This window comes from Marinimicrobium koreense (assembly GCF_003762925.1).
Classification (GTDB): Bacteria; Pseudomonadota; Gammaproteobacteria; order Pseudomonadales; family Cellvibrionaceae; genus Marinimicrobium; species Marinimicrobium koreense.
Genome location: NZ_RJUK01000001.1, coordinates 918,390 through 976,060 on the forward strand (window position 1 = coordinate 918,390; position 57,671 = coordinate 976,060).

Here is a 57,671-nt window from a genome sequence, read left to right on the forward strand (position 1 = left end):
CACACTGGTGTCATCCAACAGCACCGGCGCACTGGATCGCAAGTCGTGGGTATCCTCCAGTGCCAACGCTTCTTCGGCTTCAATCACATTGTCTGGCCCTGGCGCCGAGGAGATGATGGTGAGCCATTTGACCCCCTGCTCTCGGTAGCGCTCCTGCAAACGGGGCAAGTTGCCACTGTCATAATGGTTTTCAACCGCTTCACACCCCGGATGAAACCACTCCAGCACAATCCAATTGCCGATATAGTCGGTGAGCGTATGGGACTGGCCGGCGGCATCGTTAGCACGGAATGCCGGCGCTGGATCACCGGGAGTCGCGACGGCCAATGCAGCGGCTGGCATCAGTAGCGATGAGATCCACAATAAGTGACCCAGTAACGGCTTCATTCAACGAGGCTCCTGTAATTGGTTTGGTGTGCTGTTCAGAAAGCCGCATCCTAACAGACTCATAGTGGATTCTCAGCCGCCCCGATGGTTTACAGTTCGGCCCTGCCGAGCCTATACTGTTTTTATATACAGTATATTCTTCTCTGTGAGGTATCCTTGAATCCCGATCTGGAGCAACTCAAGCAACGACGCCTGGTCTGGCGCGGACGCGACGCCGCCCGCCCGCTGGAAGCGCGGGCCAGCGGTTGGCCAGAGCTGGATGCCCGACTGGGCGGGCTGCCCGGTGCCGGGGTAGTCATGATTCAAACGCCCCCAGGCATTGGTGAACTGCGACTCCTGTGGCCGTCCATGGAGCAACAATCCCGACTGACGGTACTGATTACCCCGCCTTACCGGATCGGGGTGGAAGCCTGGCTCGGTGGTGGTGTGGCACAGGAGAAGCTGCTGGTTCTGCACCCCGACAGCACACAAGCTGCGCTCTGGGCAACCGAGCAGAGCCTGAAAAGTGGCAGTTGTGACAGCAGTTGTCTGTGGCTGACGCAGCGATTGCAGACCATCCAGGCCCGCCGGCTGCAACTGGCCGCCCGTGCTGGCCAGTCGACCCTGTTTCTGTTTGCGCCCCCGGCGTTGGACTTGCCCCAGTTACCCATCGACTTGCACCTGGTGCTGAGTCCGGCTGCGCAGGGTGTCCGGGTCGAGGTGCGTCGCCGCCGGCAAGGGCGGCCACTGGCTCCCTTCACAGTCATTATGACAGAACACTGGCCAGAGCTGACCCGCCCCCAGGTTCATTCGGGTCGGGCACCCTCAAGCCCCCAAGTCCAACCCGGTGCCGAGGCCATTTGACATGCTCTGGCTCTACCTCTGGCTGCCTCGACTGCAACTGGATACCCAGGCGCCGGACGACCCTGGCCCGGTGGCGGTTGTGGATGAGCGGGACAATCGGGTGGTGCAGATGAATGAACCGGCTTCCCGGGAAGGCATTACCCTGGGAATGGGCTTGGCAACCGCCGCAGCACTCTGCCGGGACGTGCAATTATTGCCGTACCAGAGCGCCCTTGAGATCCGCCGCCTGGAGGAACTGGCTCACGGGCTCTACGATATCTCGGGGGACATATCGCTGGACCCTCCCTGTGGCCTCTGGCTTGGGGCCTCAAGGATGGTTAAATACCATAATGGATTCGACAACTATTGCAAAAAAATAAAGCATTTTTTGAGCTGCCGAAAGCTGTCGATGCAGGTGGCTTCCGGTTTTACCCCGCTGGCCGCCAAGCTGTTGGCTCATTCACCGGAAGTGCCGCTGGACCCATGCCCGGAAAAGCTACGGCAGGTCATCCGGGGCTGCCCGCTCAGCGCTACCGAACTGCCTGAACAGACTCAGACCCACCTGCAACGGCTCGGTATCAAAACCCTGGATGGGTTGCTGGTCATTCCCCCCAAGGATCTGTCCCGTCGCTTTGACCGACCACTGGCCGAGTATGTGGGGCGACTCGTCGGCCACTTGCCGCACCCCCTGCCCTTTTATCAGCCGCCGGACTACTTCCGTCAGCACCGGGAGCTTCCCTGCGAACTGGAATCCAGCGACCAGTTGGCCCCCTGGGTTAAGCGGTTACTCGACGAGCTGGAAGCCTTTCTCCATCACCGGGACCGTGTGGTCGAGCGAGTTGAACTGGCCCTGCAACTGCGCAACCGGGACCCACTGTCTCTGACCATCGGCGCCGCCCGGGGTGAATCCCGGGCAGAGCGCTGGCAGCCCCTGGTCCAGCTGACCCTGGAGCGCCACCCTCTGGAAGCCCCCGTGTGCGGTTTGACCCTGACCGCTCGCACGCTGCTGCCCCGCCCCGGCCAATCCGAAGACCTGCTCAATGAGCGTCACGGCGCCGCGATGGCGCCCGCCCAACTGGTGGCCCTGCTTCAGGCAAGGCTGGGGGCAGACCGGGTCCGGAGCCTGAGGGTGGCGGAGGATTTCAGACCGCTGCGCGCCAATATCGAATCCTGTCCCCTTGAGTCGTCGAAGCCGCCCTCCAACCGACGCAGCGACGACGCAGCTCAACCCGCGCCTCCGGCCTTGCGCCCGGCTTTTCTGTTAGCGGATCCACAGGTGTACTCGCAGCCCCTTGAAATCATCGAGGGGCCCGAGCGGATTACCACCGGATGGTGGGACGGTGAGCCCCAGGTCCGGGACTACTACATCGCGCGCAATGCCCAAGGGCAATGGTGCTGGGCGTTTCGGGAACCGAACCGTCCGGGATGGTTTTTACAGGGGTATTTTGCCTAGCAAAGACAAAATCGCTTTAGAGAGCTTTGGGGCACAGTGGTTAATCTACCACCGAGCCCCAAAGAGCGGGAAGGCTCAAGCGGGATCCGCTTCACCATGGTAATCACGCGCCATCCACAGGTAGACAGCCGGGATGACAAACAGCGTAAACAGCGTCCCGATGGTCATACCGCTGGCGATCACGAGTCCCATCGCGAAGCGGGATCCGGCGCCTGCTCCCGTCGCAATCAACAGCGGCACCATACCCAGGACGGTTGCGGCGGTAGTCATCAGAATAGGCCGCAAACGAATCGATGTCGCTTCCTCGATTGCGTCGCGTTTGTTCCTGCCTTCCTGTTGAAGCTGATTGGCAAACTCAACGATCAGAATGCCGTGTTTGGCAATCAGACCAATCAGCGCCAGCAGCCCAACCTGAGTGTAAATGTTGATACTGGTCAGCCCTATGCTAATAAAGATAAGGGCGCCACAAATACTCATCGGCACGGTGACCATGATAATCAGGCTATCCCGGAACGACTCGAACTGAGCCGCCAATACCAGGAAAATCACCAATAGCGCAAAGAAGAAGGTAACCACCAGTTGCTGCCCTTCTTGCTTGAGCTGCCTCGATTGACCGGCATAATCAACACTGAAGCCTTCAGGCATAACTTCAGACGCAATACGATCAAGCTCGCCCAAGGCATCCCCGAACGCGACGCCCGGCATCGGTACGCCACTGATGGTAACCGCGTTCAACTGCTGAAAGCCGTTTAGTGACCGAGGCTGAACCGAAGACTCAAGTGTTACCAAGGATGAGAGCGGTACCAGCTCCCCTTCGCGGTTACGCGTGTAATAGTCCTCCAGCTGACTCGGATTCAACCGTTCAGATCGTTCAACCTGGGGAATAACCCGGTAAGAGCGGTTATCCAGTGAGAAACGACCCACATAGCCGCCGCCGGTCAAGCTGCCGAGGTCCGCAGCCGCCCGCTGCATATCGACCCCCATCAGCGCGGCTTTCTCGCGATCAATTTCCACTGTTTCACGAGGGCGGTCAATCTTCAGGTCGCTGTCAATAAAGATGAACTTACCGCTTTGTTGGGCCTGCTGGACGATCTCATCGACCACTTCGTCCATCACCTGGTAGGGCTGGGTTGAGCCGACCACAAACTGGATGGGCGGACCACCGCCCCCCGGTGAAGGCAGAGAAGGCGGCACGGTAGCAAACACATTCACACCCGGCAGATTATTCAGGAACGGTTGTATATCGTTCTGCAGAATCTCGTCCGTACTGCGCTCCCGCTGGTCCCAGGGCGCCATAACAAAACCCGCAATGCCGACATTAGTGCCACTGGTGCCATTGATGATAAACAGATTTTCCAGCTCGGGAATATCTTCCATCAACTGTTCAATATGCCGGGTATTGATTTCCAGATAGTCGAGAGTAGCGTAGGCGTCAGCGGTCGCCTGGGAGAAGACAAACCCTTGATCCTCCGCCGGCTCAAGCTCGGCCCGACTGGAAACGAACAGGAAATAACAGGACACAAGAATGATGGCGGCAAATACCAGAACCACTGGCATGCTGTTCAGAGTGCCGTGAAGTGTGCGCTGGTAACGCCCGCGTAACTTCTCAAAACGATCGTCCAGCCAGACTTCCAGCTTTGGACGCTCACCACCCGCGTCCCTTGAGCGCAAAATCTTCGAGCACATCATCGGCGACAGTGTGAGCGCCACGACCCCTGAGAGCACCACCGTTGACGCCAGGGTAAAGGCAAATTCAACGAACAGCACCCCTGTCAGGCCACCCACAAAGCCCAAAGGAATAAACACCGCCACCAGTGTCGTCGACATGGCCACAATGGGCCAGGCCAGTTGCTGGGCGCCCAGCAGGGAGGCATCCAGACGTGACATGCCCTCTTCCACGTGACGCTGAATGTTCTCCAGCATGATGATCGCGTCGTCCACGACGATACCGATCGCCAGCACCATGGCCAACAGTGTCAACAGGTTAATGGAGAAACCCAGAATCCACATGAGGAAGAAAGTGCCCACCAGGGAAAGCGGTACAGCCACAGCCGGCACGATGACACTGCGCACCGACCCGAGAAAGGCGTAAATCACCAACACCACAATGATCAGTGCGAGAACAATGGTGATGACCACCTCGTCAATCGCGCTCTCGATATACTCTGTGGAATCGTAGGGAATATCGGCGCTCAACCCCTCTGGTAGCTCAGGAATAATATCGTTATCCCAGACGTCGCGCACCCGGGCAATCACATCTAGCGCGTTGGAGTCCGGGGAAATTTCAATGCCGATGAAGGTCGCCGCTTCACCATTGAAACTGACCGATGAGTCGTAGCTCTCGGCCCCGAGCTCTACCTTTGCCACATCCCGCAGCCGCACAATGCTGTCGCCATTGGAGCTGACCACCAGGTTTTCAAATGCTTCTACACTGCGCAAATCAGTACCGGCATTCAGGTCAATCGCCACCATCTGCCCTTTGGTGCGACCCAATGCGGCCAGCACGTTGTTGGCCCGCAGTGCTGTCGATACTTCCGACCCGGTCAGCCCAAAAGCCGCCATCTGCTGTGGATCGAGCCAGATACGCATCGCAAACGTCCGGGCACCCAGTATTCGGGCACGCTGTACCCCCTGAATGGTCGCCAGCTGTGGTTCGACCACCCGCACCAGGTAGTCGGTAATCTGGTTGTTATCCAGAAGATCACTATAAAAGGACAGATACATGGCGGCCGTATCTTGCCCCACTGACAGGGTTACGACCGGATCTTCGGCATTCTCTGGCAGCTGTGAACGCAGCGCGTTGACCTGAGCGGCAATCTGGGTCAAGGCCTCATTCGGGTCATAATCCAGGCGCAGAAAGGCCTGGACGCTGCTCACTCCGGCCGAAGAGGTGGATTTGACGTAGTCGATCCCTTCCGCCGCGGCCACTTCCCGCTCCATGGGCTTGGTGATAAAACCCTGGATCAGGTCGGCATCGGCGCCAATATAGGTCGTCGACACGGTAACCACCGCGTTCTTGATTTCCGGGAATTGGCGAACATTGAGATCAAATCCGGCACGCGCGCCCAGTAACAATAAAAACAGGCTGACCACTGTCGCCAGCACTGGCTTGCGGATAAATGCATCTGTAAACCGCATTGTGTAGCTCTCCTTAAGGCTGGCCTATTATTCGTTAACAGTGTCGGGGCTCTGTTCAGACGATGGCTGCAATGCGGGGTCATCATTGATATTCACCAAGGCATTGTTGCTCAACTTGAGCAGCCCTGAGGTAGCGATTTGCTCACCGACCGCCAGCCCATCGACAACCTCTACGAGATCTCCTCGTTGTTCGCCAGTTTTGATGAAACGACGCTTGACGCGAGTTTTATCTTCCTCATCAGAGTAAACGACGTACACGGAATTACCGTAGGGATCGAACTGTACTGCTGTTTGGGGCAGCACTTTCACTTCTCGAGGCTCCCCCATGGTCAGCGATACCCGACCAAACATTCCCGGACGCAGCTTCTGCTCTGGATTTTCCAGCGTCGCCTGGACCGTAAAGCTGCGAGTGGCTTCGTTGATTGAAGGCTCAATGGCCGTTACTTCACCTGTGAATGTGTCATTGCTGTAAGCATCCACACGAACACTCACTGGCTGCTGTACAGAAACCGTGGCAAGCTCTCGGGCAGGCAAAGTGAACTGCAGATAAATGGGATCCAGCGCCTGGACCGCCACCACCGGACTGCCCGCCGACACATACTGACCGACATTCACCTGACGTATACCCGACAACCCTGCAAAAGGCGCACGGATCATTTTCTGACGAATACGGGCCTTCTGTGCCTCCAGCGAGGCCTGAGCCTGCTGCGCTTCACTCTGCCGTCGCTGCAATTCCGACTCGGAACTGTTGCCCTCCTCAAATAACCGCTGATAGCGCTGCAAATCCAGTGACGCCAACCGCTCTGCGGCTTCAAGGCGCTTGAGTTCGGCTCGATCAGTCTCAGTATCCAGGGATACCAGTAGTTGACCCTCTTCCACCGGTTCACCATTCTCAAAGTGTACTTCGGTGACAATCCCACCCACTTCGGTAGTCAGCTGTGCGCCATTCACCGCTCTGAACGACCCCACGGCCGTTGTTGAACGGCTCCAGGTCAAAGCCTCAACCTCAGAGGCGGTGGTGGCAATGGCCTGCTCCGGCATGTTGGCAAAATACTGGCCCATCATGTAATTGCCGAACGCCTTCCAGCCAAAGATGAGACCGAAAGCAATGCTTACAGCCACCAGCATTATGATCATTCGTTTGGTCATGCGTGTGCTCCCTCTACTCCTGAATCGCGCGTCGCGAAGGTATCTGGACTCTGAAACGTAGCCTGTTCCGGAGCCTGGTTTGCCGGCACCGGAGCATTCAGTGAAACCCTGGAAAAGCTCTGTTGAACCCTGTAGCCGAACGGATACGCGGGGGTGGGCTCTTTAGATGTGGGCAAAGCTTACAACAGAGGCCTGCAAAGGTACACGGTTGTTACAGAATCTTACATTCCCGCGCTGGCGGCTACGCGGTGTCACTGGATCACTTGCATCTTTTTACACACCAGATTACTGTATATATAAACAGTATTTAATTGAAGTGTAACCATGAGCTATGCCGAACTCGTCTGCCAGAGCAATTTCTCCTTCCTGGAGGGCGCCTCTCATCCTGAAGAACTGATGAACCGGGCCGACGAACTGGGCTACCGGGCCCTGGCGCTGACCGACGAGTGTTCGGTGGCCGGTGTGGTGCGCGCCTACGCCGAGCACCGCCGGCTGGGCTCAGAGAGCCGCCTGATCGTCGGCAGTCGGTTGCGCCTGCCCCCCGGCCTGGACCTGGTGCTGCTCTGCCCGACCCGCCAGGCCTATGCCGAGCTTTGCCGGATCATCAGTAACGCCCGACGGCGAAGCCCCAAGGGACAGTACCAACTGGAGAAGTGGGACCTGAAATCCATCCAGCACGGGTTGTTGTTATGGCTGCCCTGCGGCGATAGCACACTGGACCAGCGCTGGGGTCAGTGGCTGAAAAAGCACCACGAGGGCCGGCTCTGGCTGGGTGTGCGGCGCCACCTGACGCACCGGGAGCACCGGATGATGGCCCAGTGCGAGCAGCTCGGTCAGGATCTGGCTCTGCCCTTGTGCGCCTGCGGTGAAGTGCTGATGCACCGGGCTGAACGACTGCCCCTACAACAGGTGCTCACCGCCATTCGGCTGGGCACCACCGTTGCCAAAGCCGGCCGCAAGCTCTGCCCCAATGCCGAACGGAGCCTGCGCAGTCACGCCAAACTGGAAAAACTGTTCAAACCCGAGTGGCTGGCCGAAACCTGCCGTATCGCCGAGCGCTGCACCTTTGATCTGGGCGAGCTGCGTTACGAGTACCCGGCGGAACTCGTCCCCCCGGGGCAAACGCCCTTCTCTTATCTGTGTGAGCTGGTCGAACAGGGCGTTCAGAAACGGTTCCCCGAAGGGCCCGACGACACGGTCAGAGCGACCATCGACAAGGAACTGGATCTGATCGACAGCCTCGGCTACGCGCACTTCTTTCTGACCATCCACGATCTGGTCGTCTTTGCTCAAAGTCGCGGTATTCTGTATCAGGGGCGGGGCTCAGCCGCCAACTCGGTGGTCTGTTACTGCCTGGAAATCACCGCCGTCGACCCGAGGCACATCAAAGTCCTGTTTGAGCGTTTTCTGTCCAAAGAGCGCAATGAACCGCCGGACATTGATGTGGACTTCGAACACGAACGGCGCGAAGAAGTGATCCAGTACATCTATGAAAAATACGGGCGCCCCCGGGCAGCCCTGGCCGCTACCGTTATCCGCTACCGGTTCAAAAGTGCGCTGCGGGATGTGGGCAAGGCACTCGGTATCGGCGAATCCCACCTGGATTTCCTGATTCGCAACATCAACCGGCGGGACCGGGACAGCCAGTGGGAGCAGCAGGTAAGCGATATTGGCCTGGACCCGGAGTCCGGAATCGCCCAGCAACTGGTGCAACTAGTCAATGAGCTGCGCGGTTTTCCCCGCCACCTGTCGCAACATGTGGGGGGCTTTGTCATTTCCTCGGGCCCGCTCTACGAACTGGTCCCCATCGAAAATGCCGCCATGACCGAGCGCACGGTCATCCAGTGGGACAAAGATGACATTGAAACCCTCGGATTGCTGAAGGTGGATGTTCTGGCATTGGGTATGCTCACCGCCCTGCGTAAAAGTTTTGATCTGGTCCGCCAGCACTGGGGCCGCTCACTGAGCCTTTCCGAGCTGACCGGCGCCATGGACGACCCGGCGGTTTACCGGTTGATTCAGAAAGCCGATACGGTGGGACTGTTTCAGATTGAATCCCGGGCTCAGATGTCCATGCTGCCACGCCTGAGGCCGGCCTGCTATTACGATCTGGTGATCCAGATTGCCATTGTCCGGCCCGGTCCGATTCAGGGCGGCATGGTCCACCCCTATCTGAAACGCCGCAATAAAGAAGAGGGCGTGGACTACCCCTCCGAGGAAGTCAGAGGCGTTCTGGAGCGCACTCTGGGGGTACCGATTTTTCAGGAGCAGGTCATCCAACTGGCCATGGTGGCCGCCGGATTCACCGGCGGGGAAGCCGATCAGTTGCGGCGCGCCATGGCGGCCTGGAAGAAAACCGGTGAGCTGGAAAAGTTTCACGACAAACTGGTCGATGGCATGGTGGCCCGGGGCTACACCAACGAGTACGCAGAGCGTATCTATCAACAGATTTGCGGCTTTGGCGAATACGGTTTTCCCGAATCCCACTCCGCCAGCTTTGCCCTACTCGCCTATGCCTCGGCGTGGCTGAAACACCACTACCCCGAAGCGTTCTACACCGCACTGCTGAACAGCCACCCCATGGGCTTCTATTCACCGTCGCAGTTGATCCAGGACGCCCGCCGTCACGGGTTGGAGGTGCGACCGGTCTGTGTGAATCGTTCGGAGCGGGATCACGGCCTCGAAAAGACCGATCAGGGTTGGGCCATTCGGCTCGGTTTCCGATTGGTCAAAGGCCTCTCTGAGGCTGGCATGACTCAGCTTGTGGCACAGCCCCGCCAGAGCGAAGAACGCCGTTTTCAACAGGTGTCGCAACTGAAAGCCGACGGTTTCAGTCAGCGGGACCTCGAAGCGCTGGCCAGTGCTAATGCCCTGCATGACCTCAGTGATAACCGCTACCAGACCCGCTGGGCACTGATGGACCAAAGTCATTCACTGCCTTTGTTTGCCCATCTTGATGAACCAGACAAGGCGGCCGAACCCGAGGCGGACTATCTGACAGCTCCAAGTGAGTTGGACAACCTGGTGGAGGATTATGCAAGCACCGGGCTGACCCTGAATCGTCATCCGATCACTCTTCTGGATGAGGCTGGCGCTATCGGTCGCTTTACCCGGGCCAAGGACTTGTGCACCCGGGAGCACAAGTCCATGGTGGCCGTCGCCGGTGTGGTAACCGGACGACAGAGTCCCGGCACCGCCGCCGGAGTCACCTTCATCACCCTGGAAGACGATACCGGCAACAGCAATGTCGTGGTCTGGCTGGCAACGGCCCGCGCCCAAAAACAGGCCTACCTGACCGCCCGGCTATTGAAAGTCCACGGGATTCTGGAGCGGGAAGGTGAAGTCACTCACGTGATCGCCGGTCGCCTGGAAGATCTCAGCCACCGTCTGGATGCCCTGTCCACCCGGTCCAGGGACTTTCATTAAACCATCACCGGCATTAAACCATCACTGGCATTAATCAATCACTGATCTCAATCGTGTTACTGACGCACAAATACCAGGCAGCGATTGTTGGCGGGCAGCTCAAGGGTTTCGGTCAGTTCCAGTCCGCGTTGCCCGGCTTCTTCGGCGACCGTCTGTCGATTGCGGATGCCCCGGTGTGGCGCCTGGGTTTTGAGCCACTGGTCGAACTCGGCGTTGCTGTCGCTGGTGAACTCACCCTGCTCGTTGAAGGGGCCGTAAACCACCAGCAGGCCGCCGGGAGGCAGAATCCGCGCGCACCCGTCCAACAGGGAGAGCACCGCCTCCCAGGGCATGATATGAAAGGTATTGGAGGTAAATACCGCATCGGTGTGCTCGATCGGCCAAGGCGACTGCGCAGCGTCGAGCGCCAATGGTCGTTTCAGATTGCTGCCGAAGTAATCCGCCAGACAGGCCTGAATGCCTTCATGATTCTCCGGCAGGTCACTGGTCTGCCACGTCAAGTGCGGCATGGCCGCCGCAAAATAGACCGCGTGTTGGCCAGTACCCGTACCGATTTCGAGCACATGGCGGCGGGTTGCGAAACGCGGCGCAAGCACCGACAGAATGGGCTGTTTATTGTTCTCGCAGGCTTGAGAGAATGGTTTGTCGACGACCGCCATAAGAACGACTCCAGCACGGTGAAAGAAACCTATTGTATCTCAATAAAACAACACTGACTCACCGACCCGGTCAATCAACAGATTCCGGTAGTACTCCGCCTTGGCAATATGCAGTGTTTCCAGAGGGTTGAAGTCATCCGTAATCACCAGCTCTGTATCGCCCGTAACGCTCACCTCCCGGGCCTGCAACCACTGGCGAGACACTGCGGGGCCACTGAGTTCCAGAGGGTCATCCGACACCACGAACACAAAGTCATTGAAGGTGGCCTCCGGTGAGGAGACAAACGTACGCCGATGCTCAAACACCTGATCCAGGGTGTTGGCCACGGCCTCCACCGGGGTGCGCTCCCCATCATGGGTCAAGCCGACAAAGTTCAGTGCCAACACACCGCCGGGCTTCAGGCGGGCTTTCAGCGTCTGGAACATCTCAAGGCTCAACAGATGAATGGGCTCTGCGCCGCCGGTAAAGCAATCGTGCACAATCAGGTCATAGCGTCGTTCAAGTTGCTGTATCCGATAGCGCGCATCGCCCACCACGACCTCGCCCGTCGGTTCAAAGCTGAAGTACTGTTGCGCGGCATGAGCCACCGCCGGGTCAATTTCAATGGCGTCGGTGCGTACACCGAAGCGGGCGTAGGTATTGACCAGGTGGCCACTGCCCAGGCCCACCAGCAGCGCCGAGTCCCCGGCCGGGTGAAACCGGGGCAGTTGACCGACAACCTGCTGATACCCCAGAAGGCCCAACCCGGTCTCCAGATCTTCCGCACCAATCGTCGAGCCACCCGACATCAGCCAGCGTATACCGCGCTCCGGCTGATCAATGACCCGGACCCAGCCGTAATGGGTTTCCGCTTCGAAGACGACGTCCGAGCCGGGGTAATCCCGCTCACCAATCGAAGTGCCAACTCCCAGCAAGAGCGCCGCCGCCAACACCCCCGTGGACACGCCCCAGACCAGCAGCGAATGCCCGGACCTCAAGCGCTGACGCTCATAGAGTGCCAATACAAACGCCATGATCAGCATCAGCAAACTCAGGCTGACCACGATGGCCTCGGTTCCAAACAGCGGCAACAGAAAAAACCCGAGAAAGAGCGTGCCCAGTACACTGCCCAGCGTACTGATCGCGTAAACCGTCCCGGCAGTTCGCCCCACCCGCTCAAGGCCCTGGGTGACAGTCTTGATGACATACGGGCCCACCATTCCCAATGTCAGCAGACAGGGGGTAAACAGGATCAGCGCACTGAGCAGCGCCCCACCCCGCAGTCCAAAGCCATTACTGGCGAGCTGCACCGGTTTGCTCAACAAGGGAATCACCCCAATCAGCACCCCCGTCACCAGAAGGATGTGGGACAGCCGCAACCAGGGTGCGGTGTCGGCAAGACGTCCACCCACCAGGTAGCCCACAGAGAGCGCCAGTAAGGCGGTGGACAGCAGCGACGACCAGACAATCATGCTCACCCCGTAGTAAGGGCCGATAATGCGCGTACCGAGCAGCTCGATCATCATGACGGTCGCGCCAGTGAGACTGGCGGTGACATAAAAGAGCCACCGATCCATCCGGGTCAACGGCGGATGACCTGGCGTCGCGTTGGGAGATGTTTGTTGGGAGTTGGTCTGCCTGCGTTTGGACACGTTCCATGACCTCTATTATTGTTGTATTGCGAATAGTTGGCCGTAGACTATAAGAAGTTCTGGACGCTGCCAACGTGACCTTCTGTTTTTGTGGTCTGGTTCGCAAGCGGTGAAAAGTATCAGGAGGTATTGTGCGTCGATCTGCATCCATTCTGGCCTGGCTCAATTGCCTGATACCACTACTGGCCGTTACCGGTGCCTACAGCTTAGCGCTGTACCAACAGGCCGCACCGGCGTGCAATCCCTTCCTCGACGGCTGCACCTCCATCAGCCGAGCGGCCCGAAGCGGCGATGCCATTTTCCTGTTTCGCGGCCTGATGATGCCGCTCAGTATGCTGCTGGTGCTTTACTGGCTGCTTCAGTGGCAGTGGTTGAACCAGCGCATAGGCCCACGCCGCCGACACACCGCCGCACTCTGGCTCGGTATCATTTCCGCCCTGGCGCTGGTGCTGTATACAAACTACCTCGGGACCGGGAGTGGTTTCTACGAGTTCATGCGCCGCACCGGCATCATTTTCCATTTCGCCTTTGCTTTACTGGCCCAGTTGATTTGCGTGCAGTCGCTGTTCAGCGCCCGCAACCGACTCCCGGCCGAAATCATTACCCCGGTTCGCTGGCAGTTTGCCCTGGTGTCAATTCAGTGGTTGTGGGGCGCGGTATCCCTGGCGGTGGATATCACTCTGCCCGCGTTCGAGTACGAAGCAAAGAACGTGATCGAATGGAATTTCGCTTGGGCAATGGTGGGGTTTTACGGTGTGAGCGGCTGGATCTGGTGGAGGCATCCACCGCAACCGTAAGTAGCTATGGAGAGGATAGCATTCATACGTCAGAAGCGTTCTAAGAAGCCCGGCGTCGGCAAGGAACACCGGTTGCAGACCCGCCGTGAACCCATCCTTGGGGGCTTCTCGTCGGCATCCATGCCTTCGAGAGTCTGCAACCGGTGTTCCTTGCCGACGCCTCAGTGCCACATTAGATTTTTGTGACTCCGCATAAGTGCTAGATCACAGAACCCCAAAGATCGTATTCGTCCGCCTGCTCAATGATAACCTGAACTTTATCGCCCGGTTGCAGGCCTTCGGCGCCATTCAGGTAGACCAGGCCGTCAATTTCCGGAGCGTCGGCGTAACTGCGACCGATGGCGCCCTCTTCATCAACCTCATCAATCAGCACTTCCAGAGTGCGACCGATCTTGGCCTGAAGTCGTTGGGCGGAAATTTTCTGCTGTACCGCCATAAAGCGGTCGAAACGCTCCTGCTTGATCTCATCCGGCACCGGGTCCGGCAGCTCGTTGGCCGCCGCCCCTTCCACCGGTGAATACTGAAAGCAGCCAACGCGGTCGAGTTGTGCCTCCTCCAGGAATTCAAGCAACTGTTGGAAATCCTCTTCCGTTTCACCGGGAAAGCCGACGATAAACGTGGAGCGAATGGTCAGGTCTGGCACCTGTTCGCGCCAGCTCTTGATCCGTTCCAGGGTTTTCTCGACCTGGCCCGGGCGCTTCATCAGTTTGAGCAGACGCGGACTGGCGTGCTGGAACGGAATATCCAGGTACGGAAGGATTTTGCCTTCCGCCATCAGCGGGATCACCTTATCGACATGGGGGTAGGGGTAAACGTAGTGCAGGCGTACCCAGACACCCAGCTCCCCCAGAGCCTCGCATAATTTGAGCATGTCGGTTTTGAGCGGGCGGCCGTCCCAGAAGTCGGTGCGGTATTTCACGTCCACACCATAGGCGGAGGTATCCTGGGAGATCACCAGCAGTTCCTTGACGCCCGCTTTGACCAGGCGTTCGGCTTCACTCATCACCTGCCCGATCGGGCGACTGACCAATTTGCCGCGCATGTCCGGGATGATGCAGAAACTGCAACTGTGATTGCAGCCCTCGGAAATTTTGAGGTAGGCGTAGTGCCGTGGCGTGAGCTTCACGCCCTGGGGTGGCACCAGGTCCACAAAGGGGTTGTGGTCCTTGGCCGGCGGCAGGTGCTGGTGTACCTGATCGAGGACTTTTTCATAGGCGTGGGCGCCGGAAATACCCAGTACGCCGGGGTGCACTTCGCGGATTTCATCTTCCTTGACCCCCAGGCAACCGGTCACCAGCACTTTGCCGTTTTCCTTGAGCGCCTCACCGATGGTGCCGAGGGATTCCTCCACCGCGCTGTCAATGAAGCCACAGGTGTTCACAATCACCATGTCCGCATCGTTGTAGGTCGGGACAATCTGATACCCCTCGGTGCGCAACTGGGTCAGAATGCGTTCAGAATCGACCAGGTTTTTCGGGCAGCCAAGACTGACAAAACCAACGGTGGGCGTGTGTTTCATAAGACAAACTCGTGCGGGGGCGAAAAAGGCCGCTATTGTAGGCGTTCCGGACCCGGATTGCATGGGGTTCCCGTGCTAGAATGCCGCTTTTCCCTGAATGAGCCGTAGTTTGATTCCATGAGGCCCAGCCCACGCGTCTGCTCCCTGCCCTATTTCGTCGATAGTGCCCACTGGTTTGCCTGCCTGGCGGACTGGGAGGCTCCGGTCTGGCTGGACAGCGGGCATCCGGGAAGCCACTACGGCCGCTTCGATATTCTGGCCGCCGAACCCCACACACAACTCACCTGTCGGGGCACCCATTGTGATATTCAACCACGTGGACAACCGTCAGAGCGCCGGGAATCCTCGCCCCTGGATGTGGTGCGCGAGTTGATGCCAGCCCCGCTGAGCCCGCTCGCGGAGATTCCCTTTGCGACCGGCGCCATCGGTTATTTTGGCTACGACCTGGCCCGCCGCCTGGAACGCCTGCCGGAGCAGGCCGCCGCAGACATCACTCTGCCGGACCTCTGGCTGGGGTTTTATGATTGGGCCGTAGTGCAGGACCACCAGACCGCCCAGGCCTATCTGGTCACGCGGCCCGAACAAGACATTGAGCCACTTCGTGCTCGCCTGCTGGCCCAGACACCGGAAAAAGCACTTGAGAACTTTCTTGAAGAAACCGGAAACCGCTTTATTATCAATACGTTCAAAGCGGAACTTAGCGCAGATTCTTACCACAAAAAACTCGACCGCATCCTCGACTACATCCACGCCGGCGACTGCTACCAGATCAACCTCGCCCAACGATTTCATGCCGACTACCAGGGCAATCCGGCTCGCGCCTTCCTGGCCTTGCGGCAGGCGCTGCCCTCCCCGTTTTCCGGCTTTATCCCTCTGGCCGACGGGGCGGTAGTCAGCCTGTCTCCCGAGCGCTTTATCGCGCTGCACGATGGACAGGCGGAAACCCGCCCGATCAAAGGCACCGCGCCGCGCCGGAGCGACCCGGAGGCCGACCGGGCTGAGGCGCAGGCCTTGGCCCAGAGCGCCAAAAACCGGGCGGAAAACCTGATGATTGTCGACCTGCTGCGCAACGATCTGAGCAAAAGCTGTCACAACGTTCGCACACCCAAGCTGTTCGAACTGCAGAGTTTTGCCAACGTTCATCACCTGGTCAGCACGGTCACCGGGGAGCTGAACCCCGACGCCGACGCCCTGACACTGCTCGGCGGGAGCTTCCCCGGCGGCTCCATTACCGGTGCACCGAAAGTCCGGGCCATGGAAATCATCGAGGAGCTGGAGCCGGTTCGACGCTCGGTGTATTGCGGCAGCCTGGGCTACTTGAGCGCCGACGGCAATATGGATACCAGCATTGCCATCCGCACCCTGGTCTGCAATCAGGGACGTATTTACTGCTGGGGCGGCGGCGGTATCGTAGCGGATTCTGAGCCCGAGTCAGAATACGAGGAAAGCTGGAATAAAGTGCGGGTACTGATGGAAACGCTGGAGCGGGAGTTTTCCGACAAGGCGTGAGCGGCGCCCCGTGGGTGTTTTGTATGTTTGGTTTTGGTTGCGGCGGATGCGGGCTGCGCCCTTATCCGCCCTACGGCCGAGCGCAGCGGTATAAACCTGCGTAGGGCGGATAAGCGCAGCGCATCCGCCGCCAAGTCACCTTCACGCTGACACCACAAAAACGCCCTACAGCGCCAAATCCCGATTACTGGCCGCAATAAAGGCCTTCTTCAGGTCTTCGTAATTGTGCACCGCCGGGAACTGGGGGAACTCGTCAATGACGTTCTGCGGCGCATGGAACAGAATGCCGGCATCCGCCTCACCCAACATGGTGGTGTCATTGTAGGAGTCGCCCGCCGCTATCACCCGGTAGTACAGCGTTTTCAGCGCCAGTACGGATTGGCGCTTCGGATCTTTCTGACGCAGCGTGTAATCCGCCACCTTGCCATCCTCATTCACCTGAAGGCGGTGACACAGCAACGTGGGGAAACCGAGCTGGCGCATCAACGGCTGGGAGAACTCGTAAAAGGTATCGGAAAGAATGATGACCTGAAAACGCTCGCGCAACCAGTCCACAAACTCGGGAGCACCATCCAGCGGCTTCAACTTGGCAATGACCTCCTGGATTTCATTCAATCCCAGGCCATTTTCCTCCAGAATGCGCAGGCGTTGCTTCATCAGCACATCGTAATCCGGAATATCCCGGGTGGTCGCTTTCAGCTCTTCAATACCCGTAACCTTGGCAAACTCAATCCAGATTTCCGGAACCAGAACCCCTTCGAGGTCGAGACAGGCTATTTCCACAATTACCCCCGCAGTGTATTGACAGTCGCCCGGACAGAGCCCGGAAAATGCGGGCAAATTTACCGGTTTGCCTGCCGAAACGCAACTTGCTTCCCCTCCTCCTGCGCGTATTGTGACTCCGGGGTTTTCACGTGGAACATAGATCCAGAAAGCATATCAATCCACGAATAATTAGCACAAAAGTTATTTTTTCATCGTTACTTTATGACCATTTTGTTGATTTTTTATTCGATATGTGGGGTTTTCACCCAACAAAACCACTAGATGCTGTGCATTACGTCGCCAAATTGATGAAACTTTGCCCAATGTTCCACGGAGCACTCCATCGGACACATAGGGGCAGACAGTGATGGAATAACCTCATAAAGACTGGGTATTAGGAAGTTATTTCGGCCTCTGGTATTCTTCTCCGCCGTGATCAGCCAACCCCAGCCATGGAATTATCAATGTCGAGCGAACTACTCAATACCGTCGATCTGGACGCCGAACTGCAACAGGCCTCGCCCCAGAAAATCCTGGAATTCGCCCTGAGCGAGTTCGACAACATCGTCGTCTCTTTCAGTGGTGCCGAGGACGTCGTTCTGGTGCACATGGCCCACCAGATACGTCCGGACATCAAGGTATTCGTGCTGGATACCGGACGCCTGCACGCCGAGACGTACCGCTTTATTGAGCGGGTGCGTGAGCACTACAAGGTCGATATCGATGTCCTTTCACCCGACGGAGAGGCCGTTCGCGAGCTGGTGCGCAAAAAAGGCCTGTTCAGTTTCTACCAGGATGGCCATCAGGAGTGCTGCGGCATCCGCAAAATCGGCCCGCTTCGCAAGAAGCTGCTGGAAGTCGACGCCTGGGTTACCGGGCAGCGCAAAGACCAGAGCCCGGGCACCCGCAACGGCATTCCGGTCATTCAGGACGACAAGCTGTTTGCCCGCCCCGGCGATCGGCTGGTGAAATTCAATCCCCTGGCCAACTGGAGTTCCCAGCAGGTTTGGGACTATATTCGGGCTATGGAGATTCCCTACAACGAGCTGCACGACAAGGGTTATGTCTCCATCGGTTGCGAACCCTGCACACGCCCGATTGGTCCGGGCCAGCACGAGCGGGAAGGCCGCTGGTGGTGGGAAGAATCAACCAAGAAAGAATGCGGGTTGCACGCTGATAACGTCAAGTCGTGACGTGATAGCAGGCCGGGCGAGACAATGCTCCGAGAACGCCACGAGGTAAGCTTATGACCATCACGCTGGTAAAAAAGATACTCAAAGACGGCTCGCCCTGCGCGAAGTGCGCGGACGTCCTGCAGAAGCTGAAAGAAAGCGGCCATATGAGTCGCATCGACGACATTCTGGTGGCGGATGAACGCGACCCGAACAGCCCGGGGATGCAACTGGCCCGCCAGTACCAGGTCGACCGGGCACCCTTTTTCCTGGTCGATCATGAGGACGGTCAGGATCCGGTGATCTTTACGGTGTATCTGAAATTCGTCCGGGAGGTGCTGGAGCAGGAGGCGTCAGAGTCGGACGAGCTGAAGGAAATCATGAAGGATAATCCGGATCTGGATTTTCTGTAATCTTCGCCGCAGACAGGCGTTTTTGGCACTGCATGGGTGCCCTTGTTTGGTTCTGGTTACGGCGGATGCGCGCTTCGCGCTTATCCGCCCTACGGGTAGCACGGCACGTAAAGTAGGGCGGATAAGCGCGAAGCGCGCATCCGCCGAAACATTCCTCCACACTAATACCAATACGTCGCATTGAGCCGATCAAGGCGCTGGACAGCTAACGCCGGTACCACCCAACCCGCAATAACCACCCGGGTTTTTGGCCAGATATTGCTGGTGATAAGGTTCAGCATAGTAAAACGGGCCGGCCGGCTGGATCTCTGTGGTTATCTCTCCCCTGCCCCGCGCCTCAAGCGCGGCCTGATACCGCTCCCGACTCTGCTCCCCCGCCGCTTGCTGCGTGGCATTCTGGGTGTAAATCCCGGAGCGGTATTGGGTGCCTCGATCATTGCCCTGGCGCATGCCCTGGGTAGGATCGTGATTTTCCCAGAAGGTTTTGAGAATGCTGCTGAGCGGCGCAACGGTGGGGTCAAATACCACCAGGACGACTTCGTTGTGTCCGGTGTAGCCGGAGCAGACTTCTTCGTAGGTAGGATTGGGGGTATAACCGGCGGCGTAACCGACGGCGGTACTGTAGACGCCAGGCAGTTGCCAGAAGCATCGCTCGGCGCCCCAAAAACAGCCCATGCCAACAACAATCTGTTCCAGCCCTTCCGGGAAAGGTGGCTGCAGTGGCGTACCTTTGACAAAGTGTTTGGCATTGTCGCCGTCGAGTTTCATCGCCTCATCACGCCCTTTCAAGGCCTGATCCCGCGTGGGCATTTCCAGCTTTCTCGTACCAAAAAACATCTCTACACCTATTTCCGATCAGTACTTGTGAGCGTTTATCACGTCCGCTGGCTGAGGGAGTATGGCCTTTGGAGACCCGCCGTGAATACATCCCTGTAGGCTTCTCGTCGGCTCCCTGCCTCCGAGAGTCTCCAAAGGCCATACTCCCTCACCCAGCTCATTGCCAACCTTAGACAGTTGGGGATCCAGAATAGTTGTTATTGGCACGGAGGCGTCAGCGGGGTACACCGTTTGGAGACTCTCGGAGACATGGATGTCGACGAGAAGCCCCCATGGATGGGTTCACGGCGGGTCTCCAAACGGTGTACCCCGCTGACGCCGGACCACGAAGTATGCCTCAGAACCAGCGCTGGTTATTGGAGCGTTGCCACCAACGTAACAGAAGACGATCAACCGCACCCTCGGTGGCCATACCGAGCTTTTCCGGGAGTGACTTCTTGTGCACAAAACTGACTTCAAACACATCGGACTTCTCGGCCAACTGTACCAGATACTCATCACTGGTTTTCAGCTCATCAATCAGCTTCACCGACTGCGCGCGACGACCAAACCAGATCTCCCCGGTGGCCACCTTATCGATCTCCACCTGAGGGCGGTGCTCCGAAACGAACTCCTTGAACAGAATGTGGGTGTCTTCGAGGTCCTCCACAAACTTGTCCCGGCCCTTCTTCGTGTTTTCACCAAACATGGTGACGGTACGCTTGTACTCGCCCGCGGTAAACATCTCGAAATCGATGTTGTTCTTTTTCAGCAGCTTGTGGAAATTCGGTAACTGGGCCACCACGCCGATCGAGCCCAGTACCGCGAAAGGGGCCGCCAGAATCCGGTCCGCTACGCAGGCCATCATATAGCCGCCACTGGCCGCCACCTTGTCCACGCATACGGTCAGGGGAATATGGCGGTCTCGAATCCGGGCCAGTTGGCTGGACGCCAGGCCGTAGCTGTGCACCAGCCCGCCGCCGCTTTCCAGCTTGACCACCACCTCATCCGAAGGGCGGGCCAGGCTCAGTACAGCGGTGATTTCTTCTCGCAGGCTGTCAGTGGCCGAGGCTTTGATGTCGCCGTTGAAGTCCAACACAAAGACCCGTTTTTTATCGCTGTCCTTCGGTTTGCCATCGCTTTTGGCCTGGGCTTTGAGGGCTTTCTTTTTCTCGGCTTGCTCGGCCTTTTCCTGCTTTTTTTCGGCCTTGGCGTCGGCTTTGCGCTCCGCATCATCCAATGCCGCCTGCTTGAGCGCGTGGGTCATATGCTTGAAGCGGTCGTTCAGTTTGACGACTTCAACCTGCCCTTTATCGCCCCGCTTCCGGTTTTTGCTGCCAGCGGCTGCCACCAGCCCGGCGACAAAACCGATCGCAATCACGACCGTTATTACCTTGGCTAGAAACAGCCCGTACTCATTGATGAATTCCAAAGCTTCACTCCGTTATTTGGTGGTCTTCTTTTACGTTTTCTCTCGGTAGATCGGTCACTCCCAGACTGACAACGCCTGTCGGGCCGGATCATTCAACGGTCGCGCCAGCAAGCCGGACGATGACAGACGCACCTCAAACAGTGCATTGTCCGCCATGGGTACAAAGGTCGCACTGCCATAGCGGGCGTCAACCACCGGGAACCAGGCCGGGTTGCGATTGACCAGGGCCCATAGGTCCGGCCCCCAGGCACTTTGCTCCAGACTGTAGACGGTGCGCTCGGCGCTGCGCTCATCGTTCAGGGTGTAGTATCGGCCACTGAGCCGATCCAGCCGGTAGCCGGGTTTAATACCCAAGCCACCCAAGAATCCTTGCCACTTGATGATGCGTGCATCCAGTTGCCATTGGTCTCCGCGGAGCTCAAAGGTGTCCTCTTCGCCATTGTTGTGCACCAGCGTCGCCCTGAACCGCTGATCCCCGAGCTGTTTGAGGCTCAAGGTGGCGACCGGTTCCTCCTGTGCCATCTGCCGATAGCTGAAGAGGTCCAGCGCTGCCAGGGCCAACACCAGAGCCAGAACCAACAGGCCCAGCCCGACGAAGCCCCGCAAAAAACCCATCAGCCAGTGCCGACGGGCCAGCAGGCGCAAGGCGGCATAGACCAGTATCAACCCGAGAAGAATGATGGCGATTGAAAAAATCGTGTAGAACATGCGAGTTTCCTAGTCTCAGGAGCGCTTATTGTGCTGCTGCGCGACAAAATCCGCAATCAACTGTCCGGCGATGGTCTGCACAGGAGGCGTGACGGGCAGCTTGTCATAGCGCCACCAGTTGGCCTCCACGATTTCATCGCCGTCCACCCGTATCTCCCCCGAGTCATACTCCGCATGAAAGCCCAACATCAGTTGTCCGGGGAACGGCCAGGGCTGACTGGCGAAATAACGCGGCGCCTTGATGGTCAGCCCCACCTCCTCCATGACCTCGCGGTGTACGGTATCTTCAACGCGCTCGCCTATCTCAACAAACCCCGCCAGCGCCGTGTGGATACCTTGGCGCGAGCGCGCGTGGCGGGCCAGCAGACACTGATCGCCACGGGTAATCAGCGTGATCATACAGGGGCTCAGGCGGGGGTAAAAACGCAACTCACATCGCGGGCACCGATGGGCGGGTTCGCCGGCAGGCATGGGTTCAGTCGGGCCACCGCAGCGCCCGCAAAAGCGGTGCTCCAGCCGCCACCGGGACCATTGCAGAGCATTGCCCACCAAGAAAAACAGCCGATCGTCCAGCAGCCCCAGTTGAGTTCGCAGACCCAGCCATTGGCAGCCTTCTATAATTGGTGCGTCCAGGAGGTGCAGCGCATAGAGTGAGAGACCCTCCCAGCGACCGAGGAAATCGCAATCCGCCGTCGCCACCCAGGGTTCCGCTTCAGCCGCATCCAGGAGTCTCAGGCGACCGGGCTGGTCGCAAAGAACGGTGCCGTCCCCTACCAACAGATACCGACGGGAATGATCAGCATGGGAGTCATCCGCCACTTCAGTTCACCGGATAGCCCAGGGCCGCCAGGCTTTCCTCGGCAACCTGAAGGACACTGTCATCGGTATTACGATCCTGACGCAGACTGTCTATGTAATACTCGAGGCTGATGATGGCATCGGCAAAATTCTCCAGCATATGGCGCACCGCCGCCGGCTGCTCACTCTTGAGCAGTGACTCTTCGATGAAGCGGGAGCAGGAGTGCAGCACCGCCGCTGAGCGTGGACGGTTCAGCAGGATCATACCGCCGCGGATGGTGGTCAGGGTGGTGGCAACATTCTTGATGTGCCCGACATCGTAGTTTGATTCGGCATAGGAGGTCAGCGCCCGTTTGATCATGGCCAGGCCGGACTCGGCCTCTTCCAGCACCAACTCTTCCGCCTCGGCGAGCTGACTGTTGGCAATGATCTGGTCCCGGGAGGTCGCATTCAACTTGGCTAACCGCTCATCGGAGAGGTTCATTTTACCCAGTCCCGACACGGAGCTTTCGATGTACAAGAGCGTGTCGGCGACGGCAAGCAGCTCGTCAGGATCGATGGTCTCGTCGGACTTCTGCCAGCGTTGGATTTTCTGGATTTCCTCTTTCAGGCTGTTACTGGGCGATACCAGCCCCACCACCGACAGAATGTCCGCCACTTTTTTGAGGGTTTCCAGCAGCTCCGGGCTTTCGCGTAACAATTCGGTGCCGCCCTGGGCGGCCCGCTCGAGAATGTTTTTGGTGCTGCGCAGCTCGTCTTTCAGGACCGCGCCCATGGAGTCGATGGTGGCCGCACTCGGGCCTTTGAGGAACTCCAGCTCCCGCACCAGCTCCGCATCCGTATAAGGCAGCGGCTCCAGGCCGTAGGCTTTCACCACTGCATCGGTGCGCGCACCGCTGGCCCGCGACAAGGCAATCAGATAGAGCATTTCCTTGAGCAGCGACGGCTCTGGAGGTTGCTCAAGTCCCTCGGGGCCGGCAGACTGAAGTTGTTTTATATGGCGATCCAGGGCGCTGAACAGGCGTTTGCGGCCGACGCCGATATCCATGTTGGCGGCCCGCAGCGCCTCGAACATCGCTGCGGCCACCCACCACAGGCCCGCCCGGGGGCGACCATGGCTGATGGATTCCAGGCGCTCCATCGCCCGCCCCATCATGCCCAGTGAGGCCCGTTGCTGTTTGTTCTGAAGCAGGTTGACCAGACCCACCTGATACATGTGCCGAAGCCGGCGCACCAGCGGCGGCAGATCTTCCCCGAGTACAGTACTGCTCTGCCCCTTGCCCGAATAGATGGGTTCCGGTTCCAGGGTATAGAAGTAGCTCTCCGGTAATGGGGGGGCTTTACGAAGCTGACGCAACTCATTGATATGAGGGATCAGAAGCACCGCCATGCTCCTGGAGGTCTGCAGGCAGTACTCGAGATAGCGCGGCAGGATGAAAAAAGCCGACGTCAGCACGTCCAGCTTGCGATTGGTATTCTGTTCTTCCCCCAAAGGGATATCAGTTATCTGCTCGACCAATTCCTGGGCCAGCAAGTCAACGCCTCGCAGTTGCAGGAGATTCAGGGTGCCGCTGATCTGCTTGATGCCATCGATACAGTTCTGGAGGAGCTCTCCGTTATTGCGATCGGCGGCAAACTCCTCCAATCGGACAGCGGCCTGCTCAATGGTGGCGACCAACTGATCCTGAACCAGTTTCAGGGAATTGAGGTTGACGTTTTCAGTGCTGCTCACTGCCGCTACCTTTTCTTGTCATGATTTCAGCCCTTGCCCCGAACAACCGTTGAGAGTCCAACGGGGCCGCCCGGGAGGCGCTTTCCGGGGAACAGCGCGCTATTACTTGTTGTTATGGGACACAATTGTTGTGGGAAACAATGTAACCCAAGTCCCCCTATTTTTCACACAAATTTGAACAAAGCAACGTAAGCCACTAAGAAATCAGCAAATTTGGGACTTTGATCAATCTTGCCAGAGCACCTGCCCAGCACTTTTCTCGATCGCTTCGAGCTTCGCGCGATGGGCGGCCAACTCTTCATCGCTGGCGCGAATCACCGGTGTCGGCGTCCGCTGGGCCGACAGGGGGCGCCGCTCCTGCCCGGAGCTGTCATTGCCACTGCCCGCCGATGAACTTCCTCCCAGAGACAGTGCCGTCTGGCCACCGGTCATCAGCAGATAAACATCGGCCAGAATCTCGGCATCCAACAGGGCGCCGTGCAGCTCGCGCTGGGCATTATCCACGCCATAGCGCTTGCACAGCGCATCCAGGTTGTTTTTTTGCCCCGGGTGCTTGCTTCGGGCGAGGACCAGGCTGTCGATCACGCCGCAACGACGGGTAATAGAGCCAAACCGGGCATTCCACTGTTTGAGTTCGTGGTCGATAAAACCGATATCAAACGGCGCGTTGTGAATCACCAGCTCCGCACCATCGACAAAGGCCACAAAGTCTTCAACAATCTGCGCAAACACCGGCTTGTCCGCCAGCATCTCATTGGTGATACCGTGCACCTCCATCGCGCCGGCATCCACTTCCCGCTCCGGATTGATGTACTGATGATAATGACGTCCGGTCAGCTTCCGGTTGACCAGCTCCACACAGCCGATTTCGATGATTTTGTGGCCCTGGGAGGGCTCCAGACCCGTCGTTTCGGTATCCAGTACGATCTGTCGCACGCTCAACTCCTCAATTCGTCAATGCCGCGGTTGGCCAGCTGGTCTGCCAACTCGTTCTCCCGGTGTCCACTGTGCCCCTTGACCCAGCGCCAGTCAATTCGATGGGTCTGTACCGCCCGATCCAGCGCCTGCCACAAATCGACGTTTTTGACGGGCTTTTTGGCGGAGGTTTTCCAGCCGTTGCGTTTCCAGCCCTTCATCCACTCGCTGATGCCCTTACGCACATACTGAGAGTCCGTGGTCAGGACCACCTCACAGGGCTCCCGCAGGGCGTCTAGTGCTTCAATGGCCGCTCGCAGTTCCATCCGGTTGTTGGTGGTCTCGGCTTCACCACCGTACAGGCTCTTTTCCTGACCGTTGAAGCGCAGTAGCGCTCCCCAGCCGCCGGGCCCGGGGTTCCCCCGGCAGGCACCGTCCGTAAATATCTCAACTTTTTTCAAACTATCACCAGCAATTCATTGATTTTCAATACTTTTGATCTTTTCTCATGGGCTGGGCGCCCAGCCCCGGCAACGACGACGGGCGCCGCTCCCACGCGGGTTTAACAGGAACCGCACCACCCAGCTCCTTGCAGGCAAGCACTTGATAGAAGGCGCCCCCCGGGAGGTGCAGCCTTTTACCCCACTGGTCACACCATTGTAAACGACGCAAAGCGCCCGGATGCTGCACCGCCGGGCGGTAAAAGCCGCGCTGAACGCGGTCCGGCTCAAGATCCAGCAACTGCAGCCAGTCCAACAAACGTCCAAGCCTCAACGGCTGATGGCGCCAGAGCGCGTGCCGGCTGAACAGGCGTGCGACGTGGCGGGTGAGCCCGAAGCCACTCCAGGGATTGAACCCCACCACAACCAGACATCCCCGGGGGATCAAGACCCGTTGAGCCTCTCGTAGCAGCTGATGGGGCGTCGGACTGAAATCCAGTGCGTGGTGCAGCACCACCAGATCAACCGACCCGGAAGGCAGCGGCAGCTGTCGGGGGTCGGCGATCAATGACGACAGTGAACCGGCCCCGGCATCACGGAAGGCAATCGTCACGCGATGAGTGATCCGGCTGCTGCCGGTCATATCCAGCGCTGGATCGACACCAATCTGCAGCAGATGGTAGCCAAACAGGTCCTGCAGCGCGCCCTCGAGGGTGAGCTTCTCCGCCGCCAACATCGCCTGCCCGAGAGGGGTACCGAACCAGGCCGCCATTTCCCGGGCCGACTGATCCGCCGGCGGCACGCCAAAACGCTGCCTCCGCCAAGCCCGAACCCGGCTCAGGAACTTGTCTGAAGTCATAGTAATCGCCCCACTCGGCGGTTGCGCAGGCATCCGCTATGCTGAGAGTATACTCGCTTAACCCCATGAAAACAGGAGCCTTTAATGCGCGAACCCATTGGTATTCCCGCACTGGACAGCAACTATTTCTGGCTGCTGCCCGTGGACGATACCCCGGAGTGCCAGAGTGGCGACGTGTATCTGATCGATCCTGGCGACGCCCAACCGGTACTTGAAACACTGAAGCGGGAGAAATTCAGGCTCAGAGGCATCCTGATCACCCACCACCACTGGGATCATACCGACGGATTGGACGGAATTCTGAGCCGCCTGAGAGTCCCGGTGCATGGCCCGGACTCAGTACCTCAAGTGAACCAGGTCGTGAAAGACGGTGATCGGTTAGAACTGCCGGGCCTGACCCTGTCAGTCATGGCCGTTCCCGGCCATACACTGGACCACCTCGCCTACTTTCAGGCGGCGACACAAGAAGCTCCCCCGAGGCTGTTCTGCGGCGACGCCCTGTTTGCCGCGGGCTGCGGCCGACTGTTTGAGGGGACACCGGCGCAAGCACAGACGTCTCTGGACAGGCTCAACACACTGCCGGGCGAGACCCGGATCTACTGTGCTCACGAGTACACTCAGACCAACCTGCGTTTTGCCCTGTCGGTGGAGCCCGACAATGCGGCCGTGCGCAAGCGCCTGGACCATGTCAGCGAGTTGAGAGCCAGCCACCGGCCGACCCTCCCCAGTGAACTCTCCCTGGAGCGGGAGACCAACCCTTATTTGCGCACGGACGACCCCTCCCTGGTGAGCGCTCTGGGTCTGCCCCCCAATAGCGAGCGGTCAAGAGTCTTTGGGGAACTGCGCTCCAGAAAAGACCGGTTTCGTTAGTCTGCAGGGAAACCCGGATGAACGGCGCGCCACATCCTCCGGGCGTTCCTTGACGCCCCCAATGAGAGTCCCTAGAATCGCGAAAATCCGCGCCTGGCGAACGACGTCTGGCATCACGTGTCACCAGCACTTCGGTAACCAATGAATCGACTCAAGCGCCCTCTCGCCCTGGCCGTCAGCCTGATCAGTCTCGGTGGCTGCCAGACCCTGACCCCCTCAGAACCGTCCAAAACCGCGGACCAGAACCGTCTGGTCATCGACGAATCGCTCTGCACCCTGGATCGGGAGCAACAGGCCCAATTCCTGGTATCAGATGAGGGCAACCTCTGGCCGCGCCTGAGAGACGGCTACGGACTTCCCGATGTCGATCACCCACGAATCGACACCTACTTGGACTGGTACGCCCGTCACCCACATTACATGGAGCGGGTCATCGAGCGGGGCCAGCGCTTTCTCCACCACATCGCCAACGAGCTGGAAGCCGAGGACATGCCGCTCGAATTGGCGCTGCTGCCCATTGTCGAAAGCGCCTTTGACCCCTTTGCCTATTCCCACGGCCGGGCCTCCGGCATCTGGCAATTTGTCCCCGCCACCGGTCGTCAGTACGGCCTCAAACAGAACTGGTGGTACGACGGACGCCGGGATGTGGTCGCCTCCACCGACGCCGCCATTCGCTACCTGAAGTACCTCAACGAGCTGTTTGACGGCGACTGGTTGCTTGCCCTGGCGTCCTATAACACTGGCCAGGGTAATGTCATGCGCCGAATCCGCAGCAACGAGCGACGCGGCAAGCCAACCGACTTCTGGTCCCTGAACCTGCCCAGGGAAACCCGGGCCTATGTGCCCCAATTATTGGCCCTTGCCAGAGTGATTGGCGAGCCCGAAAAGTACAATCTTGCCCTCAACCCCGTCCCGGACGAGCCCTACTTTCGGATCGTGGATGTGGAGTCACAGATCGATCTGGCACAGGCGGCCGAGCTGGCCGAACTGGAGCTGGACGAGCTCTACCTCCTGAACGCCGGCTACAATCGCTGGGCCACGGATCCGGACGGCCCCCACCGGCTGTTGATCCCCGTCCAGCATGAAGAGACCTTCCGCGCCAACCTGGCCAGCATTCCGACCCGCGAGCGGGTGGGCTGGGATCGCTACCGGGTGGTCAGTGGCGACTCATTGATCACCATCGCCCGCCGCTATCGCACCAGTGTCGACACCATCAAAAGTGTCAATCAACTGAACAGCAACATCATCCGGGCCGGACAGACCCTCATGATTCCCACCGCCAAGCATCCGGCCAACCGCTACGCTTTCAGCGCCGACCAGCGTCGCCAACGGACACAGAATCGCTCTCAGGGCAGTGAAGGCAGCACCAGGGTCGACTACCAGGTGCGCCCGGGAGACAGCTTCTGGACGATTGCCAAGCGCCATGGCATCACCGTAGGGGCGCTGACCAACTGGAATGGCATGGCCCCGGGCGACACCCTGATGCCGGGCCAGACGCTGGTGATCTGGACCGAACAGCAAGACATGACCAGCAGTGCTCAAGGCGATCGCCGCTCCGTCGTGCGCAAGGTGCATTACCGTGTCCGCAAAGGGGACTCGATCGCTCGAATCGCCAATCGCTTCAATCTGTCAGTCCAGGATATTCTGCGTTGGAACACGGTGTCCGCATCCAGCTACATTCATCCGGGACAATCCCTGACCCTGTTCGTGGATGTGACCAACAACGCTTCGTTCTGATCACACCCCCGGTTTCACAGGCACAAAAAAACCGCCTTTAATAGGCGGTTTTTTTGTGCCTGAGGCTTCGCGGACCAGAGGGTCCGCCACCTTTGACTGTCAGCCCATCAACGCTCGACAGTGACGTCTTGGCGCAACTGTTCACGATACGCAAGGTATTCCTGCTGCCCTTGCATCTGCGCCAGGTTGCGTCGCAGCGACTGCTGCTCCTCTTCACTCAGATCGCTCCACTGGCCATCCTGCGCCTGGGTCAACACCACAACGGCATAGCCATCGCGGATCGACACACCACTGACCACGGGCTCACCAGAGGGCTTGGGCAGTGAAAACACATGCTGGACCAGCGCGCGGTCCAGATCGCTTGCGCGACGCTCAACCTTTTCCTCCGCCTGAACTTCAAGCCCGGCCTCTTCCGCCACCGCGGAGAGTGATTCGCCAGACGCCACCGCCTCACGAAGAGCTTCACCGCGCTCCGCCAGCAAAGACTGGATCCGCTCATTGCGCAACTGCCGGGCAATCTGTTCGCGCACTTCCTCCAGGGGCTTGACGTAGGCCTCCTGGTAGTCGGTCTTCTTGATCACCACGACCCGATCGTTTGCCAACTCGATCAGATCACTGCTGTTTTCACGCTCGAGAACTTCCTCCGAAAATGCCGCTTCGACAACAGTGGTCTCCCCGGCCACTCCCGGGCCACCATTGCGTCCAAACAGACCGGTGTTTTCCAGGGGCAGATTCAACTCATCCGCGACAGATTGCAGGCTATCAGCGTTGTAGGATAGCTCACTCAGACGCTCCATCAGAGTGACGAATTCATTTTCCGCTTCGACCCGCTTGAGCTGCTGCGCAATGCGCTCCCGAGCATCTTCAAACGTGGCCACTTCCGAACCCCGCTGCTCGGTCACTTTGATCAGATGAACCCCGGCCTCGGTTTCAACCGGAGCCGACACTTCACCGACCTCTAGTGAGTCAACGGCGGCCATGAAGGCTTCGGGGAGGCCCTCGCCGGAAACGAAGCCCAGATCTCCGCCCTGCCCGCTGGACCCGAGATCTTCAGAGTATTGTTCGGCCAATTCGGCAAAAGAAGCGCCCTCTTCAAGCGCTCCCTCCACCTCGGCAATCCGCTCGTCGCTAGAATCTTCAAACAGAATATGGGCAACGCGACGTTCCGCCTCCTGCCCTTCCTGAGCCGCCTGGTTCTGCTCGAACTGGTCGCGCAGGGTCTGCTCATCAATCTCAATGTCCGCCATCAGGTTGGCAACGCTCAGATCAATATAATCGACGGCCACCTGCTCGGGCTGACGGAATTGATTCTGGTTACTCTGATAGAAAGCTTCGATGTCACTGTCCGTCACCTCGACCTGGTCCGCGACCTGATCGCGGCTCAGGGTGGCGTACTGGAAATCGCGGCTCTGGAAGTTCAATGCAGCAAACCGCTCCAGCTCGGCTGGAGTCACAAAGCCACTGGCGGCGACACCGGAAGACAACTGATTCAGCAGCAGTTCCTGACGCAGCAGGGCCTTGTACTGGGCAGGGGTATAGCCCATGGAGCGCAGCACCTGTTGGTAGCGATTCGGATCAAACTGGCCACTGTCACCCGCGAACTGCGGGAAACTCAGAATCAACTGATCCAGAGTGCTTTCACTGACCCCCATACCCTGCTTGCGGGCATGCTGAATCAGGACTTTGCGCTGGACCAGCGCCTCAATGGCCGGCTCGCGCAGACGCTCATCGCTGACAAATTCGGAAGGAACGGAGTCGCCATACTGATTGAGAATCTGCTGGCGCTGGCGATAGATTTCCCGAGCCACCTCATTCTCGGTAATGGATTCACCATCAACGGAAACCACTTCGCCGGAGCGGCTGGAACCCGAAAACAGCGCTTCGGCACCGGACAAAGCGAAAATAATCACCAGGAAGCCGACCAGAATACCGGCTACCACACCTTTGGAGTTGTCGCGAATCGTCTGCAGCATTGTCTGCTCCTAGTCATAAACCCGTTGGGACGATCGATTCCAACGCGCTTTCTTATCATCTTGCTCAAACCAGGGACTGAGCGAGTCGATCTGGTTGAATAAAGAAAAGGCGCACCTCTAGGGATGCGCCTCCTCATACTGCCGGGTCAGTTCTATCTGGATTCTGGAGCGATTACTCAACTCGCTGAAACCAGACTATGAATGCTCCCGGCAATCACCGAAAACGCGCACAGGGCGCGTCAAAAACGCTTAGTTGACCGCGTCTTTCAGTGCCTTACCCGCTTTAAAACTGGGCACCTTGGCAGCGGCGATCTGGATCTCGGCGCCGGTCTGTGGGTTGCGGCCGGTGCGCGCGGCACGCTCTTTCACAGCGAAGGTACCAAAACCGACCAGAACAACCTGATCGCCCTTCTGCAGAGCACCAGTAATGTTGTCAACCATTGCGTCGAGCGCACGGCCGGCAGCAGCTTTAGGAATATCCGCAGATGCGGCGATGGCTTCAATCAGCTCGGATTTGTTCACACTTAACCCCTTTTGATTATTTGCTTCAGAAATCGATGGCGCAGGTTACTGTTCAAAATCAATCCCCGACCATTCAATGTCGGCTCATGACCCGCTCAGGTTAGTACCCGTTCAGGCTAACACCATTGGCCTGAACGGTGAGTTGGCCAGGACAGCAAATCGCCCCGTGCCGCCTGCTTGGCGAATGAACTGCGATTTATACCAAGTGAGGTCAGGCGGGTCAAGAAGACAATGTTAGCTTTGTGCGATTACTTCAAGGATTGAACGTTATTTAACCAAACCTGACCCGAACCGGGTATCAACGCCCTATTTTGTTACCCGGACACCAGCCCGAAGGCTGGCCCGGTTGTTACCAATGGAAACTTCCCTTTCGCCTCAATGGGTGCTGATACGGTTACCGCAATCATCCTGCTGAGCCTTTTTTTCCAACGCCTGATACTCTTCATCAGACAGCGGCTTGGGCATGGACTGCAGCGCAATCTGTAACACATCATCGATCCACTGTACCGGTTTGATGGTCAGGTCTTCTTTAATGTTATCGGGAATTTCTTTCAGATCACGCTCATTTTCCTGCGGAATAATGACCGTCTTGATACCTCCACGATGAGCCGCTAGAAGCTTTTCTTTCAGGCCACCAATCCTCAGCACTTCACCCCGCAAGGTAATTTCACCGGTCATCGCCACATCCGCGCGTACGGGGATACTGGTCAACACCGACACCAGGGCGGTGCACATCGCAATACCAGCACTGGGACCATCTTTCGGAGTCGCCCCTTCCGGAACGTGAATGTGAACATCCATTTTCTCGTGATAATCGGGCGCAATCCCCAGCACCTGGGCACGCGAACGAACCACGGTGAGGGCTGCCTGAATAGATTCCTGCATGACATCACCCAGAGAACCCGTCTTGATGACCCGGCCCTTGCCTTTGACCGCCGATGACTCGATCGTAAGCAACTCACCACCGACTTGGGTCCAGGCCAGACCGGTCACTTGGCCGATCTGGTTTTTATCTTCAGCCCGACCGAAGTCAAACTTCCGAACCCCCAGGTAATCTTCCAGTACGGCCGAATCAACCACATCTTCGCGCACGGTTTTGTCCTTCACATGGCGGGTGACCACCTTGCGGCACACCTTGGCGATTTCCCGCTCCAGACCACGTACCCCGGCTTCGCGAGTGTAGTACCGGACGATGTCGCGAATGGCTTCATCGGCAATGGTCAACTCGCCTTCTTTGAGGCCATTGGTCTTCATCTGCTTCGGGATCAGGTAACGAAGCGCAATGTTGAGCTTCTCATCCTCGGTGTACCCCGGAATCCGGATAACCTCCATGCGATCCAGGAGCGGACCGGGAATGTTCATCGAGTTGGAGGTGCAGACGAACATGACATCCGACAGATCGTAATCCACTTCCAGGTAATGATCGTTGAAGTGATTGTTCTGTTCCGGGTCCAATACCTCTAGGAGTGCCGACGCCGGATCACCCCGGTTATCCATCCCCATCTTGTCGACTTCGTCCAACAGGAAGAGCGGATTTTTTACCCCGACCTTCGCCATTTTCTGTACCAGCTTGCCGGGCAGAGAGCCGATGTAGGTGCGGCGGTGACCGCGAATTTCCGCCTCGTCTCGCACCCCACCTAGCGCCATCCGGATGAATTTGCGATTGGTGGCCCGGGCAATGGATTCTCCCAGGGAGGTTTTACCCACACCGGGCGGACCAACCAGACACAGAATCGGGCCTTTGATTTTGTTTACCCGCTTCTGAACCGCCAGATATTCAAGAATGCGCTCCTTGACCTCTTCCAGGCCAAAGTGGTCTTTCTCCAGCACATCTTCAGCCCGCTGCAAGTCGTGACGGACTTTACTGCGTTTTTTCCAGGGTACCTTCAGCATCCAGTCGATATAGGCTCGCAACACCGAAGCTTCCGCCGACATCGGGGACATCATGCGCAACTTGTTCAGCTCGGCACGGGTTTTTTCCTCAGCCTCCTTGGGCATACCCACTTGCTCGATTTTCTTCTCGAGCTCGTCGATTTCATTGCCCTCATCTCCCATGTCACCAAGCTCTTTCTGAATGGCTTTCATCTGCTCATTCAGGTAATACTCGCGCTGGCTCTTTTCCATCTGCTGCTTGACGCGCCCGCGGATTTTTTTCTCGACCTGAAACAGATCAATTTCCGCCTCCATCAACCCCAGTAGATGTTCGATGCGCTCGCGCACCGAGACCATTTCCAGAATGGCCTGCTTCTGCCCCAGCTCGAGGGTCATGTGCGCCGCCACGGTATCGGCCAGGCGGCCGGGCTCGTCAATCCCGCTGAGCGAGGTCATCACTTCCGAGGGTACTTTTTTGCTCAGGGTGACGTATTGCTCAAACTGGTTGATGGTTGAATTGATCAGGGCATCCGCTTGGTGCCCCGTCAGGGTTTCCTCTTCCAGCAAATTCACTCTGGCGCGAAAATGTTTATCAATGACTTCGACATTTTCGATCGCGGCACGCTCGCCGCCTTCCACCAGCACTTTCACCGTGCCGTCAGGCAATTTCAAAAGCTGGAGAATTGTGGCAACGGTACCGACGCCGTACAGGTCCTCTGCTTTGGGGTCATCGTCACCGGGGTTTTTCTGGGCTACCAGTAATACTTGTTTGTCGCTGGACATGGCGCTTTCAAGCGCCTCGATGGACTTGTCACGGCCCACGAAAAGGGGAATCACCATGTGGGGATACACCACGACGTCACGCAGCGGCAACAGCGGAATATCACTGACTTGGGTGGGAATGGGCTTGTCTTGTTGATCCATCTGGGTCGGTCCTCATAGTGGAAGGCCAGAAACTGCTTGTCGCGAAAGAGCGACACACTAAAAGATTGGGGGCTACCCCGCCGGATTACAAGTTTTTGACGGTAAAAAACCGCAAAGAGCGCCCATAAGGCGCTCTTTGCGGTTTAACCACGATACTGCAACCGCGTTCAGTCGCCCTTGGCTACCTTCGCTGGCGCCTCGCTCTGCTCATAGACTAGCAGGGGTTCCGACTCGCCTTTAATAACAGAGTCATCGACAATGACTTTCACGACACCTTCTTCGGAAGGAATCTTGTACATGGTGTCCAGCAGTACCGCCTCCATGATGGAGCGCAGCCCTCGAGCACCGGTTTTGCGGTCCATGGCTTTCTGGGCCACCGCCTCAAGCGCGTCACGGCGGAAATCAATGTCAACCCCTTCCATTTCAAACAGTCGCTGGTACTGCTTGGTCAGGGAGTTCTTGGGTTCGGTCAGAATCTGAACCAACGCCTCTTTGTCGAGCTCATCGAGGGTGGCAATGACCGGCAGACGACCGACGAACTCGGGAATCAGACCGTACTGAACCAGATCCTCAGGCTCGAGTTGATGCAGGATTTCGCCAAACTTGCGCTTGTCGTCCTTGCTTTTGACTTCCGCTCCAAAACCGATTCCACCTTTCTCAGAGCGGTCGCGAATCACCTTGTCCAACCCGGCAAAGGCACCACCACAGATGAACAGGATATTTTTGGTGTCAACCTGCAGGAACTCCTGCTGTGGGTGCTTACGCCCACCCTGCGGCGGTACGGAAGCCACCGTACCTTCAATCAATTTGAGCAGCGCCTGTTGAACGCCCTCCCCCGACACATCACGGGTGATCGAGGGGTTATCTGACTTGCGGGAAATCTTGTCGATTTCATCGATGTAGACAATACCCTGCTGGGCCTTGTCGACGTCGTAATCACATTTCTGCAACAGCTTCTGGATGATGTTTTCGACGTCTTCGCCCACGTAACCAGCCTCGGTCAACGTGGTCGCATCCGCAATGGTAAAGGGAACATCGAGAAGGCGTGCCAGCGTTTCTGCCAGCAGCGTTTTACCACTACCGGTCGGCCCCACCAGCAGAATATTACTCTTGCCGAGCTCGATCGGGTCCTTGCCCTTGTCGCCAACCCGCAGACGCTTGTAGTGGTTGTACACCGCCACAGCCAACACTTTCTTGGCACGCTTCTGGCCAATGACGTACTCATCCAGAATCGACGAGATTTCACTCGGCGTGGGCAGGTGTTCAGAGGGGCCTTCGGCCGCCGCTTCCTGAATCTCCTCGCGGATGATGTCATTACACAGATCGACACACTCGTCGCAGATGAACACCGAGGGACCGGCGATCAGCTTGCGCACTTCGTGCTGGCTCTTACCGCAGAACGAGCAATACAGCAGTTTGCCGTTCTTGTCGCCACTGTCTTTGGTGTGATCGGTCATTAAACCACTCCGTCTTAAACGCTTATAGGGGTAAAGATGCAACCTTTTACCCGGAATTTCAAGCTGGATTCGCCTGTTCGGCCTCCAGACTCAATGAAGTATACGCGCCGGGCACCGTTTGGATGCCCGGGCGTGCTGGCGTCAGCTTATTCAGCGCCTCCGCGGCGGCTGACCACGCTGTCCACCAGACCGTATTCGACCGACTTCTGGGCACTCATGAAGTTGTCCCGCTCGGTATCCAGCGCAATCTTCTCCACCGACTGACCGGTGTGATGGGCCATCAGCTCATTCAGACGCTCGCGGATACTCAGAATCTCCCGAGCCTGAATGTGGATGTCCGACGCCTGACCCTGGGCTCCACCACTGGGCTGGTGGATCATGACCCGGGAGTTGGGCAGACAGAACCGCTTGCCCTTCGCGCCGGCGGTCAGCAGGAATGCGCCCATGCTGCACGCCTGGCCGATGCACATGGTGCTGACATCGGGCTTGATGAACTGCATGGTGTCATAAATGGCCATACCAGCGGTCACCGAGCCACCGGGAGAGTTAATGTAGAGGTGAATATCCTTGTCGGGGTTCTCGGCTTCCAGGAACAGGAGCTGAGCCACCACCAGGTTCGCCATATAGTCTTCGACCTGTCCCACCAGAAAGATCACCCGCTCTTTGAGCAGGCGGGAATAGATATCGTAGGAGCGCTCTCCACGGGCGGTCTGCTCCACCACCATGGGAATCAAGCCGGATGCCATAACGTCAGGTACCTGTTTGGAGAATTCGTTCGACATAAAAACCGTATGTCCTTCTATTGACTACCGCGGCTCGACTGGACGGAACCGCTGAAAATGGTAGGGAAAGCTTAACCTGAGAAACGCTGATATGCCAGCATAAGGAGACTTCGGCGGGGAGAATGGCCACAAACTGTCCAGTTTGTGGCCATTTTGTACAATTATTGCTGCTTTTGACGGGTAACGATGTCGTCGTAACTGCTGGACTCATCGGTCACTTTGGCTTTATCCAAGATAAAGTCCACCACCTGGTCTTCCAGGGCCGCCGACTCAACACTGGACAGCAACTGACGGTTCTCGTAGTAGTAATTGACGACCGCCTCGGGCTCCTCGTACGTAGAGGCCAGCTCTTCCACCATTTCACGGACGCGATCGGCATCCACTTTGATCTGGTTTTCCTTGACGATTTCACCCACGACCAAGCCCAGGGCGACGCGGCGCTCCGCATCTTCCTGGAACATGGTGTCCGGGAGCAAAGATTTGACGTCAAAGTTCTGCTGCTGACCACCGAAGCGCTGCATCATCTGCTGACGCAGGGTTTCGATTTCACTGCTGACCAGAGCCTTGGGCAGGTCGGGCTTATGGGTTTCCAGCAGCGCGTCCATGACCTGGTTCTTGGTCTTGGCCTTGATGGCGTTCTTGAGCTCGCGGGCCATATTGGCCTTCACTTCCTTGCGGAACTGAGGCTTACCGCCCTTCTCGACGCCGAACTTGGCGTAGAAATCTTTATCCAGCTCGGGCAGCTCTTTCTCGGAAACGCTGTTGACGGTCACCTTGAACTCAACCGCGGCGCCGCGGAGCTCTTCCGCCTGATAGTCTTCCGGAAAGGTCAGCTCGAGGGTTTTCTCGTCACCGGCCTTCAGACCAACCAGGCCGTCTTCAAAGCCGGGAATCATGGAGCCGGAACCCAGCACCAGATTCTGTCCTTCCGCACTGCCACCCTCGAAGGCTTCACCATCGCGGGTGCCGACGAAATCGATATTGACCTGGTCGCCGTCTTGGGCGGCCCGATCCACTTCTTTCCAGCTGGCCTGGTGCTCACGCAGCACATCGATCATATTGTCGACGTCTTCTGCCGTCACATCTGCCTTGTAGCGAGTCACTTCAATTTTGGAGAAGTCGCCCAGCTCAACGGAGGGGTACACCTCAAAGGTGGCCACATACTCCAGGTCCTTACCCTCTTCGAACTGCTTGGGCTCGATGGACGGCTGACCCGCAGGCTTGACGTCTTCTTTACGCACGGCTTCATAGAAGCTGCGGTTGATGACATCACCCAGCACTTCCTGACGAACACCGTCGCCATAGCGCTGCTTGACCACTTTCATGGGTACTTTGCCCTTGCGGAAGCCGTTGATACGAATGTTCTTGGCAGCCTGCTGCAAGCGCTTCTGCACTTCGCTATCGACTTCTGCGGCGGGGACTCCCACCGTCAGGCGACGTTCCAGACCGGACGTTGTCTCTATGGAAACCTGCATTCTCTTCCTCTATACGCTATTCGCATCGGGGGGCCAATGCCGTTAAGGGTGACTCATGAATGATCTTAAATTGGTGCGGTCGGAGAGACTCGAACTCTCACACCTCTCGGCACCAGAACCTAAATCTGGCGTGTCTACCAATTCCACCACGACCGCTTTCACTGCCGACGCACCTGGCTTGCGGCGCGACAGGCAAACTTCACAGAACCGCCAAGCCACTGATTTTTATGAATTTTTAACAAAAATCAGCCCTTCGGCCGGCGTGAAGGCAGGAGATTGTGCCACAAGCCCCGGAAGGGTTCAATAAGCGCGCTCAGAGCTGCTCGATGCGGTAACCCGCCTGGCGGAGGTTATCGACCAGACCATCGGGACCAATCAGGTGACCAATCCCGACCACCAGAAATACCCGTTGCTGGGCGGAGAGGTAGGATTCCACAGCACTGGCCATGGCTTCATTGCGGGTTTTGAACACTCGCTGATAGAGGGTGCGACTGAAATGATCCTCGCGATCAAACGCCCCGAGGATGACCGACTCCAGGTCCGAGCGATCCCCTTCCCGCCAGGCCCGCGCCATTCTCCGCAACTGCGGCCCGGTGGCCTCGAGGTCCTCCAGAGTATGCTCCAGAAAAGCGCTCTGCTCCACTTCCGTCATACCGGCAAACAGGGACAATTGCTGCTCCAGGGTTTCAAGAGGCTCTACCGGCTTGTCCCCCCGGGCCAGATCAAGAAAGTAGCGGTCGACGCCCTGCCCGGCTCGGTAATCGCTGCGGGCCACCTGCAGATTGACCAGTTGCAGCGCCGCCAACCAGGGCCGCAGATGCACAATGGACTCAGTCTGCAGGCCCAACCGCTGACTGGCCTGACTCAACTGCTCCCACAGTGCCGGCGCGATGCGCTCGGACAGTTGAACGCCAGAGGGATAGCGCCCCATTCGCGCCAGAGTGGCGTGCATACGGTCGGGGCCGACCTGGGAGACATCGAGTTCTACGGCGAGCAGATCCGAGTCGCGGTAGGCATCGAGCACTTTATCGGGGAGAGGAAAAAAGCTGTCATCGCCGAAGTGCAGCGCTCCGAAAAGGTACACGGGCTCCGGCTGATCCGGGTGCTGAACCCGCCACAGGAGAGGTCGTGAAGGAGCCTCAACCATAGCCGTTGGGCGCACTTCGGAAAGCGCGTCGTGAATGCGGGCCCTCTCGGCCTGCAGCGCTCCCGACCAGAGCGTCGCGACGGACAGGAGCAATAGTGACGCCAAGGCACGCCGCAGCCCTTCGAAGAAGGGACGGGCGCCGCTCAGCCTGTTCGTGGGTGCAAGAGCACCGAATCTATTGACCACCAAACGCACTCCGCCGTCATCAGAGAGTCACAATGACGACGGAGTCTAGCAGAACCTGCACGAAAATCGACCCCTTTAGAGGGCGCTCAATTGATTCGCTCAATTACGGTGCTGATCCCCTGCCCCAGACCGATGCACATGGTGGCCACGCCCAGGGTCATATCCTGCTCCGTCATGGCGGTGAGCAGAGAGCCGGTGATGCGGGTGCCGGAGCAACCAAACGGGTGCCCCAGGGCGATGGCGCCACCATTGAGATTAACCCGCTGATCCATATCGTCCAGTAGCTGAAGATCCTTGAGTACAGGCAGCGCCTGAGCGGCGAACGCCTCATTGAGCTCCACGCACTCCACGTCTTCCATGGTCAGATTGGCGCTGTCCAGCGCCTTTTGGGTGGCAGGAACCGGCCCGTACCCCATGATGGAAGGGTCCACACCCGCCAGTCCCATGGACACCACGCGGGCCAGCGGTTTGAGCCCCAGAGCCTGGGCCCGCTCCGCGGACATGACCACCATGGCCGAGGCGCCGTCGGACAGTTGCGACGAAGTGCCAGCCGTGACCTGACCATTCTTGGGATCGAACACCGGGCGCAACTGCGCCAGCCCCTCCACGGTGGTGTCCGGACGAATCGTCTCGTCTTCCGCCACCATGATCGGAAAGCCCTCTTCAGTGTGCCCCGCCACGGGGACAATTTCCCGGGTAAAGCTTCCACGCGCCCGGGCGGCCGCCGCCCGCTGATGCGAGCGGGCGCCAAACTCATCCATCTGCGAGCGGGTGATGCCGTGAAGGCGCGCCAGGTATTCGGCGGTAACGCCCATATTTCCCGCCGCCTTGGCCACCGAAAGCCCCAACAGAGGGTTCGGATCAATGGCCTCGTACATCGGCAGGTGCCCCAAGTGCTCTACCCCACCAATCAGGTAAACATCCCCCAGGCCGGCGCGTATATTGGCGGTCGCGGTATGCAGTGCCGCCATGGAAGAACCACACAGACGATTGACGGTTTGCGCCGGTACCGAGTGAGGCAAACCGGCCCGCAGCCAGATATTCCGGGCAATATTGAAGGCCTGCTCTTCGCGCTGCAGCACACAGCCCCAGATGAAGTCATCGACCGATGCCGGCTCCAGGGCCGGGTTGCGGGACAAGAGCGCCTGGATCAGACTGGCGGATATGTCATCCGCCCGACTGAAACGGAAACAGCCGTTTTTGGACCGCCCCATGGCGCTGCGGGCGTAATCGACAATAACCGCGTCTCGGTGATGCAAGGTCATTGGGCACCTCCCTGAGAGGGAACAACAGGATAGAAAGGCTCGCCGCTCTCGATTCGGCGCAAAAGCCCATCGGGTAGATGGTACAGCGGGGTCAGGCCAGCCCAGGGTTCCGCCATGGCGCGGAAAGCGTCGAGGCCAACGGCATCGACCCAGCGCAGCGCTCCGCCACGAAAGGGAGGGAAGCCGGTTCCGTACACCATGGCCATATCGGCTTCGGCGGGCGAGGCGACAATCCCCTCATCCAGGCAACGAACCAGCTCGGTGACCATCGGCACCATCATTCGGGCCACAATGGCTTCATCCGACAAGTCGGTATTGTCCATCGGCTCCAGAGACTCCCGGGCCTGGGGGCTCGACTGTTTTTGCGGCCGCCCTTTGCGATCGTCACTGTAATCGTAAAAACCGCCCGCGCTCTTCTGCCCCAACCGCCCGCTGTCAAACAGCACTTCGGTACAGGAGGTGAAATCGCGCTGAAGTCGATCCGGATAGGCGTCGGCCATCACCTGCTCGGCGTGAATGGCCGTATCCAGTCCCACCACATCCAGCAGATAGGCGGGCCCCATCGGCCAACCCCAGCGCTCCATGACCCGATCAATCCGCTCGTAATCGACGCCGTCGCGCACCAGTAGCGCGAAACCCGCGAAATAGGGGAACAGCACGCGATTGACCAGAAAACCCGGACAATCATTGACCACAACGGGTTTTTTGCCCAACTGATTGGCATAGGCGACCGTTCGGGCAATGGCCCGATCGGAGGTTTTCTCACCCCGGATGATCTCCACTAACGGCATGGCATGCACGGGATTGAAAAAGTGCATCCCACAGAAATTCTCTGGCCGGCTCAGCGCTTCGGCCAGCGTGGTGATGGAAATGGTCGATGTATTCGAGGCCAGGATGGTGGACTCGGCCACCGCCCGCTCCGTTTCGGCGAGCACCGACTGTTTGACTTTGGTATTTTCCACGACCGCTTCGACCACCATATCCACATCGTCGAATCCGTCGTACCCCAGGGTCGGCTCAATCCGGTTCAGCGCCTCGCCCATGGCACTGGCGGTCATGCGACCTTTCTCGACACGCTTGACCAACAGCCGGTTGGCTTCTTCCAGCCCCTGCTCCAAGCCTTTGCGGGCGATGTCTTTCATTTTGATCGGCACCCCCTTGAGTGCCGACTGGTAGGCAATGCCGCCGCCCATGATCCCGGCGCCCAGGACCGCCGCGCGCGAGACACCCTGTTTGTCCTCGGCCTGCCAGCGCTTGGCGTTTCGAGCCAACAACTGATCATTGATAAAGATACCCACCAGAGCCTGGGCCACGGTTGTGGTCGCCAGGCGGGCAAAGGTGTCGGCCTCGATTGCCAGTGCCGCCTCACGGCCCTCGCCCGCCGCTTTTTCCATAACCTCGATGGCCGCCACTGGCGCTGGGTAGTGGCGCCCCGCCTGGGCGGCCACCACGGCCTTTGCCGTTTCAAACGCCATGGCGGCTTCAATCCGATTGTGCTTGAGAGGCGCGGTTTTGGCGGCTCGACGGGCGGCATAGTCAAACCGACCCTCATGACATTCTTTCAGGACATGCAAACCCGCCTCCCGCAGTTTGCCGCTCTCCACAACGGCGTCCACCACACCGGCTTTCAGCGCGGCTTTGCCATCCCACTGTCGGCCACTGGCAATCCACTCAGCTGCGGTATCCACGCCCACCAGCCGGGGCAACCGGACCGTGCCACCCCACCCCGGGATAATGCCCAACTGGGTTTCGGGAAGCCCGATCCGGGCCGAGGGCGTCATTACCCGATAATCGCAGGCCAGACACAGCTCCAGGCCACCGCCCAGCGCATAGCCGTCAATTGCGATCGCCACGGGGACCGGGAGATTTTCGAGGCGATTGAAGTTGCGGTTGTTGCTCGCCAGATAGTCCTTCACGGCCTGCTCGCCGGAGGCAAAAAACCCCTGGAACTCGCCGATATCCGCACCGACCATCAGTGCCGGCTTGGCGCTACTGATCAACAGTCCCTTCAGCTCGGAAGGCTTCGCCGAGGCAAGCGCATCGAGCGCTTCGCCTAATTCAACAACGGTCTGCCGGCCGAATTTGTTGACCGACTCACCTTGCAGATCGAACACTAGCTCGGCGATACCGTCATCGAGCATGACAAGCTTCAATGTGTGTCCCTGATACATACCTACAGTCTCTATTGGTCGTGGTCGAAAGGTGTGGTCGGAGTCAACGGCACTGGACAATCCGCCCCGCGGGCCACTACCGCGATGGCCGGCACCGAGCCGGTATTGCGCACACGGAACCACTGCCCCTGGGGCAGTTGACAGACATCGCCCTCGTTCAAAGTGTAGCAGCGAACCCCCAGAGTCAACTCTAGACGGCCCGACAGTAACCAGCCGGATCGCGCTGAGGACAGTTGCCAGGGCTCGGCCCCCGTGTCTGCGCCGGGGGCAAACTGCAGACGTTCAAGTGACAGGGAGTGACAGTCAGATCGGGGGAAGCGCTCTATCATCAACCCCGACTCGGGGTGTTCTGAGCGAATCACCTGATCGCGGGTCAGGACGATGCCCAAGGGGGCTCGGGTGTCCAATGCGAAAAATTGCGCCAGAGAGAGGGGGATGGCGTCGAGCAGCTTTGCCAGAGACCCCACCGAAGGGCTGATCTGGCCCTGTTCGATCAGGGAAATATTGCTGTTGGTCACACCGGCGCGACGGGCCAATTCGCGCTGGGACAGCCCGTTCAGCTCACGCACCAGGCGAAGCCTTTCTCCCAGCGCGATAGCTTCGGGGTCACGATCCGTCTGACTCACTCTACCACCCTGCCCGGACTGTGACAGTCAGCGACCGAGGAGCCGTTGCTGGTCGGCCGGCGGAAGGTTTTCGACGACTCGTTCGTAGGAGTGATCGATCAGTTCCAGGATCAGATCCTCGGGCACACTGCCATCCAGAATCACACTGTTCCAGTGGACTTTATTCATACGATGACCCGGCTGAATGGCCGGATAGGTATCCCGAAGTTCCTGGGCCCGATTCGGCTCACACTTCAGGTTGATGTAAGGCACGCCATCTTCTCCCTCGGCGAGGGTCGCAAACAGTTTATGGCACACTTTGAAAGACGCCACGCCCGGTCCTGCCGGTTGCAGCTCTACCGCTTCAGGTTTCGCCAATATGCTGGCCTTAGCACTTTCGTAATCCATTGATTTTGCCTCACACAAGGTAGTCGGTTAATTTTACAAAACCATAGTCTAACAGCTTAAAAGGAGGTTCGGCGATAATCACGATACTCTGGCTCCCAGAAGTTGCTCGCAATTTTCTGATCCATTACCTCCTCCGGCACCGGCATGGCAACGCCGTCTTCAACCGCCTGCCGGAAGACCGCCCGGGCAATCACCTGGCTCACCGAGCGGATCTCACCCAGCGGAGGCAGCAGTGCTCCCTGGCCGGTTTTTACCATCGGAGAACTCTCGGCCAATGCCCGACTGGCCGCGACCATCATATTGTCGGTAATCCGTGACGCTTTTGCGGCCACAACCCCCAGCCCGACCCCGGGAAAGATGTAGCTGTTATTGCACTGGGCGATCTCGTGACGCTGCCCCGCCATATCCACCGGCTTGAAGGGACTGCCAGTCGCGACGATAGCCTTGCCGCTGGTCCAGCGGAGAATATCTACCGGCTGAGCCTCCACCTGGGAGGTCGGGTTCGACAGCGGTAGCACCACCGGCCGCTCACAATGAGCCTGCATGGCTTCAATAACCGCCTTGGTAAACAGCCCCGGCTGACCGGATACACCAACCAGCACCGTCGGGTTGGCGTTGCGCACCACATCCAGCAGACTGATCTGGTCAGGATTTTTGCTATTGGACAGATCCCAATCGGCGACCTGCTCATCCGGAACACACAGCGGCTTCTGGAAGCTGCGCACGTTCTCCGAGCCCGAGCGCAACAGACCGGAACGGTTCAGCATGTAGATCCGACCACGGGCCTGCGCTTCGCTCAAGCCTTCCTGCATCATCAGGACAATGATCTGCTCCGCGATCCCGCACCCGGCGGAGCCGGCACCGGCAAACACAAAAGCCTGCTTGGCAAGGGACTCGCCCTTGGCCTTACAGGCCGCCAGTAGTGTACCCACGGTCACCGACGCGGTGCCCTGGATATCATCGTTGAAACAACATATTCTGTCCTTGTAATGCTCGAGCAGCGGCGTCGCGTTGCCCTGGGCAAAATCCTCGAACTGGATCAGGGCATCGGGCCAACGCACGCGCGCGGCTTCGATAAATTGATCAACAAACGCATAGTACTCATCGCCGGTGATGCGCTCGTGACGCCATCCCATGTACATCGGGTCGTTGATCAGGGACTGATTATTACAACCCACATCCAGAACGACCGGTAACGTGTAGGCCGGACTGATGCCACCGCAGGCGGTATAAAGTGCCAACTTGCCGATCGGAATCCCCATTCCACCAATACCCTGATCGCCCAGGCCGAGGATACGCTCACCGTCGGTGACCACGATCACTTTGACCTTCTGCTTGGTGGCATTTTGCAGCATGTCATCCATGCGCTCCCGGTCGGGATAAGTGATGAACAGGCCACGCTTGCGGCGATAGATTTTGGAAAATTGCTGACAGGCCTGGCCCACCGTCGGCGTGTAAATCAGCGGCATCACCTCTTCCAGGTGATCCACGACCAACCGAAAATACAATGTCTCGTTGGTATCCTGAATATTGCGCAGGTAAATGTGCTTGTCAATGTCGTTATGAAACGAGCACAATTGCTCGTAGGCGCGCGCCTTTTGCTCTTCAATCGTTTCAATACTGTAGGGCAGCAGACCTTCCAGATTGAAGTGTTGACGTTCCTGGGTGCTGAAGGCGCTACCCTTGTTTAACAGTGGGGCTTCCAACAAAGCCGGACCCGCGAACGGAAGATAAATGGGGCGTTTTTTCACCATGACACCTGCAACGATTATCAAAGAAACAAATGTTAACACAGACCCGGACACGGAGCAGGCCACCGCTTGCACAACCAGGACGGGTCTCGGCCTTAAGGTACTTTTGACCGGATCCCTGGTGGTCACTCTGACCGCCTGTCAGGGAGGTTCCGCGAACGAGCAGCCGGCCCCGGCACTACCGGAAGATCTGACCACGTGCCCGCAAGAGCGACCCGACGTCTGCACCCAGCAGTATGATCCGGTTTGCGGCTATTTTCAGCTTGCTCCAAAAGACGACGGGGTGACATCAAGCAAAGAGTGGGCGACAGAAACGTCGGCGGGCGCCGGTCAGAAACGCACGTTCGGCAATGCCTGTAGCGCGTGTGCGAAAGACGGGGTGATCGGTTTCGTAGAAGGAGAGTGCCGCTCGCCGTCGTCTGAGTGACTCAGCGATCGGCGGCGCTATCGTCGAGCAGGTTTTCAATAACCCGCACCATATTGTCATTGGCGCTTTTCTGTGCGCGGGCGCTCGTGGTTTTGAGTGCGTTGACTTTCCAGCGAGCCAAAAACCCCTGCACGCCAAACACCCACATCTGGGCCGAGACCCGAGTGCCCTCTTCACAGGCCGAGCAGGTCAATGCGACTCGGGCCCGATCCCAGGGCATTGGCCCTTCTTTGGCAGAAAGAGGTGTATCGTTCTCAAGAGCGGTGTACTGATAGTCGTAAACCAGACGCTCCGGCGAGCACACTTCGATCAGCTCCAACCGGGTACGATATGCATAATCGGCCTCGGGCACACTGATCCAGTACACCTTGCCCGGCGCGATGGAGCTGTCGTCGGTTGTAAGATGCGCACCATAAAATTCGGGCAGCTGCATCAGGTAGCGTTGAAAGTCGCTGAGACAGGAAAACACGTCGGTCAGTGGCCGCCGAATCAGATACTCGGTATCAAAAAAAAGCATTGCGCTCGCCCTGCCCTCAGGGCTGTCGAGTCGCGCGCAGCAACTCGGTACCGTCGGCATCTTTCAGAACCAACACATCGGACCCGGTCAACTGGACGGCGATGGCCTGAGGCAAGAGTTCAAACATCCGCGCCTCCTGTGCCATCACCGGCGCAGCACAAGCCATCCGGGTGCTGCCCAGTGACGAGTCGATGCGCAGCCCGGATTCGTCGTACTGATAGACACCAAAGAAGCGATTGCAGCCACCGTTTCCGGTAAGCCGCGGCGGCTCGGAAAACTCGACAAACGCATGGCTCGAAGAGTCCAGCTCATCACCGCTCAGCGCCACGACCCGCCAGCTGCCCTGAAACTCCGACAGCGACGGGCCCGACTGCTGTTCAGCCGCCGTGCGAAATGACTGGCAGGCAGTGACGGCTGACAACGCCAGCGCCATCAATGCCAGCGTTTTGAAGGCGCGCATTGTCCGGCGCATTAGCGACGGAACCCCGGGGGCAACTGGCCGCCGCCGGCACCGGGCATACCGCCGCCACCGCCCATCATGCCACCCATGCCGCGCATCATTTTGTTCATGCCGCCGCCTTTCATTTTTTTCATCATTTTGGACATCTGCTTGTACTGCTTCAGCAACCGGTTGAGGTCCTGAATCTGGGTGCCCGACCCCATAGTGATCCGACGCTTGCGAGAGCCGTTCAGCAGGTCCGGATTGCGACGTTCGAAAGGCGTCATGGAATCGATGATGGTTTCCATGACTTTGAACTGGGAGGTCAGGTTATTCTGTTGCGCCAGCTGGGCCATATTGCCCATGCCGGGCAGCTTCTCCATCATGGAGCCCAGGCCACCCATGCTCTGCATCTGCTGGAGCTGATCCCGCAAATCTTCCAGGTCGAAGCGCTGACCCTTTTTGACTTTTTTGACCAGCTTGTCGGCCTTGTCCTTATCAATTTTCTGCTCGGCCTGTTCGATCAGCGACATCAGGTCGCCCATGCCGAGAATACGCGAGGCAATACGGTCCGGGTGGAACGGCTCGAGCGCATCCACTTTCTCACCCGTGCCGAGGAACTTGATCGGTTTGCCGGTTACCTGACGGACCGAGAGCGCCGCACCGCCGCGCGCATCGCCGTCGGCTTTGGTCAGCACCACACCCGTCAGGGGCAGCGCCTCATTGAACGCCTTGGCGGTGTTGACCGCATCCTGACCGATCATGGCGTCGATCACAAAGAGCGTCTCGGCCGGATTGACGGCCTTGTGCAACGCCTGAATCTCTTCCATCAGAGTATCGTCAATATGCAACCGGCCGGCGGTGTCGACAATGACCACGTCCGCGAACTGCTTGCGCGCGTGTGCGATCGCGGCATCGGCGATCGCCACCGGCTTCTGTTCGGCGGTGGAGGGGAAGAAGTCCACGCCTACTTCTTCGGCCAGGGTCTCCAACTGCTTGATGGCCGCCGGACGGTAAACGTCGGCACTGACCACCAGCACCTTTTTCTTTTCCCGCTCTTTCAGGTAGCGGGCGAGCTTGGCCACAGAGGTGGTTTTACCGGCCCCCTGAAGGCCCGCCATCAGGATCACTGCCGGAGGCTTGACCGCCAGATCGAGAGTCTCGTTGGCAGCCCCCATCACGGACACCAGCTCTTCCTGGACGATCTTCAGGAATTGCTCGCCCGGGTTGAGCGCCTTGCTGATTTGCTGTCCCAGCGCCTTGCTGCGAACCTGGGCGACGAAGGCCTTCACAACCGGCAGCGCAACATCCGCCTCCAACAGCGCTTTGCGTACCTCCCGCAGGGTGTCTTTGATATTATCTTCGGTCAGCCGGGCCTTGCCGGTCACCCGGCGCAGACTATCGGATAAGCGATCACTCAGCGTATTGAACATGGTTACTCTCGACAGCAGATCAATGATGGGCGCGATTATACCCCCAAAGGTGGGGCCCGGGTCCAGCCGATGGGGCCGACGAGGCCCAGCCCCCGGCTGACGGGAGAATGAGAAGCCTTCCGCTTCTCTTTGACGACACCTTGTGACACACTGCTACCCACCGGAAACCACTGGATATCAACGCTCATACGAGGACGCCCCCTGACTATGACCACCCTGCTCCTCAACAGCCTGGCGGCGGCACTGTACCTGCTCACCGGAGCCTATCTGATCTGGACCCTGCTTCAGGGCCGGGAGCCCCACCGCCGCCACCTGCTTATTGCGGTCGCCGTGGCACTGGTCGTCCATGGCATCGGGGTTTATCAACTGGTCGCGCTACCACGGGCTATCGAACTGGGCTTTTTCCGGGTCTCCTCGCTACTGTTCTGGGTCATCAATGCCGTGGTCCTGCTGAGCAGCCTGCGCAAACCCCTGCACAATCTGTTCATTCTGCTATTGCCGCTGTCCGCCCTGGGCATCATCGCCTCGTTACTGGGGCGCAATGCTTCGGGGCACCCACTGGTGCTCGATTACACCCTGGCCAGTCATGTGCTCCTGTCGATTCTGGCCTACAGCCTTCTGACCATCGCCACCCTGCAGGCGCTGCTTCTGGCCTGGCAGAATCACCAACTGAAGCACCGCCACCCCACCGGCCGGGTGCGCCTGCTCCCGCCGCTGCAGACCATGGAGGCCCTGCTGTTCGAGTTGCTCTGGGCCGGTCACCTGGCGCTGACCCTGTCGATCATTTCCGGCTTTGTGTTTCTTGACGACCTCTTTGCCCAGCACCTGGCCCACAAGACGGTGTTCTCACTCGCCGCCTGGGTCATCTACAGCGTGCTACTTGGAGGCCGTCACTACCTGGGCTGGCGGGGCTATACCGCCATCCGCTGGACGCTGGGCGGCTTTCTGCTGCTGATGCTGGCGTATTTTGGTAGCAAGTTGGTGTTGGAGCTGATTCTCGGGGCCGTCTGACTATTGATTCGGGGGGAGTTCTGCTTCAAGATACCCGGCCTCGCAGCAGAATGGGCATAAGTCGCCTTGAACGAAGCACCGCTAGAAATACTGTTTGCCGCGCTCATCGGACTGTTGGTCCTCTCCGCGTTCTTCTCCAGCTCGGAAACCGGGATGATGTCCATCAACCGGTACCGCCTGAAGCACCTGACCAAAAAAGGTGATCATCGGGCGATTCGCGTGACTGGCCTTCTGAAGACTCCCGACAAGTTGATCGGCCTGATTCTGATCGGCAACAACCTGGTCAATATTTTTGCCGCCTCCATCGCCACCGTCATCGGTGTTCGCCTCTACGGCGATGCCGGTATTGCCGCTGCGGGCCTGATCCTGACATTTGTCATGCTGGTGTTTGCGGAAGTCACACCCAAGACCCTCGCCGCCCTGTATCCCGAGCGTTTCGCCTTTTTTTCCAGCTGGTTCCTCAAGCCTCTGTCTGTGGTGCTCGCGCCCGCCGTCTATCTGGTGAACGGCATCTCCAAGAGCATTTCGCGGGTATTCGGCATCCATAAAGCGCACAGCGGCGTGGAGCATCTCAACCCCGAGGAGTTGAGAACCGTGGTCGATGAAGCCGGAGACCTGATCCCCGATCAGCATCAGGGGATGCTCTTGAATATTCTCGACCTGGAAAAGTCCACGGTTGAAGACATCATGATCCCCCGCAACGAGGTCGAAGGCCTGGACCTGACGCTACCCGTGGCCGACCTGCTGGAACAGATTCGCACCAGTGAGTACACCCGCCTGCCCCTGTTTGAAGGGGACATCAATAACGTGGTCGGTATTCTGCACCTGCGCAATGCGGCCCGCTTCATTCGCGGTACGGATGACAGTGTCACTCTCGATGATATTCGCCAGTTTGCGAACGAGCCCTATTTCGTCCCGGAAGCAACACCGTTGCACACCCAACTGCTGAACTTTCAGCAACAGAAGTGCCGCATGGCATTAGTGGTTGACGAGTACGGCGAGGTACAGGGACTGGTGACGCTGGAGGATCTTCTGGAGGAAATCGTCGGCGACTTCACCACCAATTCCGCCGAGGAATCCGATGAGGATATTCAGCCCCAGGATGACGGCACCTACCTGATTGACGGCGGCACTTTCATTCGGGACATCAATCGCGCTTTGGATTGGGACTTACCGCAGGACGGACCCAAGACGCTGAACGGTCTGGCGATGGAATACCTTGAAAGTATTCCGGACGCGCATATCGGCTTTGCGATTGACGGTTACCAGTTTGAGACCCGGGAACTGACGGACAAAATGATTTCCTGGCTTCGGGTCAAGCGCGTCCCCGCCACCAACTGACCACGCACTAACGCTGGCGGCGCTCCCGCCAGCGGCGCACCCTGAACAGTACAAAGCCCAGGATGGCCGCGGCAATAATCAGTCCCGCCAGTAGAACCGCTGCCACCCACAGCGTGTTGGCCAGGTCCTGCAGACTCACCCCCCATCCGTACACCGCCAACGCCAGAAACGCGGCGCAGGCCAGAAGGCTGACCCACAGGGTGCGGTACCGACGGTAGGTGGCTCGAAAAGACTTCATAGCTTACCTCTGCTGGCGCTTCGTTCCGGACGATGGGACAGGACTTATTCCCGGCGCCACTGGGTTCCGGTGGGTGAATCCAGAAGCACCACTCCCTGCGCCTGAAGCTGGTCGCGGATTTCATCCGCCCGGGCAAAATTCTTCGCCTTCTTGGCATCAGCACGCTCGGCAATCAGCGCTTCAACCTGCTCGGCACCGATCGCATCGGCACCACCGGCCTGTAGAAACCGATCCGGCTGATCCTGCAGCAGTCCGAACACAGCGCCCAGCGCCTTCAGCTCGGCGGCCATGGCCCGCGCCTTGTCGGAGTCGGACTCACTGTTCAGATCGCGAACCAGATCGTACATGACGGCTAACGCCAGGCGGGTGTTGAAATCATCGTTCATCGCCGAAACGAAGTCCCGATAATAAGCACTGCCTTCCAGATCCTTCATCGAGGCGGGCTCAACCTCCGCGTAATCACGCAGTGCGCCATAGAAGCGCTCCAGCCCGGTGCGCGCCTCGACCAGACTGTCCTCGGAATAATTGATCGGACTGCGGTAGTGACTGCCAATCAACAGATAGCGGACCACCTCCGGGTGATACTTCTCCAGCACATCGCGAATGGTAAAGAAGTTGCCCAGGGACTTGGACATTTTTTCACCGTCCACCCGTAAGGCACCGGCATGAATCCAGTAATTCACGTAGTGGCAACCGTTGGCGGCTTCGCTCTGGGCGATTTCATTTTCGTGGTGCGGAAACGGCAGATCGGGGCCACCGCCGTGAATATCGAAATGCTCACCCAGGCAGTGTTTGCTCATGGCCGAGCACTCAATATGCCAGCCCGGACGACCTCGCCCCCAGGGTGAATCCCATCCGGCCTCATCGGCCTCGGCGTGTTTCCACAGAGCAAAATCACGCGGGTCTTCTTTGGCCTCATCCACATCAATGCGGGCACCGGCGAGCAGCTCGTCGGGATTCTTGTTGCTCAGCCGCCCGTAGTCCTTGAATCGGCTCACCCGATAATAGACATCACCGTTGCTCGCCGCGTAAGCAAAATCCTTGTCAATCAGGGTCTGCACCATGGCGAGAATATCGTCGATATGAGCGGTTGCCCGTGGCTCGACATCGGGAGGAACAATACCCAGCTTGCCCTCGTCTTCGTGAGCGGCATCGATGAACCGGGCGGTCAGACTCTGATAGGGCTCACCGTTCTCCTCCGCCCGCCGCAATATCTTGTCATCGATATCGGTCAGATTGCGGACGTAGGTCAGGTCCCAACCCTGACTGCGCAGAAAGCGGGCAATCACATCAAACACCACCAGCACACGAGCATGCCCGAGGTGGCAGTAGTCATACACCGTCACCCCACAGACATACATGGAAATTTTGCCCGGCTGAATGGGTTGAAAGGCTTCTTTCTGTCGCGTCAGCGTGTTGTACAGATGCAGAGTCATAGTGAATTACTGTTGATCCATTTTGGCCCAGGTGTCGCGCAACTCGATGGTGCGGTTGAACACGGGCTTGTCGATGGTGGAATACTTGCTGTCCAGGCAGAAATAGCCGGAGCGCTCAAACTGAAAATGGTTACCCACTTTGGCTCCCGCCAGGCTGATCTCCGCCTTGCAGCTTTCCAGAATTTTGAGACTGTCCGGGTTGATCGCCTGCAGGAAGTCTTTGCCGCCCGAATCCGGTGACGGGTCGCTGAACAGACGGTCGTACAGGCGGACTTCGCAGTTGAGGTGATGGGTGGCCGACACCCAGTGGATTACGCCTTTGGGTTTGACGCCGTCCTGCGGGTCTTTACCCAGTGTATCCTCGATGATGCGCGCCCGAACCTCGATCACTTCGCCTTCATCGTTCTTGATGGCTTCATCGGCTTCAATCACATACGCATTGCGCAAGCGCACACGCTTGCCCAGCACCAACCGCTTGTACTTCTTGTTGGCTTCCTCGCGGAAGTCATCCTGTTCAATGTATAGCGTATGGGTAAACGGCAATACACGCTCACTGAAGTCATCCCGGTTCGGATGCCCTGGCGCGCGCATTTCCTCGATGCGATCCGACGGGTAGTTGGTCAATGTCACCTTCAGCGGGTGCAATACACACATGGCGCGCGGCGCGTTCTTGTCCAGATGATCACGCACGGCATACTCGAGCATGCCGACATCCACGACACTATCGGACCGGGTAACGCCAATCGCGGTGCAGAAATTACGCAGTGCTTCCGGCGGGTAGCCGCGCCGACGCATACCGGAAATGGTGGGCATGCGAGGGTCGTCCCAACCATCAACATGCCCTTCATCCACCAGCTGTTTCAGTTTGCGCTTGCTGGTGATGGTGTAATTCACATTGAGGCGCGCGAACTCGTACTGTCGGGGTCTGGCGGGCACCGGGAGATTCTCGATAAACCAGTCATACAAAGGCCGGTGATCTTCGAATTCGAGGGTGCAAATGGAATGGGTAATCCCTTCCAGGGCGTCACTCTGCCCATGAGCGAAATCGTAGGACGGATAGATGCTCCAGGTGTCCCCGGTGTGGTGATGGTGCGCCTTTTTAATGCGGTAAATGATCGGATCGCGCAAATTCATGTTTGGCGCCGCCATATCAATTCTGGCACGCAATACACACTCACCTTCCGCGAATTCACCGCGACGCATTTTTTCAAAGCGCTCCAGGTTCTCCTCTACGGAGCGATCCCGATAGGGGCTGTTGCGGCCGGGCTCGGTGAGCGTGCCGCGATACTCGCGCGCCTGATCCGGACTCAGGTCACAGACATAGGCCTTGCCTTCACGAATCAGGTGCAGCGCCCAGTCGTAAAGATTCTGGAAATAGTCGGAGGTATAGCGAACCGGGCCTCCCCATTCAAAACCGAGCCACTGGACATCCGCCTTGATCGCGTTGACATACTCTTCGTTTTCTTTTTCCGGGTTAGTATCGTCGAAACGCAGATGACAGACACCGCCAAACTCCTCCGCCATACCGAAGTTCAGGCAGATGGATTTCGCATGTCCGATGTGAAGATAGCCATTGGGCTCCGGGGGGAACCGGGTCACCACCTGTTGCACCTGGCCCGATTCAATATCCTTGCGGATGATCTGCTGAATAAAATGCAGGGGCTTTTCCGGTGCGCGGTTTTCTGCAGTACCCGCAGTGTCTTTGGTGTCTTTGCCCGTGGCGGGCGAATGATCGCTCATACGACTTGCGTTCCCATTGGTCTCGGTTGAATTCGAGTGTCCCGAAGATTGCGAAAGCCCGGTAAAACGGGCTATCAGATTGGTTTGAAAAGCGGCCTATTGTAAACACTCCCCCCGGTTTTTCCTAGCGAACCGGTGCCCCACCGCTCCCGGAATGTCAGGATCAGGGCGCGGTCTGCAAGGAGGAGCGGTAATCTTCCCGTCGCTGCAATTGATATTCGCGCACCGCTTTGTTGTGAGCCTCCAGGGTGTCAGAAAACACATGGGTACCATCGCCCTTGGCCACAAAATAGAGCGCCGTTCCAGGCGCCGGATTGACCGACGCAGCCAGGGCTTCTCGCCCGGGCAGCGCGATCGGGGTGGGAGGAAGGCCGGAGTTGGTGTAGGTGTTGTAGGGCGTCGGCGCTCTCAGATCCCGGCGGGTCAGCCGCCCTTCGTACCGATCCCCCATACCGTAGATCACGGTGGGATCCGTCTGCAGACGCATCCCACGGTTCAGGCGGCGTACAAACACCCCGGCAATCTCTTCCCGCTCCCAGGGCGCCCCGGTTTCCCGCTCGATGAGTGACGCCATGATCAATGCCTCATAGGGCGTCTCATAGGGCAGGCCGTCGGCCCGCTGCGACCACACCCGCTCAAGTTCCTCACGCATGATCCGATGCGCTCTGCGCAACAGCTCAACGTCACTGGTGCCCCGAGCAAACCGGTAGGTGTCCGGAAAAAACCAGCCCTCAGGATGCGCCACATCCAGCCCGAGCCGCGCCACTTGCTGCTCGCGGTTCAGTCCCTTGAGTTCCGCGACAATGGTTTCCTCGCTGTGTAGTGCGGCCAGGGCCTGAGCAAAGGTCCAACCCTCAATCAGGGTCACTTGATGAAGTACAACCTCACCCGCGTTGAGTTGCTCCAGCAGCGTGCGGGGAGTCAGCCCGGGGCGAAGGTGATACTCGCCTGCATGAACCCCGGTCTGCTCAGTCAGGCGCGCATACAATCGCAGCGCCCGGGGATGACGCAAAATGCCCTGGGCGCCAAGCTCTGATGTCAGATGGCTCAGCGTCTCCCCCCGGGTGAGCTCCTGGCGCAGGCCATCCTCCGGCAATGCCAGCGGGCTGTTCAGCCAGTGGTACCCGTAAGCGGCAAGCCCGCCGGCGAGCAGCACTCCCAAAATAATCAGTTTCCCCAACAGCCGCTTCACGGCACCTCCTTCAGATTTCTGTTATCGGCCAGCCAATGCTCAAAGCAGCTCTGTAATTGCCGGGTCTGAGGGCCGACCGTCCACGTTTCGCCACCGGGCGCCAACCCGGTCACCGGCCAGATGCCAAACACGCTATTGCAGACAAACCATTCCCGGGCCCCGATCAGAGCCTCACGGGTCACCTGGCCCTCCTGAACCACCAGGTCCAGCTGTGGCCCCAGGACCTCCATGATCAGGCGACGCATGACACCGGCCACACCATTACGGTCCAGGCGCGGGGTCCACCAGCCATCCTCAAGGCGGATGAAGACGTTACTCAGGGTGCCCTCGATGATATGCCCGGCCGCATCGCTCAGCAGCCCCTCAGGGTATTCGTCGTCCCATTCCATCCGGGCGAGCACATACTCCAGGCGATTCAGGTGCTTCATGCCAGCCAATACCGGATTATCCCCCAGGCGGTGGCGACACTCGTGGAGCACCACACCGTCCCTGCCCTTCTGCCAGGCGGGTGAGACGCCGGGACGCAATTGCCAGCAATAACTGATCTGCGGGTGTTTCGGAGGCTGATAAGCCTTGCCACCGACGCCACGGGTAACGACCAACTTGAGGGTGCCGTCCACAGTCGGCAGGCGCGCGAGTAACCGCTCCCGCTCCCGTTCGAGGCGATCGGTATCCAGAACCAGACCCAGCCTCCGGGCGCCGGCGATCAGCCTCTGCCGATGGAAAGACCAGAGTGGTACCTGGCCGGCGCGCACCCTGGCAGTTTCGAATAAACCGTCACCATAGGCCAGGCCGCGATCCAGGGGAGAAAGCGTCGCGCCAAATTCACCGTTGGTCAGTGTGATCACTTCTGAATCTGTCATACAGGGAGTCTACCAAAACCGGACACAAAAACGCCGGAGTGCAGCACACTCCGGCGTCCGAACCTACCCAAAGCTGACGGACTAGAGTTTGCGGAAGATCAACGAACCGTTGGTGCCACCAAAGCCGAAGGAGTTGGACAGAACCGCGTCAATCTTGCGCTCCTGGGCGGTATTCGGCACCAGGTTGATATCATCACAACCTTCATCCGGATTGTCGAGGTTGATGGTCGGCGGCGCCACCTGATCCCGAATGGCCAGAACGCTGAAAATGGCTTCCACCGCGCCGGCGGCACCCAAAAGGTGACCGATCATGGACTTGGTAGAGCTTACCGCCACCTGGTCCACAGCGGACCCCATGACGCTCTTCACGGCCTGGCACTCCGCCCGGTCGCCCGCCTGAGTGGAGGTGCCGTGGGCGTTGATGTAGTTGATCGCCTCGGTCGGAATGCCGGCATCGCGAATGGCGTTGCGCATCGACAGCGCCGCACCGGCGCCATCGGCGGGCGGTGACGTCATATGGTAGGCGTCGCCACTCATACCAAAACCCACCAGCTCGGCATAGATTTTCGCGCCGCGCGCCTTGGCATGTTCGTACTCTTCGAGCACCATGACCCCGGCACCATCGCCCAGCACAAAGCCATCACGATCTTTGTCCCAGGGGCGGCTGGCCGCTTCAGGGGCATCATTTCGGGTGGACAGCGCGCGCGCCGCGGCAAAACCGCCCAGGCCCACAGGGGTGGTGGCCATTTCGGCACCGCCGGCAAGCATAACATCGCACTCGTCATACATGATGCTGCGCGCCGCATAGCCGATGCTATGGGTACCGGTGGTGCAGGCGGTGGTGATGGCAATGTTCGGACCGCGCAGACCGTACATGATCGACAGGTTGCCCGAGATCATATTGATGATGGCGCCGGGCACAAAAAACGGCGAAATACGACGCGGGCCCTTGTGCTCGATCATCAGTGCACCGTCTTCGATGGAACCGATCCCGCCGATGCCGGAACCGATGGAAACCCCCATCCGATGGCTGTTCGCTTCATCCACCTCGAGACCGGAGTCCCGCATCGCCTGGATACCGGCCACCATGCCGTACTGAATGAACGCGTCCATTTTGCGAGCGTCTTTTACCGGGTAGTAGCCATCAACAGAAAAGTCCTTCACCGATGCACTGAACCGGGTGGTGAAAGCCGAGGGGTCAAAATGGCTGATCGGGGCTGCCCCGCTGACACCGTTGACGATTCCTCGCCAGCTGTCAGCAACAGTATTTCCCAATGGGCTGACCATACCCAGCCCGGTAACTACGACTCGTTTGCGCGACACCTTGAAAGCTCTCCGACAAAAATGA

The 57,671-nt window shown here is 58.5% G+C and carries 48 protein-coding genes and 1 tRNA gene (1 of these 49 only partly in view); 12 read left to right on the top strand and 37 right to left on the bottom strand.

What is annotated here, in order from left to right; genetic code table 11:
- Window positions 1-387, bottom strand: partial view of a redoxin domain-containing protein gene (locus tag EDC38_RS03900; RefSeq protein ID WP_024460202.1) — the 5' portion only. 228 nt of this gene lie to the left of the window's left edge; only the first 387 of its 615 coding nucleotides appear in the window; it begins with the start codon at window positions 385-387; its stop codon lies beyond the left edge, outside the window.
- A gap of 156 nt (window positions 388-543) precedes the next feature.
- On the opposite strand from EDC38_RS03900, the gene EDC38_RS03905 reads away from it, so the two are divergent.
- Window positions 544-1,230: a hypothetical protein gene (locus EDC38_RS03905; RefSeq protein ID WP_024460203.1), complete on the top strand. Its 687-nt coding sequence runs from the start codon at window positions 544-546 to the stop codon at window positions 1,228-1,230.
- Between the two features lies 1 nt (window position 1,231).
- On the top strand, window positions 1,232-2,662 hold the full coding sequence (locus EDC38_RS03910) for a Y-family DNA polymerase (protein ID WP_123637394.1): 1,431 nt from the start codon (window positions 1,232-1,234) through the stop codon (window positions 2,660-2,662).
- Window positions 2,663-2,737: 75 nt separating this feature from the next.
- On the opposite strand, the gene EDC38_RS03915 is transcribed toward EDC38_RS03910, so the two are convergent.
- Entirely contained in the window at window positions 2,738-5,800 is a 3,063-nt protein-coding gene (locus tag EDC38_RS03915) for an efflux RND transporter permease subunit (RefSeq protein ID WP_123637395.1), read from the bottom strand.
- Window positions 5,801-5,827: 27 nt separating this feature from the next.
- On the bottom strand, window positions 5,828-6,949 hold the full coding sequence (locus EDC38_RS03920) for an efflux RND transporter periplasmic adaptor subunit (RefSeq protein WP_024460206.1): 1,122 nt from the start codon (window positions 6,947-6,949) through the stop codon (window positions 5,828-5,830).
- A 324-nt stretch (window positions 6,950-7,273) separates the two neighbouring features.
- Here EDC38_RS03920 and EDC38_RS03925 point away from each other — a divergent pair, with 324 nt between their 5' ends.
- A complete protein-coding gene (locus EDC38_RS03925) occupies window positions 7,274-10,375 on the top strand; it encodes an error-prone DNA polymerase (protein ID WP_123637396.1) in 3,102 nt (1,033 codons plus the stop codon).
- Between the two features lie 56 nt (window positions 10,376-10,431).
- Here EDC38_RS03925 and EDC38_RS03930 read toward each other — a convergent pair whose 3' ends face one another.
- Both EDC38_RS03930 and EDC38_RS03935 read right to left on the bottom strand, forming a co-directional pair.
- Window positions 10,432-11,034: a DUF938 domain-containing protein gene (locus tag EDC38_RS03930; protein ID WP_123637397.1), complete on the bottom strand. Its 603-nt coding sequence runs from the start codon at window positions 11,032-11,034 to the stop codon at window positions 10,432-10,434.
- A gap of 39 nt (window positions 11,035-11,073) precedes the next feature.
- Entirely contained in the window at window positions 11,074-12,666 is a 1,593-nt protein-coding gene (locus EDC38_RS03935; RefSeq protein WP_246004328.1) for a fused MFS/spermidine synthase, read from the bottom strand.
- A gap of 131 nt (window positions 12,667-12,797) precedes the next feature.
- Here EDC38_RS03935 and EDC38_RS03940 point away from each other — a divergent pair, with 131 nt between their 5' ends.
- Complete coding sequence (locus tag EDC38_RS03940; protein WP_024460210.1) at window positions 12,798-13,463, top strand: hypothetical protein; 666 nt, start codon at window positions 12,798-12,800, stop codon at window positions 13,461-13,463.
- 199 nt (window positions 13,464-13,662) lie between these two features.
- On the opposite strand, the gene rimO is transcribed toward EDC38_RS03940, so the two are convergent.
- Window positions 13,663-14,982, bottom strand: coding sequence for a 30S ribosomal protein S12 methylthiotransferase RimO (gene rimO / locus EDC38_RS03945; protein ID WP_123637398.1), 1,320 nt, complete (start codon window positions 14,980-14,982; stop codon window positions 13,663-13,665).
- A 117-nt stretch (window positions 14,983-15,099) separates the two neighbouring features.
- On the opposite strand from rimO, the gene pabB reads away from it, so the two are divergent.
- Window positions 15,100-16,491 carry an aminodeoxychorismate synthase component I gene (gene pabB / locus EDC38_RS03950; RefSeq protein ID WP_024460212.1) on the top strand — a complete coding sequence of 464 codons (1,392 nt, stop codon included), beginning with the start codon at window positions 15,100-15,102 and terminating at the stop codon, window positions 16,489-16,491.
- Window positions 16,492-16,656: 165 nt separating this feature from the next.
- Here the strand turns inward: pabB and thrH are convergent, their stop codons facing one another.
- Window positions 16,657-17,274 (bottom strand): bifunctional phosphoserine phosphatase/homoserine phosphotransferase ThrH, encoded by a 618-nt coding sequence (gene thrH / locus EDC38_RS03955; protein ID WP_024460213.1) that lies wholly within the window; start codon window positions 17,272-17,274, stop codon window positions 16,657-16,659.
- 446 nt (window positions 17,275-17,720) lie between these two features.
- Here thrH and EDC38_RS03960 point away from each other — a divergent pair, with 446 nt between their 5' ends.
- Together EDC38_RS03960 and EDC38_RS03965 are read left to right on the top strand one after the other, a co-directional pair.
- Window positions 17,721-18,449: a phosphoadenylyl-sulfate reductase gene (locus EDC38_RS03960; protein WP_024460214.1), complete on the top strand. Its 729-nt coding sequence runs from the start codon at window positions 17,721-17,723 to the stop codon at window positions 18,447-18,449.
- 53 nt (window positions 18,450-18,502) lie between these two features.
- The gene (locus EDC38_RS03965) at window positions 18,503-18,841 is read left to right on the top strand and encodes a hypothetical protein (RefSeq protein ID WP_123637399.1); all 339 of its coding nucleotides are present in this window, start codon (window positions 18,503-18,505) and stop codon (window positions 18,839-18,841) included.
- Window positions 18,842-19,030: 189 nt separating this feature from the next.
- Here the strand turns inward: EDC38_RS03965 and msrA are convergent, their stop codons facing one another.
- The 8 genes from msrA to EDC38_RS04005 all read right to left on the bottom strand — a co-directional run bounded on the left by msrA (window position 19,031) and on the right by EDC38_RS04005 (window position 26,541).
- Entirely contained in the window at window positions 19,031-19,678 is a 648-nt protein-coding gene (gene msrA, locus EDC38_RS03970) for a peptide-methionine (S)-S-oxide reductase MsrA (RefSeq protein ID WP_123637400.1), read from the bottom strand.
- A 337-nt stretch (window positions 19,679-20,015) separates the two neighbouring features.
- The gene (gene sohB / locus EDC38_RS03975) at window positions 20,016-21,089 is read right to left on the bottom strand and encodes a protease SohB (RefSeq protein WP_123637401.1); all 1,074 of its coding nucleotides are present in this window, start codon (window positions 21,087-21,089) and stop codon (window positions 20,016-20,018) included.
- Between the two features lie 54 nt (window positions 21,090-21,143).
- Window positions 21,144-21,797, bottom strand: a complete 654-nt coding sequence (locus EDC38_RS03980) for a hypothetical protein (RefSeq protein WP_024460218.1) — start codon at window positions 21,795-21,797, stop codon at window positions 21,144-21,146.
- Between the two features lie 15 nt (window positions 21,798-21,812).
- Window positions 21,813-22,616, bottom strand: coding sequence for an NAD(+) diphosphatase (gene nudC, locus EDC38_RS03985; RefSeq protein ID WP_123637402.1), 804 nt, complete (start codon window positions 22,614-22,616; stop codon window positions 21,813-21,815).
- Window position 22,617: 1 nt separating this feature from the next.
- A complete protein-coding gene (locus tag EDC38_RS03990) occupies window positions 22,618-24,327 on the bottom strand; it encodes a FimL-related protein (RefSeq protein ID WP_123637403.1) in 1,710 nt (569 codons plus the stop codon).
- Between the two features lie 225 nt (window positions 24,328-24,552).
- Complete coding sequence (gene dnaQ, locus EDC38_RS03995; protein ID WP_024460221.1) at window positions 24,553-25,263, bottom strand: DNA polymerase III subunit epsilon; 711 nt, start codon at window positions 25,261-25,263, stop codon at window positions 24,553-24,555.
- A gap of 2 nt (window positions 25,264-25,265) precedes the next feature.
- Window positions 25,266-25,703: a ribonuclease HI gene (gene rnhA / locus EDC38_RS04000; protein WP_024460222.1), complete on the bottom strand. Its 438-nt coding sequence runs from the start codon at window positions 25,701-25,703 to the stop codon at window positions 25,266-25,268.
- A gap of 25 nt (window positions 25,704-25,728) precedes the next feature.
- Window positions 25,729-26,541: a class I SAM-dependent methyltransferase gene (locus EDC38_RS04005; RefSeq protein WP_170162847.1), complete on the bottom strand. Its 813-nt coding sequence runs from the start codon at window positions 26,539-26,541 to the stop codon at window positions 25,729-25,731.
- An 84-nt stretch (window positions 26,542-26,625) separates the two neighbouring features.
- Between EDC38_RS04005 and gloB the strand changes: the two genes are divergently transcribed.
- The gene (gene gloB / locus EDC38_RS04010) at window positions 26,626-27,411 is read left to right on the top strand and encodes a hydroxyacylglutathione hydrolase (protein ID WP_123637405.1); all 786 of its coding nucleotides are present in this window, start codon (window positions 26,626-26,628) and stop codon (window positions 27,409-27,411) included.
- 141 nt (window positions 27,412-27,552) lie between these two features.
- Window positions 27,553-29,148, top strand: a complete 1,596-nt coding sequence (locus EDC38_RS04015; RefSeq protein ID WP_123637406.1) for a lytic transglycosylase — start codon at window positions 27,553-27,555, stop codon at window positions 29,146-29,148.
- Window positions 29,149-29,255: 107 nt separating this feature from the next.
- Here EDC38_RS04015 and EDC38_RS04020 read toward each other — a convergent pair whose 3' ends face one another.
- From EDC38_RS04020 to EDC38_RS04080, 13 genes are all read right to left on the bottom strand, one after another.
- Window positions 29,256-31,121, bottom strand: coding sequence for a SurA N-terminal domain-containing protein (locus EDC38_RS04020; protein WP_123637407.1), 1,866 nt, complete (start codon window positions 31,119-31,121; stop codon window positions 29,256-29,258).
- A 249-nt stretch (window positions 31,122-31,370) separates the two neighbouring features.
- Window positions 31,371-31,676, bottom strand: a complete 306-nt coding sequence (locus EDC38_RS04025) for an HU family DNA-binding protein (RefSeq protein ID WP_483466469.1) — start codon at window positions 31,674-31,676, stop codon at window positions 31,371-31,373.
- Window positions 31,677-32,018: 342 nt separating this feature from the next.
- On the bottom strand, window positions 32,019-34,439 hold the full coding sequence (gene lon, locus EDC38_RS04030) for an endopeptidase La (RefSeq protein WP_024460228.1): 2,421 nt from the start codon (window positions 34,437-34,439) through the stop codon (window positions 32,019-32,021).
- A 167-nt stretch (window positions 34,440-34,606) separates the two neighbouring features.
- Window positions 34,607-35,896 (bottom strand): ATP-dependent Clp protease ATP-binding subunit ClpX, encoded by a 1,290-nt coding sequence (clpX, locus tag EDC38_RS04035; protein ID WP_123637408.1) that lies wholly within the window; start codon window positions 35,894-35,896, stop codon window positions 34,607-34,609.
- 146 nt (window positions 35,897-36,042) lie between these two features.
- Window positions 36,043-36,678: an ATP-dependent Clp endopeptidase proteolytic subunit ClpP gene (clpP, locus tag EDC38_RS04040; RefSeq protein WP_123637409.1), complete on the bottom strand. Its 636-nt coding sequence runs from the start codon at window positions 36,676-36,678 to the stop codon at window positions 36,043-36,045.
- Window positions 36,679-36,839: 161 nt separating this feature from the next.
- A complete protein-coding gene (tig, locus tag EDC38_RS04045) occupies window positions 36,840-38,153 on the bottom strand; it encodes a trigger factor (RefSeq protein WP_024460231.1) in 1,314 nt (437 codons plus the stop codon).
- A 71-nt stretch (window positions 38,154-38,224) separates the two neighbouring features.
- Window positions 38,225-38,309 (bottom strand) — tRNA-Leu (locus EDC38_RS04050).
- 157 nt (window positions 38,310-38,466) lie between these two features.
- Complete coding sequence (locus tag EDC38_RS04055; protein WP_170162848.1) at window positions 38,467-39,486, bottom strand: TraB/GumN family protein; 1,020 nt, start codon at window positions 39,484-39,486, stop codon at window positions 38,467-38,469.
- 86 nt (window positions 39,487-39,572) lie between these two features.
- Window positions 39,573-40,751 (bottom strand): acetyl-CoA C-acyltransferase FadA, encoded by a 1,179-nt coding sequence (fadA, locus tag EDC38_RS04060; protein WP_123637411.1) that lies wholly within the window; start codon window positions 40,749-40,751, stop codon window positions 39,573-39,575.
- Window positions 40,748-42,922: a fatty acid oxidation complex subunit alpha FadB gene (gene fadB, locus EDC38_RS04065; protein WP_123637412.1), complete on the bottom strand. Its 2,175-nt coding sequence runs from the start codon at window positions 42,920-42,922 to the stop codon at window positions 40,748-40,750. The genes fadA and fadB overlap by 4 nt, the downstream gene beginning before the upstream one ends.
- Before the next feature lie 11 nt (window positions 42,923-42,933).
- Complete coding sequence (locus EDC38_RS16475) at window positions 42,934-43,548, bottom strand: helix-turn-helix domain-containing protein (protein ID WP_123637413.1); 615 nt, start codon at window positions 43,546-43,548, stop codon at window positions 42,934-42,936.
- 27 nt (window positions 43,549-43,575) lie between these two features.
- Window positions 43,576-43,905: an MmcQ/YjbR family DNA-binding protein gene (locus EDC38_RS04075; protein ID WP_246004329.1), complete on the bottom strand. Its 330-nt coding sequence runs from the start codon at window positions 43,903-43,905 to the stop codon at window positions 43,576-43,578.
- Between the two features lie 86 nt (window positions 43,906-43,991).
- Window positions 43,992-45,689 (bottom strand): NAD-dependent malic enzyme, encoded by a 1,698-nt coding sequence (locus EDC38_RS04080; protein ID WP_123637415.1) that lies wholly within the window; start codon window positions 45,687-45,689, stop codon window positions 43,992-43,994.
- A gap of 103 nt (window positions 45,690-45,792) precedes the next feature.
- Between EDC38_RS04080 and EDC38_RS16330 the strand changes: the two genes are divergently transcribed.
- Entirely contained in the window at window positions 45,793-46,113 is a 321-nt protein-coding gene (locus EDC38_RS16330; RefSeq protein ID WP_148071153.1) for a hypothetical protein, read from the top strand.
- A gap of 1 nt (window position 46,114) precedes the next feature.
- Here EDC38_RS16330 and EDC38_RS04085 read toward each other — a convergent pair whose 3' ends face one another.
- From EDC38_RS04085 to ffh, 3 genes are read right to left on the bottom strand one after another with little or no spacing between them, the layout of a single operon-like run.
- On the bottom strand, window positions 46,115-46,630 hold the full coding sequence (locus EDC38_RS04085; RefSeq protein ID WP_123637416.1) for a hypothetical protein: 516 nt from the start codon (window positions 46,628-46,630) through the stop codon (window positions 46,115-46,117).
- Window positions 46,631-46,646: 16 nt separating this feature from the next.
- Window positions 46,647-47,090, bottom strand: a complete 444-nt coding sequence (locus tag EDC38_RS04090; protein WP_170162849.1) for an META domain-containing protein — start codon at window positions 47,088-47,090, stop codon at window positions 46,647-46,649.
- A gap of 11 nt (window positions 47,091-47,101) precedes the next feature.
- The gene (gene ffh / locus EDC38_RS04095; protein WP_123637418.1) at window positions 47,102-48,502 is read right to left on the bottom strand and encodes a signal recognition particle protein; all 1,401 of its coding nucleotides are present in this window, start codon (window positions 48,500-48,502) and stop codon (window positions 47,102-47,104) included.
- A 207-nt stretch (window positions 48,503-48,709) separates the two neighbouring features.
- On the opposite strand from ffh, the gene EDC38_RS04100 reads away from it, so the two are divergent.
- The gene (locus tag EDC38_RS04100; RefSeq protein WP_123637419.1) at window positions 48,710-49,513 is read left to right on the top strand and encodes a cytochrome C assembly family protein; all 804 of its coding nucleotides are present in this window, start codon (window positions 48,710-48,712) and stop codon (window positions 49,511-49,513) included.
- Between the two features lie 66 nt (window positions 49,514-49,579).
- On the top strand, window positions 49,580-50,854 hold the full coding sequence (locus tag EDC38_RS04105) for an HlyC/CorC family transporter (RefSeq protein ID WP_024460243.1): 1,275 nt from the start codon (window positions 49,580-49,582) through the stop codon (window positions 50,852-50,854).
- Between the two features lie 7 nt (window positions 50,855-50,861).
- Here EDC38_RS04105 and EDC38_RS04110 read toward each other — a convergent pair whose 3' ends face one another.
- From EDC38_RS04110 to fabF, 6 genes are all read right to left on the bottom strand, one after another.
- Entirely contained in the window at window positions 50,862-51,092 is a 231-nt protein-coding gene (locus tag EDC38_RS04110) for a hypothetical protein (protein ID WP_024460244.1), read from the bottom strand.
- A 44-nt stretch (window positions 51,093-51,136) separates the two neighbouring features.
- On the bottom strand, window positions 51,137-52,528 hold the full coding sequence (gene cysS, locus EDC38_RS04115; protein ID WP_123637420.1) for a cysteine--tRNA ligase: 1,392 nt from the start codon (window positions 52,526-52,528) through the stop codon (window positions 51,137-51,139).
- A gap of 6 nt (window positions 52,529-52,534) precedes the next feature.
- Complete coding sequence (locus EDC38_RS04120; RefSeq protein ID WP_123637421.1) at window positions 52,535-54,268, bottom strand: glutamine--tRNA ligase/YqeY domain fusion protein; 1,734 nt, start codon at window positions 54,266-54,268, stop codon at window positions 52,535-52,537.
- 163 nt (window positions 54,269-54,431) lie between these two features.
- Window positions 54,432-55,460, bottom strand: coding sequence for an endolytic transglycosylase MltG (gene mltG / locus EDC38_RS04125; RefSeq protein WP_211331039.1), 1,029 nt, complete (start codon window positions 55,458-55,460; stop codon window positions 54,432-54,434).
- Window positions 55,457-56,323 carry an aminodeoxychorismate lyase gene (gene pabC / locus EDC38_RS04130; protein WP_123637422.1) on the bottom strand — a complete coding sequence of 289 codons (867 nt, stop codon included), beginning with the start codon at window positions 56,321-56,323 and terminating at the stop codon, window positions 55,457-55,459. Before pabC ends, mltG begins: the two co-directional genes overlap by 4 nt.
- Window positions 56,324-56,404: 81 nt before the next feature.
- Window positions 56,405-57,646, bottom strand: a complete 1,242-nt coding sequence (gene fabF, locus EDC38_RS04135) for a beta-ketoacyl-ACP synthase II (RefSeq protein WP_123637423.1) — start codon at window positions 57,644-57,646, stop codon at window positions 56,405-56,407.
- Window positions 57,647-57,671 lie beyond the last annotated feature (25 nt).

Bases quoted from the DNA above. Each gene is read 5' to 3' on its own strand.
- clpX (WP_123637408.1), bottom strand. From the start codon at position 35,896: ATGACCGATCACACCAAAGACAGTGGCGACAAGAACGGCAAACTGCTG.
- EDC38_RS03960 (WP_024460214.1), top strand. From the start codon at position 17,721: ATGTCGAGCGAACTACTCAATACCGTCGATCTGGACGCCGAACTGCAA.
- EDC38_RS04020 (WP_123637407.1), bottom strand. From the start codon at position 31,121: ATGCTGCAGACGATTCGCGACAACTCCAAAGGTGTGGTAGCCGGTATT.
- EDC38_RS03930 (WP_123637397.1), bottom strand. From the start codon at position 11,034: ATGGCGGTCGTCGACAAACCATTCTCTCAAGCCTGCGAGAACAATAAA.
- pabB (WP_024460212.1), top strand. From the start codon at position 15,100: ATGAGGCCCAGCCCACGCGTCTGCTCCCTGCCCTATTTCGTCGATAGT.
- EDC38_RS04090 (WP_170162849.1), bottom strand. From the start codon at position 47,090: ATGCGCGCCTTCAAAACGCTGGCATTGATGGCGCTGGCGTTGTCAGCC.
- EDC38_RS03980 (WP_024460218.1), bottom strand. From the start codon at position 21,797: ATGTTCTACACGATTTTTTCAATCGCCATCATTCTTCTCGGGTTGATA.
- cysS (WP_123637420.1), bottom strand. From the start codon at position 52,528: ATGACTCTGCATCTGTACAACACGCTGACGCGACAGAAAGAAGCCTTT.
- fadB (WP_123637412.1), bottom strand. From the start codon at position 42,922: ATGTATCAGGGACACACATTGAAGCTTGTCATGCTCGATGACGGTATC.
- lon (WP_024460228.1), bottom strand. From the start codon at position 34,439: ATGGATCAACAAGACAAGCCCATTCCCACCCAAGTCAGTGATATTCCG.
- EDC38_RS04005 (WP_170162847.1), bottom strand. From the start codon at position 26,541: ATGACTTCAGACAAGTTCCTGAGCCGGGTTCGGGCTTGGCGGAGGCAG.
- EDC38_RS03910 (WP_123637394.1), top strand. From the start codon at position 1,232: ATGCTCTGGCTCTACCTCTGGCTGCCTCGACTGCAACTGGATACCCAG.
- EDC38_RS03965 (WP_123637399.1), top strand. From the start codon at position 18,503: ATGACCATCACGCTGGTAAAAAAGATACTCAAAGACGGCTCGCCCTGC.
- clpP (WP_123637409.1), bottom strand. From the start codon at position 36,678: ATGTCGAACGAATTCTCCAAACAGGTACCTGACGTTATGGCATCCGGC.
- rimO (WP_123637398.1), bottom strand. From the start codon at position 14,982: ATGAAACACACGCCCACCGTTGGTTTTGTCAGTCTTGGCTGCCCGAAA.
- EDC38_RS04110 (WP_024460244.1), bottom strand. From the start codon at position 51,092: ATGAAGTCTTTTCGAGCCACCTACCGTCGGTACCGCACCCTGTGGGTC.
- gloB (WP_123637405.1), top strand. From the start codon at position 26,626: ATGCGCGAACCCATTGGTATTCCCGCACTGGACAGCAACTATTTCTGG.
- EDC38_RS03915 (WP_123637395.1), bottom strand. From the start codon at position 5,800: ATGCGGTTTACAGATGCATTTATCCGCAAGCCAGTGCTGGCGACAGTG.
- pabC (WP_123637422.1), bottom strand. From the start codon at position 56,323: ATGACAGATTCAGAAGTGATCACACTGACCAACGGTGAATTTGGCGCG.
- ffh (WP_123637418.1), bottom strand. From the start codon at position 48,502: ATGTTCAATACGCTGAGTGATCGCTTATCCGATAGTCTGCGCCGGGTG.
- tig (WP_024460231.1), bottom strand. From the start codon at position 38,153: ATGCAGGTTTCCATAGAGACAACGTCCGGTCTGGAACGTCGCCTGACG.
- EDC38_RS03925 (WP_123637396.1), top strand. From the start codon at position 7,274: ATGAGCTATGCCGAACTCGTCTGCCAGAGCAATTTCTCCTTCCTGGAG.
- msrA (WP_123637400.1), bottom strand. From the start codon at position 19,678: ATGTTTTTTGGTACGAGAAAGCTGGAAATGCCCACGCGGGATCAGGCC.
- EDC38_RS04080 (WP_123637415.1), bottom strand. From the start codon at position 45,689: ATGGTGAAAAAACGCCCCATTTATCTTCCGTTCGCGGGTCCGGCTTTG.
- fadA (WP_123637411.1), bottom strand. From the start codon at position 40,751: ATGACCTTGCATCACCGAGACGCGGTTATTGTCGATTACGCCCGCAGC.
- EDC38_RS04100 (WP_123637419.1), top strand. From the start codon at position 48,710: ATGACCACCCTGCTCCTCAACAGCCTGGCGGCGGCACTGTACCTGCTC.
- EDC38_RS04120 (WP_123637421.1), bottom strand. From the start codon at position 54,268: ATGAGCGATCATTCGCCCGCCACGGGCAAAGACACCAAAGACACTGCG.
- EDC38_RS04015 (WP_123637406.1), top strand. From the start codon at position 27,553: ATGAATCGACTCAAGCGCCCTCTCGCCCTGGCCGTCAGCCTGATCAGT.
- EDC38_RS04085 (WP_123637416.1), bottom strand. From the start codon at position 46,630: ATGCTTTTTTTTGATACCGAGTATCTGATTCGGCGGCCACTGACCGAC.
- EDC38_RS03920 (WP_024460206.1), bottom strand. From the start codon at position 6,949: ATGACCAAACGAATGATCATAATGCTGGTGGCTGTAAGCATTGCTTTC.